The organism is Bacteroides cellulolyticus, assembly GCF_025567135.1.
Classification (GTDB): domain Bacteria; phylum Bacteroidota; class Bacteroidia; order Bacteroidales; family Bacteroidaceae; genus Phocaeicola; species Phocaeicola cellulolyticus.
Window position 1 is genome coordinate 1 of the sequence record NZ_JAOQJJ010000018.1, and the last position, 57671, is coordinate 57671.

The 57671-nt window shown below is 39.2% G+C and carries 47 protein-coding genes and 1 rRNA gene (1 of these 48 running past the window's edge); 38 read left to right on the forward strand and 10 right to left on the reverse strand.

What is annotated here, in order from left to right; all coding sequences use genetic code 11:
• Window positions 1–179 precede the first annotated feature (179 nt).
• From rrf to OCV82_RS12910, 17 genes are all read left to right on the forward strand, one after another.
• Window positions 180–289, forward strand: a 5S ribosomal RNA gene (gene rrf, locus OCV82_RS12830).
• Window positions 290–539: 250 nt separating this feature from the next.
• Entirely contained in the window at window positions 540–1130 is a 591-nt protein-coding gene (locus OCV82_RS12835) for a hypothetical protein (protein ID WP_154044760.1), read from the forward strand.
• Window positions 1131–1139: 9 nt separating this feature from the next.
• Window positions 1140–1979: a DUF2764 family protein gene (locus OCV82_RS12840; RefSeq protein ID WP_154044761.1), complete on the forward strand. Its 840-nt coding sequence runs from the start codon at window positions 1140–1142 to the stop codon at window positions 1977–1979.
• A gap of 15 nt (window positions 1980–1994) precedes the next feature.
• Window positions 1995–3752: a V-type ATP synthase subunit A gene (locus tag OCV82_RS12845; protein ID WP_154044762.1), complete on the forward strand. Its 1758-nt coding sequence runs from the start codon at window positions 1995–1997 to the stop codon at window positions 3750–3752.
• Window positions 3753–3779: 27 nt separating this feature from the next.
• The gene (locus tag OCV82_RS12850) at window positions 3780–5099 is read left to right on the forward strand and encodes a V-type ATP synthase subunit B (protein WP_154044763.1); all 1320 of its coding nucleotides are present in this window, start codon (window positions 3780–3782) and stop codon (window positions 5097–5099) included.
• 24 nt (window positions 5100–5123) lie between these two features.
• On the forward strand, window positions 5124–5729 hold the full coding sequence (locus tag OCV82_RS12855; RefSeq protein WP_154044764.1) for a V-type ATP synthase subunit D: 606 nt from the start codon (window positions 5124–5126) through the stop codon (window positions 5727–5729).
• Entirely contained in the window at window positions 5726–7525 is a 1800-nt protein-coding gene (locus OCV82_RS12860) for a V-type ATP synthase subunit I (RefSeq protein ID WP_154044765.1), read from the forward strand. Before OCV82_RS12855 ends, OCV82_RS12860 begins: the two co-directional genes overlap by 4 nt.
• Before the next feature lie 53 nt (window positions 7526–7578).
• Window positions 7579–8043 (forward strand): V-type ATP synthase subunit K, encoded by a 465-nt coding sequence (locus OCV82_RS12865; RefSeq protein ID WP_154044766.1) that lies wholly within the window; start codon window positions 7579–7581, stop codon window positions 8041–8043.
• 121 nt (window positions 8044–8164) lie between these two features.
• Entirely contained in the window at window positions 8165–8932 is a 768-nt protein-coding gene (locus OCV82_RS12870; protein WP_154044767.1) for a TerB family tellurite resistance protein, read from the forward strand.
• A gap of 266 nt (window positions 8933–9198) precedes the next feature.
• On the forward strand, window positions 9199–10209 hold the full coding sequence (gene gap, locus OCV82_RS12875; RefSeq protein ID WP_154044768.1) for a type I glyceraldehyde-3-phosphate dehydrogenase: 1011 nt from the start codon (window positions 9199–9201) through the stop codon (window positions 10207–10209).
• A gap of 177 nt (window positions 10210–10386) precedes the next feature.
• The gene (miaA, locus tag OCV82_RS12880) at window positions 10387–11313 is read left to right on the forward strand and encodes a tRNA (adenosine(37)-N6)-dimethylallyltransferase MiaA (protein WP_154044769.1); all 927 of its coding nucleotides are present in this window, start codon (window positions 10387–10389) and stop codon (window positions 11311–11313) included.
• 49 nt (window positions 11314–11362) lie between these two features.
• Window positions 11363–12295 (forward strand): diacylglycerol/lipid kinase family protein, encoded by a 933-nt coding sequence (locus OCV82_RS12885; RefSeq protein WP_154044770.1) that lies wholly within the window; start codon window positions 11363–11365, stop codon window positions 12293–12295.
• Window positions 12296–12384: 89 nt separating this feature from the next.
• A complete protein-coding gene (locus tag OCV82_RS12890) occupies window positions 12385–13569 on the forward strand; it encodes an OprO/OprP family phosphate-selective porin (protein WP_154044771.1) in 1185 nt (394 codons plus the stop codon).
• An 89-nt stretch (window positions 13570–13658) separates the two neighbouring features.
• Window positions 13659–14933 (forward strand): serine--tRNA ligase, encoded by a 1275-nt coding sequence (gene serS, locus OCV82_RS12895; RefSeq protein ID WP_154044772.1) that lies wholly within the window; start codon window positions 13659–13661, stop codon window positions 14931–14933.
• Between the two features lie 244 nt (window positions 14934–15177).
• The gene (locus OCV82_RS12900) at window positions 15178–17121 is read left to right on the forward strand and encodes a glycogen debranching enzyme N-terminal domain-containing protein (RefSeq protein ID WP_154044773.1); all 1944 of its coding nucleotides are present in this window, start codon (window positions 15178–15180) and stop codon (window positions 17119–17121) included.
• A 15-nt stretch (window positions 17122–17136) separates the two neighbouring features.
• On the forward strand, window positions 17137–18405 hold the full coding sequence (locus OCV82_RS12905; protein ID WP_154044774.1) for a glycosyltransferase family 4 protein: 1269 nt from the start codon (window positions 17137–17139) through the stop codon (window positions 18403–18405).
• A 20-nt stretch (window positions 18406–18425) separates the two neighbouring features.
• Entirely contained in the window at window positions 18426–19823 is a 1398-nt protein-coding gene (locus tag OCV82_RS12910; RefSeq protein WP_154044775.1) for a glycoside hydrolase family 57 protein, read from the forward strand.
• Between the two features lie 193 nt (window positions 19824–20016).
• Here OCV82_RS12910 and OCV82_RS12915 read toward each other — a convergent pair whose 3' ends face one another.
• Window positions 20017–21390, reverse strand: coding sequence for a DUF4270 domain-containing protein (locus OCV82_RS12915; RefSeq protein ID WP_154044776.1), 1374 nt, complete (start codon window positions 21388–21390; stop codon window positions 20017–20019).
• A 71-nt stretch (window positions 21391–21461) separates the two neighbouring features.
• Window positions 21462–22283 (reverse strand): glycogen/starch synthase, encoded by an 822-nt coding sequence (locus OCV82_RS12920; RefSeq protein ID WP_154044777.1) that lies wholly within the window; start codon window positions 22281–22283, stop codon window positions 21462–21464.
• A 287-nt stretch (window positions 22284–22570) separates the two neighbouring features.
• Here OCV82_RS12920 and panC point away from each other — a divergent pair, with 287 nt between their 5' ends.
• Both panC and panD read left to right on the forward strand, forming a co-directional pair.
• Window positions 22571–23416, forward strand: a complete 846-nt coding sequence (panC, locus tag OCV82_RS12925; RefSeq protein WP_154044778.1) for a pantoate--beta-alanine ligase — start codon at window positions 22571–22573, stop codon at window positions 23414–23416.
• Between the two features lie 14 nt (window positions 23417–23430).
• The gene (gene panD, locus OCV82_RS12930; RefSeq protein ID WP_154044779.1) at window positions 23431–23781 is read left to right on the forward strand and encodes an aspartate 1-decarboxylase; all 351 of its coding nucleotides are present in this window, start codon (window positions 23431–23433) and stop codon (window positions 23779–23781) included.
• Between the two features lie 96 nt (window positions 23782–23877).
• Here the strand turns inward: panD and OCV82_RS12935 are convergent, their stop codons facing one another.
• From OCV82_RS12935 to OCV82_RS12945, 3 genes are all read right to left on the reverse strand, one after another.
• Window positions 23878–25869, reverse strand: a complete 1992-nt coding sequence (locus OCV82_RS12935; RefSeq protein WP_154044780.1) for a fructose-1,6-bisphosphatase — start codon at window positions 25867–25869, stop codon at window positions 23878–23880.
• A gap of 32 nt (window positions 25870–25901) precedes the next feature.
• On the reverse strand, window positions 25902–27563 hold the full coding sequence (locus OCV82_RS12940) for a putative transporter (RefSeq protein ID WP_154044781.1): 1662 nt from the start codon (window positions 27561–27563) through the stop codon (window positions 25902–25904).
• A 157-nt stretch (window positions 27564–27720) separates the two neighbouring features.
• Window positions 27721–28329: a tetratricopeptide repeat protein gene (locus tag OCV82_RS12945; RefSeq protein ID WP_154044782.1), complete on the reverse strand. Its 609-nt coding sequence runs from the start codon at window positions 28327–28329 to the stop codon at window positions 27721–27723.
• A gap of 205 nt (window positions 28330–28534) precedes the next feature.
• Here OCV82_RS12945 and OCV82_RS12950 point away from each other — a divergent pair, with 205 nt between their 5' ends.
• The 13 genes from OCV82_RS12950 (at window position 28535) to OCV82_RS13010 (ending at window position 43187) form a co-directional block, all read left to right on the forward strand.
• Window positions 28535–29614 carry a phosphotransferase enzyme family protein gene (locus OCV82_RS12950; RefSeq protein ID WP_154044783.1) on the forward strand — a complete coding sequence of 360 codons (1080 nt, stop codon included), beginning with the start codon at window positions 28535–28537 and terminating at the stop codon, window positions 29612–29614.
• A 290-nt stretch (window positions 29615–29904) separates the two neighbouring features.
• Window positions 29905–30333 carry a SoxR reducing system RseC family protein gene (locus OCV82_RS12955; RefSeq protein ID WP_154044784.1) on the forward strand — a complete coding sequence of 143 codons (429 nt, stop codon included), beginning with the start codon at window positions 29905–29907 and terminating at the stop codon, window positions 30331–30333.
• Between the two features lie 17 nt (window positions 30334–30350).
• Entirely contained in the window at window positions 30351–31316 is a 966-nt protein-coding gene (locus tag OCV82_RS12960) for a Fe-S cluster domain-containing protein (protein WP_154044785.1), read from the forward strand.
• Window positions 31317–31352: 36 nt separating this feature from the next.
• On the forward strand, window positions 31353–32690 hold the full coding sequence (rsxC, locus tag OCV82_RS12965; protein ID WP_154044786.1) for an electron transport complex subunit RsxC: 1338 nt from the start codon (window positions 31353–31355) through the stop codon (window positions 32688–32690).
• Window positions 32691–32714: 24 nt separating this feature from the next.
• A complete protein-coding gene (locus tag OCV82_RS12970; protein ID WP_154044787.1) occupies window positions 32715–33704 on the forward strand; it encodes an RnfABCDGE type electron transport complex subunit D in 990 nt (329 codons plus the stop codon).
• Window positions 33701–34342 (forward strand): RnfABCDGE type electron transport complex subunit G, encoded by a 642-nt coding sequence (locus OCV82_RS12975; protein ID WP_154044788.1) that lies wholly within the window; start codon window positions 33701–33703, stop codon window positions 34340–34342. The genes OCV82_RS12970 and OCV82_RS12975 overlap by 4 nt, the downstream gene beginning before the upstream one ends.
• A gap of 19 nt (window positions 34343–34361) precedes the next feature.
• The gene (gene rsxE, locus OCV82_RS12980) at window positions 34362–34946 is read left to right on the forward strand and encodes an electron transport complex subunit RsxE (protein WP_154044789.1); all 585 of its coding nucleotides are present in this window, start codon (window positions 34362–34364) and stop codon (window positions 34944–34946) included.
• A 19-nt stretch (window positions 34947–34965) separates the two neighbouring features.
• The gene (rsxA, locus tag OCV82_RS12985; RefSeq protein ID WP_154044790.1) at window positions 34966–35565 is read left to right on the forward strand and encodes an electron transport complex subunit RsxA; all 600 of its coding nucleotides are present in this window, start codon (window positions 34966–34968) and stop codon (window positions 35563–35565) included.
• Between the two features lie 163 nt (window positions 35566–35728).
• Window positions 35729–36763, forward strand: coding sequence for a UDP-glucose 4-epimerase GalE (gene galE / locus OCV82_RS12990; protein ID WP_154044791.1), 1035 nt, complete (start codon window positions 35729–35731; stop codon window positions 36761–36763).
• 206 nt (window positions 36764–36969) lie between these two features.
• Window positions 36970–37443 carry a DUF456 domain-containing protein gene (locus OCV82_RS12995; protein ID WP_154044792.1) on the forward strand — a complete coding sequence of 158 codons (474 nt, stop codon included), beginning with the start codon at window positions 36970–36972 and terminating at the stop codon, window positions 37441–37443.
• Between the two features lie 637 nt (window positions 37444–38080).
• On the forward strand, window positions 38081–40285 hold the full coding sequence (locus tag OCV82_RS13000; RefSeq protein WP_154044793.1) for a sodium-translocating pyrophosphatase: 2205 nt from the start codon (window positions 38081–38083) through the stop codon (window positions 40283–40285).
• 32 nt (window positions 40286–40317) lie between these two features.
• Window positions 40318–40803: a ferritin gene (locus OCV82_RS13005; RefSeq protein WP_154044794.1), complete on the forward strand. Its 486-nt coding sequence runs from the start codon at window positions 40318–40320 to the stop codon at window positions 40801–40803.
• 527 nt (window positions 40804–41330) lie between these two features.
• Window positions 41331–43187: an ATP-binding protein gene (locus OCV82_RS13010; RefSeq protein WP_262543697.1), complete on the forward strand. Its 1857-nt coding sequence runs from the start codon at window positions 41331–41333 to the stop codon at window positions 43185–43187.
• A gap of 78 nt (window positions 43188–43265) precedes the next feature.
• Here the strand turns inward: OCV82_RS13010 and OCV82_RS13015 are convergent, their stop codons facing one another.
• Window positions 43266–44492 (reverse strand): IS4 family transposase, encoded by a 1227-nt coding sequence (locus tag OCV82_RS13015; protein ID WP_154044795.1) that lies wholly within the window; start codon window positions 44490–44492, stop codon window positions 43266–43268.
• 134 nt (window positions 44493–44626) lie between these two features.
• On the opposite strand from OCV82_RS13015, the gene OCV82_RS13020 reads away from it, so the two are divergent.
• The 3 genes from OCV82_RS13020 (at window position 44627) to OCV82_RS13030 (ending at window position 48401) form a co-directional block, all read left to right on the forward strand.
• Entirely contained in the window at window positions 44627–45124 is a 498-nt protein-coding gene (locus tag OCV82_RS13020) for a hypothetical protein (RefSeq protein WP_154044796.1), read from the forward strand.
• Window positions 45125–45257: 133 nt separating this feature from the next.
• Entirely contained in the window at window positions 45258–46943 is a 1686-nt protein-coding gene (locus OCV82_RS13025) for a putative transporter (RefSeq protein WP_154044797.1), read from the forward strand.
• Window positions 46944–47024: 81 nt separating this feature from the next.
• Window positions 47025–48401, forward strand: a complete 1377-nt coding sequence (locus OCV82_RS13030) for an MFS transporter (RefSeq protein WP_154044798.1) — start codon at window positions 47025–47027, stop codon at window positions 48399–48401.
• Between the two features lie 148 nt (window positions 48402–48549).
• Here the strand turns inward: OCV82_RS13030 and OCV82_RS13035 are convergent, their stop codons facing one another.
• The 4 genes from OCV82_RS13035 to OCV82_RS13050 all read right to left on the reverse strand — a co-directional run bounded on the left by OCV82_RS13035 (window position 48550) and on the right by OCV82_RS13050 (window position 52692).
• Entirely contained in the window at window positions 48550–49269 is a 720-nt protein-coding gene (locus OCV82_RS13035; RefSeq protein ID WP_154044799.1) for a hypothetical protein, read from the reverse strand.
• A 66-nt stretch (window positions 49270–49335) separates the two neighbouring features.
• Window positions 49336–49728: a hypothetical protein gene (locus OCV82_RS13040; RefSeq protein ID WP_154044800.1), complete on the reverse strand. Its 393-nt coding sequence runs from the start codon at window positions 49726–49728 to the stop codon at window positions 49336–49338.
• Between the two features lie 208 nt (window positions 49729–49936).
• Window positions 49937–50710: an inositol monophosphatase family protein gene (locus OCV82_RS13045; RefSeq protein WP_154044801.1), complete on the reverse strand. Its 774-nt coding sequence runs from the start codon at window positions 50708–50710 to the stop codon at window positions 49937–49939.
• Window positions 50711–50766: 56 nt separating this feature from the next.
• Window positions 50767–52692 carry an AAA family ATPase gene (locus tag OCV82_RS13050; protein ID WP_262543698.1) on the reverse strand — a complete coding sequence of 642 codons (1926 nt, stop codon included), beginning with the start codon at window positions 52690–52692 and terminating at the stop codon, window positions 50767–50769.
• 1445 nt (window positions 52693–54137) lie between these two features.
• On the opposite strand from OCV82_RS13050, the gene OCV82_RS13055 reads away from it, so the two are divergent.
• The 3 genes from OCV82_RS13055 to OCV82_RS13065 form a co-directional block, all read left to right on the forward strand.
• Window positions 54138–55007, forward strand: a complete 870-nt coding sequence (locus OCV82_RS13055; RefSeq protein ID WP_154044802.1) for an MBL fold metallo-hydrolase — start codon at window positions 54138–54140, stop codon at window positions 55005–55007.
• A 62-nt stretch (window positions 55008–55069) separates the two neighbouring features.
• Window positions 55070–56089, forward strand: coding sequence for a BACON domain-containing protein (locus OCV82_RS13060; RefSeq protein ID WP_262543699.1), 1020 nt, complete (start codon window positions 55070–55072; stop codon window positions 56087–56089).
• 31 nt (window positions 56090–56120) lie between these two features.
• Window positions 56121–57671 carry the 5' portion of a fimbrillin family protein gene (locus tag OCV82_RS13065; RefSeq protein ID WP_154044804.1) on the forward strand. Its footprint extends 1191 nt past the window's final position, so 1551 of the gene's 2742 nt are visible here — the first part of the coding sequence; its start codon is at window positions 56121–56123; the stop codon falls past the right edge of the window.

Consider the following 57671-nt stretch of genomic DNA (forward strand, 5'->3'; position numbering starts at 1 on the left):
ATGCAGGTGTAAAGCTGGAGACAGCAAAGCCGAGCATTACTAATTGCCCGTCAACTTTCATTGTCACGTGACACGTTAAGGATGTTATATACGTTTAGCCTTAAACAGAATTAGTTTTGAGACAGATTAGGCTTTTCAGTTTGTTGATTCATGTTGAGTCATAATGAAGATAAAGAAATTCAGGTGACTATAGCACGAAGGTTCCACCTCTTCCCATTCCGAACAGAGAAGTTAAGCTTCGTCACGCCGATGGTACTGCATATTGTGGGAGAGTAGGTAGTCGCCGTCTTAGAAAGAGAGATCCTCGAGGTAGAGATACTTCGGGGATTTTTTGCGTTTATACACTATTATGTAATGTATTTACAGACCTGATGTTAATCTAATGTTTAATATTGATAATCTTGTATAAAATCATCGATTTTAAATTCGTTTTCTTCATCCTTATTTCTTATATTTGAGCCGCTAAATAAGATTCTGACCTTAGAAATCTTATTTATACCTTGGTTATAAATAAAAACAATTTATTTACTAATATAATTATGGAAAATAAAATTCAAGAACTTACCGATAAGATATATCGCGAAGGTGTGGAAAAAGGAAACGAAGAAGCACAGCGACTTATCAGTGAGGCTCAGAAAAAAGCTGAGAAGATGATTGAAGAAGCCCAGAAGCAGGCTGATGAGATTATTAGTATGGCTAAGAAATCGGCTGATGAACTAAAGGAAAACACAAAGTCGGAATTAAAACTCTTTGCCGGTCAGGCATTAAATGCTTTGAAAACTGAAGTGACTAATCTGCTTACTAACCAAACAGTATCCGAAGCAGTGAAAAATTTCACAGCAGAAAAGGATTATCTTAACATGTTTATTGTAAATCTGGCCAAACAATGGGTAGAAAATGAACCTGTTGTTATATCAGTGGCTGATGCAGAGAACTTAAAGAAGTATTTTTCAAAAAATGCTAAGGATCTGCTTGATAAAGGAGTTAAGATAGAAAATGTAAATGGTTCGAAAGTTCTTTTTACAATTTCTCCTGCTGACGGTTCATATAAGGTTAATTTTGGTGAGGAAGAGTTTGAAAACTACTTTAAGGATTTCTTACGTCCACAGCTAGTACAAATGTTGTTTTAAAATAGGATTATGGATGCTTATTATTATCTAGTAGCCGGATTGCCTGATATATCATTGGAAGATGGCAAGCTGAGTTATACGGTTGATAGTTTTAAGTCGGAAATATACCCTGATTTGTCGGATAAAGATAAAAAAGTAATAGATTTGTTTTATCTTAAATTTGATAATGATAACCTTTTACATCTATTGAAAGACAAGGAATATACTGTAAGTACATCTGGAATTTTTAGTACTGAGGAACTTCTTACATTGATAGATACAGTAAAAGAGGGAGATATTCCCGATAAAAAGTTCCCATCTTATTTTGGTAAATTCATTTCTGAATATTTGACTCTTTCTCCAGAAGATGAGTATAGAGCCGGTGATATATTGGCATCTGAATATTATTCCTATGCAATGAAAAGTAGGAATAGATTTGTTTCTTCATGGTTTGAGTTTAATCTTAATCTGAATAATATCCAAACTGCAATTTCCGCACGTAAATATAAGTTGGATGTAGCTTCGGCCATAGTTGGTGATACAGAAGTATGTGAGCTTTTGCGTGTATCCAATGCCAGAGATTTTGGATTGGGAGAAACTTTGACATATTTGGAAAGTATTCAGAGAATAGCTGAAATAGATGATTTGGTAGAAAGGGAAAAGAAAACAGACCAACTGAAATGGGATTGGCTGGAAACTGAGTCTTTTTTTAATTATTTCACTGTAGAACGTTTATTTGTTTTCTTATTACAGCTTGAAATGATAGAAAGATGGATATCATTGGATAAAGATAAAGGTAATGAATTATTCAGAGCTATGATCAAGGCTTTGAAGGATGATGTTCAGATACCTGAGGAGTTTAGAAATTAGTTTAAATATAATAAAATGGCAACAAAAGGTAGTGTTATTGGAGTTATTGCCAATATGGTGACTCTAACTGTAGATGGTCCGGTGGCACAGAATGAAATCTGTTACATTTCTACAGGTGGTGACCGTCTTATGGCCGAGGTTATTAAAGTGGTAGGAACCAATGTTTATGTACAGGTATTCGAAAGTACACGTGGATTGAAGGTTGGTGCTGAAGCTGAATTTACCGGCCATATGCTTGAGGTAACTTTAGGACCTGGTATGCTGTCGAAAAACTATGATGGCTTACAGAATGACCTAGATAAGATGGATGGCGTTTTCCTGAAACGCGGACAATATACTTATCCTTTGGACAAAGAAGCTAAATGGCTTTTCAAACCAATTGTTAAGGCTGGAGATGAAGTTGGACCTTCGGCTTGGCTTGGAGAAGTAGAGGAAAACCATCAACCATTGAAAATCATGGTTCCTTTCCAGTTGACAGGAACATATAAAGTAAAATCTATAGTTTCGGAGGGTGAATATACTATAGAAGATACTGTAGCAGTTCTTACTGATAAGGAAGGAAATGATATTCCAGTAAATATGATTCAGAAATGGCCTGTAAAGAAGGCTATGACAAATTACAAGGAAAAACCACGTCCATTCCGTTTGCTTGAAACAGGAGTACGTGTTATTGATACTGTGAATCCTATAGTGGAAGGTGGTACAGGATTTATCCCTGGTCCTTTCGGTACTGGTAAGACAGTGTTGCAGCATGCCATTTCAAAGCAGGCTGAAGCTGATATTGTTATCATTGCAGCCTGTGGTGAACGTGCAAACGAGGTTGTGGAAATCTTTACTGAATTCCCTGAACTAGTTGACCCGCATACCGGCAGAAAATTGATGGAACGTACTATTATTGTTGCTAATACATCAAACATGCCTGTGGCTGCACGTGAAGCTTCTGTATATACAGCTATGACTATGGCTGAATTCTATCGTGCACAGGGACTTAAGGTTCTTCTTATGGCAGACTCTACTTCTCGTTGGGCTCAGGCACTGCGTGAAATGTCTAACCGTATGGAAGAATTGCCTGGACCTGATGCATTCCCTATGGATATCTCGGCTATTATCTCAAACTTCTACGGACGTGCAGGTTATGTTTATCTGAATAACGGTGCTACTGGTTCTATCACATTTATCGGTACTGTATCACCTGCCGGAGGTAACCTGAAGGAACCTGTAACAGAGAATACTAAGAAAGTTGCACGCTGTTTCTATGCGTTGGAACAGGAACGTGCCGACCGTAAACGTTATCCTGCTGTTAATCCTATTGATTCTTATTCAAAATATCTGGAATATCCGGAATTCGAGAATTATATTGCAGAACGTATTAATAGAGAATGGATAGGAAAGGTCAATGAATTGAAGACCAGACTGCTGAGAGGTAAGGAAATCGCAGAACAGATCAATATCCTTGGTGATGATGGTGTGCCTGTAGAATATCATGTTATCTTTTGGAAGTCTGAACTTATTGACTTTGTAATTCTTCAGCAGGATGCATTCGATGAAGTGGATTCTGTTACTCCTATGGAACGCCAGGAGGAAATTGTAAATATGGTAATAGATGTTTGCCATACAGAATTCAAATTCGATAACTTTGTAGAGGTTATGGAATACTTCAAGAAGATGATTAATATCTGCAAGCAAATGAACTATTCCAAATATAAATCTGCCGAATACGTGGAATTTGGAAAACAGTTACAGGAGCTTATTGCCGAAAGACGTGCTGAATAATTTATTTCATTAACTAAGAATCATAAAATGGCAACAAAAGCATTTCAAAAAATATATACCAAAATAGGCCAGATAACTAAAGCTACCTGCTCACTGAAAGCTAAAGGAGTGGGGTATGACGAACTGGCTATGGTTAACGGCAAACTTGCACAGGTTGTAAAGATTGCCGGAGATGATGTTACGCTGCAGGTGTTTGAGGGTACTGAAGGTATTCCGACAAATGCAGAAGTGGTTTTCTTAGGAAAATCGCCTACACTGAAGGTTAGCGAACAGTTGGCGGGACGTTTCTTCAATGCGTTCGGTGATCCTATTGATGGCGGTCCTGAGGTTGAGGGTGTAGAAGTGGAAATCGGTGGTCCTTCTGTGAACCCGGTACGCCGTAAACAGCCATCTGAACTTATTGCTACAGGTATTGCGGGTATTGACTTGAACAATACATTGGTGTCAGGACAGAAGATTCCGTTCTTTGCCGATCCGGACCAGCCGTTTAACCAGGTGATGGCTAATGTGGCTCTTCGTGCCGAGACAGATAAAATTATCCTTGGCGGTATGGGTATGACTAATGATGACTACCTTTACTTCAAGAATGTGTTCTCTAACGCTGGTGCGTTGGACCGTATCATCAGTTTCGTAAATACTACCGAGAACCCTCCTGTAGAACGATTGCTTATTCCTGATATGGCATTGACAGCTGCGGAATATTTTGCAGTAGAGCATAATCAGAAAGTTTTGGTTCTGCTTACAGATATGACTTCGTATGCCGACGCATTGGCTATCGTGTCAAACCGTATGGACCAGATTCCATCTAAAGACTCAATGCCAGGTTCTTTGTACTCAGACCTTGCCAAGATTTATGAAAAGGCTGTACAGTTCCCTAGCGGTGGTTCTATAACCATTATCGCGGTGACTACACTTTCTGGTGGAGATATCACTCATGCAGTACCTGATAATACTGGTTATATCACAGAAGGACAGTTGTTCCTGCGTCGTGATAGCGATATAGGTAAGGTTATTGTCGATCCGTTCCGTTCACTTTCACGTTTGAAACAGTTGGTTAGCGGTAAGAAAACACGTAAAGACCATCCGCAGGTTATGAACGCTGCCGTACGTCTGTATGCCGATGCAGCAAATGCCAAGACAAAAATGGAAAACGGTTTCGACCTTACAAACTACGACGAACGTACATTGGCTTTCGCTAAGGATTATGCAAATCAGCTTCTTGCTATTGACGTCAACCTCAATACAACAGAAATGCTTGATGTTACTTGGGGATTGTTCAGCAAGTATTTCAAGCCTGAAGAGGTTAATATTAAGAAGGAATTTGTTGATCAGTATTGGAAGAAGTAATCAAATTCAATAAAAAACAGAGAAATGGCTATTAAATTTCAATATAACAAAACCTCGCTACAGCAGTTGGAAAAGCAACTGAAGGTTCGAGTTCGTACGCTTCCTATAATAAAGAATAAGGAAAGTGCGTTGCGACTTGAGGTGAAACGTTGCAAAACTGAAGCTGTGGAACTGGAGGAACGTCTTGAAAGTCAGATTCAGGCGTATGAAGCCATGTTCGCACTCTGGAATGAATTTGATGCTTCATTGATAAAAGTGAAGGATGTTCATTTGGGCGTTAGAAAGATTGCAGGTGTCAGGGTTCCGCTACTTGAAGAGGTGGACTTCGATATCCGTAAATTCAGTATGTTCTCTGCTCCTAAATGGTATGCTGACGGACTTCATATATTGAAGACTTTGGCGCAAACTGCCATTGAGAGAGAATTTACACTCGCCAAATTGGGCTTGCTGGAACATGCGCGTAAAAAAACTACTCAAAAGGTAAACCTGTTTGAGAAGGTACAGATCCCTGGATATCAGGACGCATTGAGAAAAATTAAACGTTTCATGGAAGATGAGGAAAATCTGTCGAAGTCATCACAGAAGATTCTGAAGTCTATCCAGGAAAAGAGAAAGGAGGCTGAGGAATGATTGCTAAAATGAAAAAGCTGACTTTCCTTATATATTATAAGGAGTACGAACAGTTTCTGGAAAAACTGCGTGAACTTGGTGTAGTTCATATTTTTACGAAATCACAGGGAGCGGCAGAAAATCAGGAACTTCAGGATCGTATCCGATTGGCTGCAAAATATGCTGCTGCGATAAAATACCTTCAGGGAATGAATGTTGTAGCAGATAAGCATGAAGGTGATGCTGCTAAAGGAGAAAAAACTCTAGAGGTATTGTCTGAACTGCAGGCTGATCAGCAACAGCTGGTTCACAAGAAACAGGCGCTTGAAAAGGAAATTGTTTCGTTAGAACCATGGGGAGATTTCGACTCTGGTAATATTGAACGTCTTGGGAATGCCGGTTATGTAGTGAATTTCTATATATGCTCTGAAAAACAATTCAAAGATGAATGGATTCAGGCATATAATGCAACAGTTATAAACAAAATAGGTTCGAAAGTTTATTTTGTAACTATAACATCAGAAAAAGATGTTCCTGAACTTGAGGTGGAATATGCAAAATTGCCGGATAAATCTTTGAGTGGCTTGAAGGCTTCTGTTGAGAATCTTGAAAAAGATATAAACAAAGTGGATGAAAGCATCAAGGATTTGACAAGAACATCTATTGCAGACCTTGAAGTAGCTCAAAGGAAGGTCTATTCTGAAATAGAATTCTCAAAGGTTGTATTGACCGGAGATTCCTTGGCCGACAATAAGCTGGTATTATTGGAAGGTTGGGTTCCTGAAGTTAAAAGTGAAGATGTTAAGTCTTTCATGGATAATCAAGGAGCTTATTATGAGATTTCCAACCCTGCACCTGAAGATAATGTGCCTATATTGTTTAAAAACGATAAGTTCTCACGGTTGTTCGAACCTATCATAAGGCTGTATATGTTGCCTAAATATAATGAACTTGATCTAACTCCATTCTTTGCACCTTTCTTCATGCTGTTTTTCGGCTTGTGTCTTGGAGATACAGGATACGGTGCGTTTATGGTGTTTGCAGTTACTATATATAGGCTGATGGCTAAGAATATAAGTTCGGGCATGAAACCAATACTTACATTGGTGCAAATCCTTGGAGCTTCTACAATGGTATGCGGTCTGCTTACAGGAACATGTTTCGGATTTAATATTTATGATATCCAGGTGCCTTTCCTACAGAAGATGAAGGAAGCTATTTCACTGGATAATCAGCAGATGTTTAATCTGTCTCTTATCCTGGGTGGAGTTCAGATAATTTTCGGAATGATGCTGAAAGCTGTTAACCAGACTATACAGCTCGGATTTAAGTATGCTGTGGGAACAATAGGATGGATATTTGTGATCCTTAGTTCTGCAATAGCATTTGCCGGTGCAATGGAAATGGGTGGAACAGTACACATGGTGTTTGTGATAGCAGGATTACTTATGGCTTATCTTTACAATAGTCCAGGTAAGAATGTTTTCGTAAATATCGGTCTTGGACTTTGGGACAGTTATAATATGGCAACCGGATTGTTAGGTGATATATTGTCATATGTTCGTCTGTTTGCATTGGGATTGTCAGGAGGTATTTTGGCAAGCGTATTCAATAGTCTTGCAGCAGGTATGAGTCCTGACAATATAATAGCAGGCCCTATAGTTATGGTGCTTATATTTGTCATCGGACATTCAATCAATATCTTTATGAATGTTCTTGGTGCAATGGTTCATCCTATGCGTTTGACTTTCGTTGAGTTTTTCAAGAACTCAGGTTATGAAGGTGGAGGAAAGGAATACTCTCCATTAAAAAAATAAAATGTATTTCGTGTATATAAACTGAAAAAATAATAATAAAAAACTTTAGAATTATGGAAATGAATTTTTTGATTGCCTATATTGGCATAGCTGTTATGGTTGGTTTGTCTGGTATCGGTAGTGCATACGGAGTAACAATAGCTGGTAATGCATCTATCGGAGCACTTAAAAAGAATGACAGTGCTTTTGGTAACTTCCTTGTGTTGACAGCGCTTCCAGGTACTCAGGGACTTTATGGTTTTGCTGGCTACTTTATGTTCCAGAATATCTTCGGAGTACTTACTCCTGAAATCACTACTCTTCAGGCTTGTGCAGTGCTTGGTTCTGGTATTGGTCTTGGATTGGTTGCCCTTTTCTCTGCAATCCGTCAGGGACAGGTTTGTGCTAATGGTATAGCAGCTATTGGTCAGGGACACAATGTGTTTGGTAATACATTGATTCTTGCCGTATTCCCAGAATTGTATGCTATCGTTGCACTTGCTGCTACATTCTTGATGGGTTCTGCTATCACAGCTTAATATATAAATATAATATTTAGACTGAAAGCTGTCTCAATCTGATTGGGGCAGCTTTTTTATGTTATTGTGGATATGAAGTTTTTTTATAACTTTGTCACGTAATGTAAAAATATAGAATAATATGGGATATGGAAAATGGATAGGTGGCCTTATGGGTTTTGTTACCATGGGTCCTTTGGGTGCTTTGGCAGGTTTTGCCATCGGATCATTATTTGATAATGCAAATGAAAATACTATAGAAGGCTCAGACAGCCAGAATGAATATGCTGGACAGAGAAACAGCTTCCTGTTTTCTATGCTTGTTATGGCATCATATATAATACGTGCCGATGGAAGAATAATGCATAGCGAAATGGAATTTGTGAGACAGTTCCTAAGGAATAATTTCGGTGAGATTGCCGTTTCTGAAGGTGAACAGATACTTCTGAACTTGTTTGAACAGAGAAAGCAGATGGATAAGTCAAATCCAATGGCTTTTAAAAACACTATTCATGAATGTGGGGCGCAGATTGCGTCAAACATGTCGTATGAGGAACGTCTTCAGTTGTTACGCTTCTTAACTCAGATAGCCCAGAGCGACGGAAATGTATGTAAAGAAGAAATAGATGCACTCAAGGAAGTCGCCCTGGCAATGGGAATGTCACAGCAGGAAGTTGAGTCGATGTTAAACATGAGGGGCAAGTCTTTGGACGAAGCATACAAGGTTCTGGAAATTTCTCCGGATGCAACAGATGAAGAAGTGCGTGCGGCTTATAAGAAAATGGCTCTTAAGCATCATCCGGATAGGGTGGCAACTTTAGGAGAAGACATAAGAAAAGCTGCAGAAGAAAAATTCCAGGATATCAATAATGCAAAAGAACGTATATACAAGGCTAGGGGAATGAGATAAAAAATAATCGTGCTTTATAAAAGTTCTATTTTGTATAGTACAGATAGCAAAAACTGTGTTATATGTAATATATATAAAATAAAGTGCTTGGAAGTTTATCGAATAAGTGTTTTTTTTACGAAAAAAGAATAGTGCGAGTATTGAGATTTAAAAGAAATCATTACTTTTGCATCGTAAAACTTGAGATTAATTATATCGAATGATATGATTGATTATATCGAACAGTTTTCAAACTTTATTATAAAACCATTAAAAATTTAAACAAAATGATTAAAGTAGGTATTAACGGTTTCGGTCGTATCGGCCGTTTCGTATTCCGTGCAGCTCAGAAGAGAAACGATATCCAGATCGTAGGTATTAACGACTTGTGTCCAGTAGATTACTTGGCTTACATGTTGAAATATGATACAATGCACGGACAGTTCGACGGTACTATAGTTGCTGACGTTGAAAACAGCAAGTTGATTGTTAATGGCAATGAAATCCGTGTAACAGCTTGCAAAGATCCTAAAGAATTGGCATGGAACGAAGTAGGTGCTGAATACGTAGTAGAATCTACTGGTTTGTTCTTGACTAAAGAAAAAGCTCAGGCTCACATCGAAGCTGGTGCTAAATATGTAGTTATGTCAGCTCCTTCTAAAGACGATACTCCAATGTTCGTTTGCGGTGTAAACGAAAAAACATATGTTAAAGGTACTCAGTTCGTTTCTAACGCTTCTTGTACTACTAACTGCTTGGCTCCTATCGCTAAGGTTTTGAACGACAAATGGGGAATCACTGACGGTTTGATGACTACAGTTCACTCTACAACTGCTACTCAGAAAACAGTTGACGGTCCTTCTATGAAAGACTGGAGAGGTGGTCGTGCTGCTTCTGGTAACATCATCCCTTCTTCAACTGGTGCTGCTAAAGCTGTAGGTAAAGTTATCCCTGAATTGAACGGTAAATTGACTGGTATGTCAATGCGTGTTCCTACTTTGGACGTATCTGTAGTTGACTTGACAGTTAACTTGGCTAAACCAGCTAAATATGACGAAATCTGCGCTGCAATGAAGGAAGCTTCTGAAGGCGAATTGAAGGGTATCCTTGGTTACACTGAAGATGCAGTTGTTTCTTCTGACTTCTTGGGTGACACTCACACTTCAATCTTCGATGCTAAAGCTGGTATCGCTTTGACTGATACTTTCGTTAAAGTTGTTTCTTGGTATGACAACGAAATCGGTTACTCTAACAAAGTATTGGATTTGATCGCTCACATGGCTTCTGTAAACTGCTAATCAGTAACAAAACCATATATTTAAAGCCGTCTTGTTTTTCAAGGCGGCTTTATTCGTTTTATAAATAATATAATTTATTTTGCATATTAATAAATCATTTAATACTGTTGTACTGATATTTACTAAAAAAAACTATCTTTGTAAATATAATAGTTATACGTTAGATGAAATATTTTTATGGGATATGATTTTATAACCATATTGGGGCCTACGGCTTCAGGTAAAACTGTTTTGGCTGCATCTTTGGCGAAGGCTATTGATGCCGAAATTATAAGTGGAGATAGCAGACAGGTGTATCGTGGAATGGATTTGGGAACAGGAAAGGATCTCAAAGATTATGTAGTTGACGGTTATCATGTTCCTTATCATTTGATAGATATTGTTGATCCGGGTTATAAATATAATGTATTTGAATTTCAAAGAGATTTCCTAGATGCGTACAAAAATATAAAATCGAGGAATAAAGAAGCCATTTTATGTGGAGGAACCGGAATGTATATAGAGTCTGTACTAAAAGGATACAGACTTGTTCCTGTGCCTGAGAATAAAGAGTTGAGGGACAGTTTGTCATGCAAGTCTCTTGAGGAACTGACGGAAATCCTTTCAAAATATAAAAAATTGCACAATTCCACTGATGTCGATACCGCAAAACGTGCTATTAGGGCGATAGAAATAGAAGAGTATTATCTGAATAATAAAGTTGATGAGAGACCTTTTCCTGATTATAAAAGCATAATAATAGGTGTTGACATAGATAGGGAATTAAGACGTGAAAAAATTTCAAGGCGCCTTCGTCAAAGATTGGAAGAAGGAATGATAGATGAAGTTCGGGGCTTGTTGAATTCCGGTATATCGGCTGATGATCTTATATATTATGGATTGGAGTATAAATATCTGACCTTATACGTCACAGGTAAGTTGAGCTATGAGGATATGTGTTCTCAACTTGAAATAGCAATACATCAGTTTGCCAAACGACAGATGACTTGGTTTAGAGGAATGGAGAGAAGGGGATTCTCTATTAACTGGATAAATGCAGAATGGAGTCTGGAACGTAAGGTAGATGTAATATTGAATCTCATTAATAAAACTGATAATTATTGACAGCTAAGGAAATATTATTCGATTGTTGTGTAATCAAAATTTTAGTATTATGGCAGTAGAACCTAACAGATGGGGTATTATATATAATCCTAAAGCGGGAAGCAGAAAAGCGCAGAAAAGATGGGCGAAAATTCGCGAGTACATGGATAGTCAGAATGTAAAATATGATTATGTACAGTCTGAAGGATTTGGTTCGGTTGAAAGGCTTGCCAGAACTTTGGCTAACAATGGATATAAAACCATTGTGGTAGTGGGAGGTGATGGAGCAATAAATGATGCCGTAAACGGAATCATGCAATCGGATATAGAAGAAAAGCATGAAATAGCCTTTGGTATAATACCTAATGGAATAGGAAACGATTTTGCCAAATATTGGGGGCTTGATTCCGATGATTTTAAAGGGGCTGTTGATGTGTTAATCAACAGACGTCTGAGAAAGGTTGATGTTGGAGTTTTCAGTTTCTATAATGGTGATGAGCAAAATTGCAGGTATTTTCTTAATGCTGTGTATATGGGGCTTGGAGCCAAGATTGTTATGATAACAAATGAAACAAAAAGGTTCTGGGGAATACCTTTTATTTCGTATTTGTCGTCATTGGTTTTGGTCGCTTTCGAACGCAAACTGCACAGAATGCATTTGAAACTTAACAACGAACATATCAGAGGAAGGATAATGGCTGTCGGAATAGGCAGTTGCAGAGGCTATGGACTTACTCCAAGTGCTGTTCCTTATAACGGATGGCTTGATGTGTCAGTGATATATAGGCCGCAGTTAAGGGAGTTGATTTCCGGATTGTGGATGCTTCAGCAGGGAAGAATATTAAATCATAAGACGGTTAAGTCATATAGAACGAAGTCTGTAAAAGTGTTACGTGCCAGAAATGCCGAAGTCAGTATTGATGGTAGATTGTGGACAGAAAAATATTATCCGTTTGAAGTGACAGTATTGCCTGAAGCTCTCACTCTTATCATTCCACGTTGATTATAATGCATTTAGTAATGAACTTTTATTATAGTTACATTGTTAAATAGTTATAATTGATAATTATATATAAAGTGTTATTCTCAAAGATGGTTTTTGTTTTAGCTTTAGTTTTTATTTTATTTTTGAATGGTTTTAGTGTTAGTGCTCAGGATTTGTCATTAGTTCCTGCGGATGAAAAAACAATGCTTCAACGTATTACTGACGGCAAGCGTGATATTGACTGGGCGAACATGAATATTCAGTTTTGTACTGCTGCAGATGCTTCATTTAATAATGGAGACTTTGATAATATGGCCTTTAAGGTACATAGAGTACGACTTGAGGTTTTAGGAGCATTCAGAGACAAGTTTTCTTATCATTTCAGACAATCTTTTAATAAGTACACCAATCCGAATATTCCGTTGGATAATCTTGCCGGCTCTGTTGAATTGGCAATGGTAGGATGGCAGTTGAATGACAAATGGGGATTGACTGCCGGAAAACAGCCTGTACAGTTCAGTGGATATGAATGTTGGGTTAATGCTATTAAAGTGAGACATTATTCCGACTTTAATAATACGATACCAGCCTACCAGGTGGGATTGAATATGGCATATAATATAAATGAAAATCAGGTTATGAATTTCCAGCTTACCAACAACAGGAATTCAACAATAAATGACCAGTTTATGTATTCTTTGCCGGATGATGTGGAGGATTCTAAAATACCTATGCTGGGAACCGTAAATTGGGATGGATATTTTGTTGACAGAGCTATGCAGTTGCGATATTCATTGTCATATGGTCAATTGGCAAAAGGTAAGAACATATTTTATTTTACATGTGGTAATGTATGGGATAAAAAGCCTTTCTTAGGTTATATTGATTTTATGTATTCACGTGAAGGACTTGATTCCAAAGGTCTAATAACATCGTCATATGATGTTGATGGAAACAATGTAATTACGGCAAAAAATGTAGAATATTTTACAACCATTGCCAATTTGGATTATAGGGTTTCTCCTCATCTTAATCTATATATAAAAGGAGCATACGAACTTGGTAATGTTTATAAGTCGTCAGAAGAATTTCAGTCAGGCAACTACAGAAGAACATGGAATGTACAGTTCTGTGCGGAGTATTATCCTATGTCCGACAGTGAACTGATTGTATATCTCCATTTGCTTCACAAAAACACTCATCTGACAGATATTGCAAGAAAGTATGGAGCAAATAGCTATAATCAGCAACGCATTTCTTTAGGATTAGTATATACTTTGCCTGTTTTCTGATTAAAAAGTTTTCTCTATCTGTTTAATTGATAAAAAAAATATATCTTTGCATATCTTTTTATTTGGAACGATTATAAAAGAAAAATAATATGCTCACTATTAAACAAATTACAGAAGATACCGATAAGGTAATTCGTGGACTTGAAAAGAAACACTTTGCAAATGCAAAAGAAGCGATAGCAAAAGTTTTGGAATGCAACGATAGAAGACGTAACGCTCAGAATCAATTGGATAGAAATCTTGCTGAGGTAAATTCTCTTTCAAAGAGTATTGGAATGCTGATGAAAGAAGGCAAGAAAGAAGAAGCTGAAGCTGCAAAGAATAAGGTTGCCGAGTTCAAGGAAGCAAGCAAGACATTGCAAGCTGAAATGGATAAGGCATCTGAAGAAATGCAGGAAATATTATATACTATTCCTAATGTTCCTTACGATGAAGTGCCAGAAGGTTCATGTGCAGAAGATAATGTGGTTGTAAAGCATGGTGGTATGGAAACTGAGCTTCCAAAGAATGCGTTGCCACATTGGGAACTTGCCAAGAAGTATGATTTGATAGATTTCGATCTAGGCGTAAAGATTACAGGTGCTGGTTTCCCTGTTTATAAAGGAAAGGGTGCCAGATTGCAGAGAGCCCTTATTAACTTCTTCCTTGATGAAGCACGCGCTTCAGGATATGAAGAAATCATGCCTCCTACAGTTGTAAATGCTGCTTCTGGTTATGGTACAGGTCAGTTGCCAGATAAAGAAGGTCAGATGTATCATTGCAATCTTGATGATTTGTATCTGATACCTACAGCTGAAGTTCCTGTTACAAATATCTACAGAGATGTAATCCTTGATGAAAAACAGTTGCCTATCAAGAATTGTGCATATACTCAATGTTTCCGTCGCGAAGCTGGTTCATACGGTAAGGATGTTCGTGGTTTGAACCGTTTGCATGAATTCTCTAAAGTAGAGTTGGTAAGAATAGACAAACCTGAGCATTCAAAACAGTCTCATCAGGAAATGTTGGATCACGTAGAAGGATTGTTGAAGAAGTTGGAACTTCCATACAGAATACTTCGTCTTTGCGGTGGTGATATGAGTTTTACAGCTGCAATATGTTATGACTTCGAAGTATATTCAGAAGCACAGCAAAGATGGTTGGAAGTAAGTTCTGTATCTAATTTTGATACTTATCAGGCAAACCGTTTGAAATGTAGATTTAGAAATGCAGACAAGAAAACTGAACTTTGCCATACATTGAATGGCTCGGCTCTAGCTTTACCAAGAATCGTTGCAGCCTTGCTGGAAAACAATCAAACTCCTGAGGGTATTAGAATACCAAAAGCGTTGGTTCCGTATTGCGGTTTCGATATAATAGATTAAAATATAAAACACGATAAAATCCCGGTTAATCCGGGATTTTTTTTATAGTAAAACTTGCAATAAATATGCCCGTTAACATATTTATAACAAGTATTTCAGTAATGATTTTTTATTTGCTGGAAAAAAGTAACTATTTTTGAAAAAAAACGTGTTTTACGTTTTGATTTGATTTTTTAATTACTAATTTTGGGGTGAGATTTATAACATATTTATTGAACTATTTAATAACCTTAATATAACATCTATGAGTTATTTACGTTTTGATAAAACTCTTATGACGAATTTGGAAGAATCTTTACCGCGTGAGATTCTTCGTACAAATCGTTCCGGGGCTTACCATTGTTCTACAATAGTAGATTGTAATACTCGCAAGTATCATGGACTGTTAGTTATTCCTGTTCCTGAATTGGATGACGAAAACCATGTACTGTTGTCGGCAATGGATGAGACAGTAATACAGCATGGTGCTGAATTTAACCTGGGACTCCATAAGTATCATGGAGATAATTTTAGTCCGCGCGGTCATAAATATATCCGTGAATATGAGTGTGAAAAAGTTCCAACAACATGGTATCGTGTAGGTGGAGTTATCTTGAAGAAAGAAAAGGTCTTCGTTCATCATGAAAACCGTATTCTGATAAGATATACTTTGGTTGATGCACATTCTGAAACAATATTAAGATTACGTCCTTATTTGGCTTTCAGAAGTGTAAGAGAATACACTCATGAGAATTCTCAGGCTAGTAGGGAATATGATGTGATAGACAACGGAATCAAGACACGTATGTATCCTGGTTATCCTGAATTGTATATGCAGTTCAGTAAGGAAAACGAATTCCATTTCCTGCCGGATTGGTACAGAGGTATAGAATATCCAAAGGAACAGGAACGTGGCTATGATTTCAATGAAGATCTTTATGTTCCTGGCTATTTTGAATTTAAAATCAGTAAGGGAGAAAGTGTTACATTCTCCGGTGGTATTTCTTCTGTAGATACATCTAAACTGAATCAGTTGTTTGCAGATGAGGCAGAACAGAGAACTCCTAGAAAAGACTTCAAAAACTGTCTTATCAATGCAGCCCACCAATTCTTGAATAAACAGGATAGTGAATCATATATATTGGCAGGTTATCCTTGGTTCAAGTGCCGTGCCAGAGATATGTTTGTTTCATTGCCAGGTCTTACATTGTCCATTGGAGAAGTCTCAAAATTTGAGATGATAATGGAGACAGCCATAAAAGCCATCTATTCATTTATGAATGGCGAGAAATCTACATTGAAAGTTTATGAGATTTATCATCCTGATGTTCTTCTATGGGCTGTCTGGACAATACAGCAATATGCTAAGATGGTTTCAAGAGATGCTGCTAAAGAAAAGTATCTAGGGCTGTTGAAAGATATAATGACATATTTGCTTGATGGCAGACATCCTAATCTTGAAGTAAGAGATAACGGATTGGTATATGCAAACGGTAGAGACAATGCTATTACGTGGATGAACTCAACTGTTAACGGTCGTCCTGTAGTGGGAAGAACAGGATATATAGTAGAATTCAATTCTCTTTGGTATAACGCATTGTGTTTCACAGCAGATATTATGGCTGAAGTCGGTGACAATGACTTCTCTTATCGTTTGAAATCTTTGGCTGAGAAAACAGGAAAATCATTTATTGACACATTCTTGAATGAATATGGCTATCTGTTGGATTTCGTGGATGGTGATATGATGGATTGGAGTGTTCGTCCTAACATGATTTTCGCGGCAGCATTCGATTATTCTCCACTTGACGCAAAACAGAAAAAGGGTGTAATAGATATTGTTACAAAAGAATTGCTTACTCCTAAAGGTCTTCGTTCTTTGAGCCCGAAAAGTGGAGGCTACAATCCTAACTATGTTGGACCTCAGATGCAGAGAGACTATGCATACCATCAGGGTACAGCATGGCCTTGGCTTGAAGGTTTCTACATGGAAGCTTATCTGAAGATTTATAAGAGAAGCGCTATCTCTTTCTTGTGGAGACAGTTTGTTAGCTATGAGGATGAAATGACATGTCACTGTCTGGGAACACTTCCGGAGTTGTTTGACGGTAATCCACCTTTCAAAGGTAGGGGAGCAGTATCATTTGCAATGAATGTTGCGGAAATTCTTCGTGGCTTGTATTTGTTGGATAAATTTGAGAATCAATAAAGAAGGAGGAGTTTTATGAAAGTTTTAATGTTTGGTTGGGAATTTCCTCCAAAAATATACGGCGGTCTTGCTGTCGCTTCCTATGGTATAACCAAGGGGCTAAGTTTACAAGGCGATGTAGAAACAGTGTTTTGTATGCCTAAACCGACTGGCGATGAGGAAGGATTCCTGAAAATAGTTGGCATGAACCAAGTGCCTATAGTATGGCGTGATGTGGATTACGATTATCTTAAATCTCGTCTGCATGCAAAAATGACGCCTGAGGAATATTATGCTTACCGCGATAAGATATATGCTGATTTCTCATACATGAATGTCAACGATCTGGGATGTATGGAGTTTGCAGGCGGATATCCTGGAAATTTGCATGACGAAATAAATAATTTCTCAATTATTGCAGGTGTTGTTGCAAGACAGCAGCAATTCGATATTATTCATGCTCACGACTGGTTGACTTACCCGGCTGGTGTTCATGCAAAAATGGTTAGCGGAAAGCCTCTCTGTATTCATGTTCATGCTACAGATTTCGACCGTTCCCGCGGAAAAGTAAATCCTACTGTTTATTCAATTGAAAAGAACGGTATGGATTATGCCGACTGTATCATGTGTGTATCCGAGCTGACTCGTCGTACTGTTATTAATGAGTATCATCAGGATCCTAGAAAGGTATTTGCGGTACATAATGCAGTTTATCCATTGTCGCAGGAATATCAGGATATACCACGTCCGGATCACTCTAAAGAAAAGATTGTTACTTTCCTTGGACGTATCACAATGCAGAAAGGACCGGAATATTTTGTTGAAGCAGCAGCTATGGTATTGAAACGTACACGTAACATCCGTTTCGTGATGGCAGGTTCCGGAGATATGCTGAATGCCATGATTAATCTGGTTGCAGAACGAGGTATTGCTGATCGTTTCCACTTCTCTGGATTTATGAAAGGTAAACAGGTATATGAGGTTTATAAGAACAGTGATGTTTTTGTTATGCCTTCAGTTTCCGAACCTTTCGGTATTGCTCCATTGGAAGCTATGCAGTGTGGAACACCTTCTATTATTTCCAAGCAGTCAGGTTGTGGAGAAATCCTAAGTAAAGTTATCAAGACAGACTATTGGGATATCCATGCTATGGCAGATGCCATATATTCAATATGTACAAATCAATCGCTGTTTGAGTATCTTCAGAAAGAAGGAAAGGCCGAAGTTGACGGAATCACTTGGGAAAAAGTTGGTCTGAAAGTTCGTTCTTTGTATGAAGATGTTCTGAGAAATTATAATAAGTAAAATATTAGTCTTAAGTTGATATGAAAACAATCTGTTTATATTTTGAGATTCATCAAATAATACATTTGAAACGTTACCGTTTCTTTGAAATTGGCTCAGATCATTATTATTATGATGATTTTGCCAACGAACAGGGTATTAACGAAATTGCTGAACGTTCTTACATTCCGGCTTTGAATACCCTTATACAGATGGCAAAAGAAAATGAAGGAGCATTTAAAGTAGCTCTTTCCATTTCTGGCGTTGCCCTTGAACAATTGGAAATCTATGCACCGTCTGTAATAGAATTGTTGCATGAATTAAATAATACTGGATGTTGTGAATTCTTGTGCGAACCTTATTCTCACGGACTTTCTTCATTGGCTAATGAAGACTGCTTCAAAGAAGAAGTTACCCGTATGCGCAAGAAAATCAAGGACTATTTCGGCAAGGAACCAAAAGTATTCCGTAACTCAAGCTTGATTTACGACAACGAGATTGGCGGTATGGTAGCCAATATGGGATTTAAGGGAATGCTTATAGAAGGAGCTAAACATGTTCTTGGATGGAAGAGTCCTCACTACCTGTATCATTGCGTAGAGAATCCTAATTTGAAGCTTTTGATGAGAGATTTCAAGCTTTCAGATGATATAAGTCTTCGTTTCTCTAACAGTGAATGGAGCGAATATCCTCTGTTTGCAGATAAATATATCGGCTGGATTGATTCTATGCCTGAAAGCGAGCAGGTGATAAATATATTTATGGAATTGTCTGCTCTTGGATATTTCCAGCCATTGTCTTCAAATATCCTCGACTTTATAAAGGCTCTTCCTATCTGTGCTAAACAGAAAGGTATAACTTTCTCTACTCCTACAGAAATTGTGTCAAAACTGAAATCTGTAGATGCTATGGATGTTCCTTATCCAATGTCTTGGGTTGACGAGGAAAGAGACATCAGTCCATGGTTGGGTAACGTAATGCAGCGTGAAGCATTCAATAAGTTGTACAGCGTGGCAGAAAGAGTTTATTTGTGTCAGGACAAGAGAATCAAGCAGGATTGGGATTATCTGCAGGCCAGCAATAATTTCCGCTTCATGACAACTAAGGATAGTGGAGTTGCCTTTAACCGTGGAATCTATGATTCTCCTTTTGACGCTTTCACTAACTATATGAATATCCTTGGCGATTTCATCAAACGTGTCAATTCACTTTATCCTGTCGATATGGAGAACGAAGAACTTGGCTCTTTGCTTACTACTATCAAGAATCAGGGCGCAGAATTGGTACAGCTGAATGATGAGGTTACAAAACTTAAAAAGAAATTGGCTGACGCTGAAAAGAAACTGGCAAAAGAAGAAAAGGCACCTGCCAAGAAGACAACTTCTACTGCCAAACGTGCTACAAAAACTGCAACAGCCAAGAAAGCAAAAGAGGAATAAAAAATATTTCCAATATAAATTAGTAATGAGGGTATGTCGTCTGGCATACCCTTTTCTTTTTATTATTGCTCATTTAATTCTTATTATTATTGACATTTCAAATGTGTCTTACTGATAGAAATAAAAAAAGCATGTAACGTGATTTAAATTGTCATGTTACATGCTTTTTAAAATTAGTAAAGTGGTTATAACTTTACGGTTTAGTATATACAATTTCTATATTGAGTTCTTCACCATCTTCTCCGCCGAACAGTTTTGCTGCGTTCACTTCCATATCATGCGAAACGCCTATGATATTTCCTTCTGCATCTGTTTCAGTTGTTACAGGTATCAGCAATACTTTATCTCTGTCTTCGGTATATTCCTCTCCGGATCTGATTTCGCTGAATATATTGCTTATCAATCTATTAAGCTTTGAGAACGTATATGAGTTAGTATTACTGCTATATGTTCCCAGGAATGATGTCTTGTTGTCGTATGTCTTGTTTTGTTCGAAGAAGGTATCTATATCGCCTTTTCTTACCATCAGGACATTTTGTGGAATTCCCATTGTGAAAGTATTGGAATTCTCATTTCCTGCATATCTGTATTTCTTTATTGAAAGGGTTACAGAGTTAAGAGTATCTTCCTTGTGTGTATCGTAAATTTCATTAATAGGCAATGTTATTTCAGTACATAGACCGGCAGGTGTTTTCAGATATGTATGTTTTTTATCATTTACTAGTTTGTCAAGTTGTTCTTCTGCATTGTAAAGTCTTGTGGACATTAAAACTTCCTTACTGGCTGCAAGCACTGTATTACCTTCTACAATAGTATCATTTCCTGTTGTTTGGCTCTTTGTTTCATATTTCATATTTAGCCTTAACCATATATCTTTAATATATACTACAGAACCGTCACCTTGTGTTGTGTGTACATAGAAGCCTTTTAATACATTGTTTATAAAAGAATATGCATCTTTGAAGTATTCAGGGTTGCTTCTGTATAGATTTTCTATCCTTTTACCAAAATCCTTTCCTAAATCTATTTTAATACTAGGATAGTAATCACTTGTGTTTCTAATAGAATCACTTACAGACTTATCTACTGCTGCATATGATTTCTTGGCTATACAATTAGAGTTCTCATTGTAATATTTTTCAGGAGTAAAGTCTGTGTAGTACAAATCTGTATCTTCATCTGTAATTTTTTTATCAAGTTCATCTACTTGTACAGTGAGAGTGGCTAACGAGTCTCCATAAAAACCGGTATAGTATAATTCAAGTGATGCACTTGTAATCTCTTTTAATTTTTCTGGTAATTCGAAGTTTTCTGGACAGTTTATTTGAGTAATAAAATTTGCTGAATACTGTCCGAAGTATGGATCTGTGTATTTCCCAAGATAGGCTTTGTTTGTACGTGAATATACTTTATCCAGTTTATGTGTTCTTGAAGTAACCTTATACGTATCAGAGAAAGCTTCTATCTTGTCCAGATTCGAAACAAAATCTCCGACTCCTGTAGTGGAATCATCACAGCTATAGAGTAATGCTGTAAATGTAAATACAGCTAACAACTTGAATTTCATACTATATGTAATATATTGGTTATAAAAATGAATCAATACAGACTTATCCATATTGATTCATGGTAAATTAATTATTCTACACCTTCCAGTACCTTATCATACAGTGTGTTGCAAGCGTCAGCATAAGCTTCAAATCCTTGCTGATTTTCTACAACCGGTATGTTAAGGCTTCTAGCATAATCCAATAACTCTGGGTTTACATTTTCGCCATTCTGTACAACACCGTCAGAATATGCAATTGCAAGTTTGCACAATTCATTATAGTTTACCGGATTATTTATCATTTTCAAATCATCTGATGTGATTTCTTTGAACTTCAATTGTTCGTTGAAGTTTTCCACGAAATTTGATTTGAAACCATCATCATAGATAGAGAATACAACTTTTGAGTCGCGGAATGAAGGTTCGTCGTAGTATGCTTTCTTGATATATAAAGGTACTACAGCACTCATCCATCCATGGCAGTGTATTACATCAGGACACCAGCGAAGTTTTTTCACAGTCTCCAATACTCCTCTTGCATAGAAGATAGCTCTTTCTCCATTGTCTTCGTATTCATTTCCGTTTTCGTCAGTTGTCATAAGTCTGTGCTGGAAATAATCGTCGTTATCAATGAAGTATATCTGTCTGCGTGCAGCCTGAACAGATGCCACCTTAATTATAAGAGGATGGTCTGTATCGTCTATTATCAAGTTCATTCCAGACAGGCGGATTACTTCGTGCAACTGATTTCTACGTTCGTTTATGATACCCCACTTAGGCATGAATGTACGTATTTCACGACCTTTGTCCTGAATTGCTTGTGGAAGATTTTGTCCGATAAGCGACAATTCGCTTTCCGGTACGTAAGGAGTAATTTCTTGTGTAATGAATAAAACTTTCTTAGCGCTCATGTTATTATTAAATGCTCAAAATGTTTTGCAAAGTTACAAAAAAAAAGGTATATTAAAAAATGCAGTTTCAAATAAATCCTTATAGTATGTTAACATGTTTTGGTTTTATGCGAAATAATTCATTTTACAACCGTTTTTCAGCTTGTTAGTGAGTTAAAAACGACACTTTTTTGTATTTATCTTTCATTATGTGGTAAATAATGGTTTACTTTGCACCCGATTTCAGGAACTATATAATAGCTCTGTATATAGACTTAATATAGAATAGTATAAACTATAAGAAAGAAATGAAGTTAATTCAGACAATCAGTGAACTGCGCAGCGAGTTGCAGGCAGTTCGTAAGCAAGGAAAGTCAATAGGTTTAGTCCCTACTATGGGTGCTTTGCACGACGGACACGCTTCTTTGGTAAAGCGTGCGGTAAAGGAAAACGACGTGGTAGTGGTCAGCGATTTTGTCAATCCTACTCAGTTCAATGACAAAAATGATTTGTTGAAATACCCAAGAACTTTGGAAGCCGACTGTGCTTTGCTTGAGAAACATGGTGCAGCATTTGTTTTTGCTCCTTCGGTAGAAGAAATTTATCCTGAGCCTGATACACGTCAGTTCAGTTATGCTCCGCTTGATACTGTTATGGAAGGTAAGTATCGTCCGGGACACTTTAATGGAGTTTGCCAGATTGTAAGTAAGCTCTTCATGATAGTTGAGCCTGACAAGGCTTATTTTGGTGAGAAAGATTTCCAGCAGCTTGCTATAATCCGTGAGATGGTACGCAAGTATCCTTTTAATCTTGAGATTGTAGGTTGCCCTATAGTGCGCGAGGCTGACGGTTTGGCTTTGAGCAGTAGAAACGCAAGACTTTCTGCAGAACAGAGAGTTCAAGCATTGCAGATTTCGAAGACTCTGTTTGATAGCCTGGAGTTTGCAAAACTGCATACGCTTGCCGAGACAAAACAATATGTAGAGGACAGAATAGCTGCATCTGAAGGTTTGCGATTGGAATACTTTGAGGTAGTTGACGGTGATACATTGCAGACTGTTTCTTCATGGGATGACAGCAAATATATTGTGGGATGCATCACAGTGTTCTGTGGCGAAGTCAGATTGATTGATAATATTAAATATAAAGAATAAACCCAGTAAAAACTATGATGATAGAAGTATTGAAGTCGAAGATACACCGCGTCACAGTCACTCAGTCTAACCTCAATTACGTTGGCAGTATCACAATTGACGAGGATCTGCTTGATGCTGCAAATATAATTGCCGGCGAGAAAGTGCACATCGTTGACAATAATAACGGTGAAAGATTTGAGACTTATGTAATAAAGGGAGAGCGTGGCTCAGGATGTATATGTCTGAATGGGGCTGCAGCACGCAAGGTACAGGTAGGAGATATTGTGATAATAATCTCATACGCTCTTATGGATTTTGAGGAAGCCAAGACGTTCAAACCTTCAGTGATTTTCCCTGATACTTGTACCAACAAGTTGGTGTAATTTTATACTTGCTATATATGCAGAAAAAACGCTTTGACGTTTTACATAAAACGTCAAAGCGTTTTTTCTTAAATGCCTAATCGTTTTTTCTATCTGTTATAAGGCCTTCTCTTTCAGGATACCTGTTCTGTATGCTATGAGAAGTTTCTTCAAGTCTTCAATTTGAATTTTCAGCTCCTCGCCTTTATCAGTATCTTTCACCATCATACGCTTTGTACTTAGCTCTACTATCTGAGTTGTAGATTTGATGTCTTTACCTTCCTCTATGGCAGCTTGCGTAGAAGTGAAAGGTTCGTGTTGTACGAGCTGGAAACCTCGTGAGTGATATACCAATGTATATCCGGCTATACCGGTTTCAGGCTGGTATGCTTTAGAAAATCCTCCGTCAATAACCATAAGTTTTCCGTTAGCTTTTATAGGCTTTTCACCCTGGACGGCTTTTACAGGAACGTGTCCGTTGATGATATGGCGGTGTTCACCTTCTACGTTGAACTCATCAAGAATCATGTCGCACACGGCTTCATCATTTCTCTTCGAATAGTAATATCCCTTTATCTCCTTATGGGTTTCCTTGTCTGTCAGGAAGTATCTTTCGAAAGTGGCCATCTTGCTCTTGTCGAATGCAGGAGAGTCCTTGCCGCACCACAGATACCATACATAGTCTATGGCAAAGTCCTTTTCTTCATTGTCTTTGTCGGCGAAATAGGCAGTACGTATAAGCTGACCTACTTTATTGAGCAGTTCCTTACCTTTATATTTCTTGTCGCCTATACTTATTTCTTTCAGACTTCCGTCTTCGTTAAGAGGCATTGAGGCATGGAAAAGGAGGTTGGAGTTGCACACATTATACATACATCCGTATCTGAACAGACATTTCATGTGTTTGCGGAGCTTTTCGCTTCTTGTGAATGAATCATAAAGCTTGTTCACCACATCAGCCTCTTCTTCCGTAAGCCTGTATGGATCATTAGGATTGACAGTAGGCATGAGGCAATCTCTCATCTCATATTCCTTGTCACCCAATTTCAAGACTTTTTTCTCGAAATCAATATGATGGAGGAGCATTCTGTCTTCCATCTCGAATTCCGGTCTGCGTTTTATTATTTCGGCCTCCAGCTTGAACTGTATTATACATATGGCCTTATGCATCTGTGCTATCATGCGCAGTGTCTTGTCGCTGTACTGTGCGTCATACTCTTTTGGATAGAACTGGGTGCATGGATCGTCAGCGTACGCTTCCATTGCGAATGTAGCGAGCGGAAGCAGGTTGATGCCGTATCCGTCTTCTAAGGCAGGCAGATTGCCATATCTCATTGCCAGACGCAGAACATTTGCTATACTGCATTTGTTTCCTGCAGCAGCTCCCATCCATAGTATGTCGTGGTTTCCCCACTGTATGTCGAAGTTATGATAGTTGCACAGTGTGTCCATTATGATATGTGGGCCCGGACCTCTGTCGAAGATATCTCCAAGAATATGCAGTGAGTCGATGGTAAGTCTTTGTATAAGATTGCAAAGGGCGATTATGAAATCATCAGCCCTGTCTGTTTCTATAATGGTGCTGATAATTACATTGATGTATGCCTGCTTGTTCTGCGTAGTGCTGCTTTCATGCAGAAGCTCCTGTATTATGTATGAGAATTCTTCAGGCAATGCCTTTCTTACTTTCGAACGTGTGTATTTCGACGATACGTTCTGACATACGCTTACCAGTTGGTTCAGCGTAATCACGTACCAGTCGTTCATATCTTCTTCTGTTTCCTTTACCCTGATCAGTTTTTGTTCCGGGTAATATATCAGAGTACATAATTCTTTCTTTTCAGCCTCTCTAAGAGTATTTCCGAATATCTCGTTTACTTTTCTTTTTATGGCGCCGGAAGCATTTCTCAGTACGTGATTGAATGCTTCATATTCCCCATGAAGGTCTGCCAGAAAGTGTTCTGTTCCTTTTGGAAGATTGAGTATGGCTTCGAGGTTTATAATTTCAGTACTTGCGGCAGCTATTGTCGGGAAACTTTGCGACAGTAGTTCCAGATACCTTAAATCGTTTTTGATTTCCTCTATTTTTGCCTTGTTTGTTACTGTCATGGCTTTAGATTTATTTTATGATTGGTTTATTTCTATAAAAATAGCATCAATATGATTTGTATCATTATCACTCTGGTGAACATACCCAGCGGATATACCGTAGCATAGCTTACCGCAGGATTGTCATTCGGTATAATGTCGTTGGCATAATTCAGTGCCATTGGGTTTGCCATACTTCCGCAAAGCATTCCGCAGGTACTTCCGAAGTCAAGATGGAATATTCTCATTGATACAATTGCCATTATCACTACAGGGATGAATGTGATGGCAAATCCTATGCCTATCCACAGCGCACCTTCAGGTCTCATTACTGTTTCGAAGAAATGCGCTCCGGCATCCAGTCCCAGACATGCCAGATATAATGAAAGTCCGATACCTCTAAGCATGAGATTGGCGCTTCGAGTAGTGTATGTCACCAGGTGCAGGCGCGGACCGTATGCACCAATCAGTATTCCTATTATAATAGGGCCACCGGCAAGGCCTAATTTTACAGGCGAGCTTATTCCCGGTATGCTGATAGGTATTGCCCCGATGATAAGGCCAAGCACTATACCTATGAATATAGATGCCATGTTAGGGTCTTTCAGTGTCTTTACTGTATTTCCAAGCACTTTTTCTACATTCTGTATTGCTGCAGCTTCGCCTACTACCGTCAGTCTGTCTCCCAGTTGAAGTACAAGCCCCGGTGTGGCAAGCAGCTGTACTCCGCTTCGTGTCACACGGCTGATGTTTATACCGTATGAGTTTCTCAGTCTCAGGCTACCCAGTTTCTTTCCGTTTATTTCAGGGCGTGAAATTACTACATGTTTCGAAACCAGCTGGCTGTCTATAGCGTTCCAGTCTATATCTTCCTTGTTCCAATCCCTGTTTTCCTGCTCTCCGAAAAGTATAGTCAGGGTAGGGGCATCTTTTTCTGTAGTGATGACCAGTATCCTGTCGTTTTCCTTCAGAATCTTTTCTGATGTTGGGATACTTACATTTCCGTCTCTCCAGAGTCGTGATATGACAAATTTAGGATAGCTCAACTTTGCTATATCCTGTATGCTCATGTTGAATATTGCCGGGTTGTGAATCTGGAAAGTAGCGATGTAGGTGTGATTGGTGTCGTCGTGGTCATGACTTTCCATATCTTTGGGTCTTACTACTAGCTTTTTCAGTACTACTATTGCCAAAATTACGCCTACAACTCCCAAAGGATATGTGATGGCGCAACTCAGAGCAGCTCCGCTGGTTGGCTCGCCCAGTTGTTTCAATGTTTGCTGTGCCGCACCTAGTGCCGGAGTGTTTGTAGTGGCTCCGCACAAAATACCTGCCATATCCGAAAGCGGAACGGATGCTGTCTTGCTTATTATTACAGCCATTGCCGTACCTATCAATATCACTCCAAGTCCTAGCATATTCAGTTTGTAGCCTCCTTTATGAAAGGAACTGAAGAAGCCTGGACCAACCTGTAGCCCTAATGAATAGACGAATAAAACCAGTCCGAAACTTTCTGCGTAGATAAGCATTTGCGGATCGATGGAAAAGCCTAAATGACCGGCCAGAATCCCGATAAAAAATACGAATGTCACTCCCAGCGAAACTCCGAACAGATGGAGTTTCCCAAATCCCAATCCTATAGCTGTGATAAGCGACAATATAATGACAGCCTGTAAGGCTGAATGCTCAAAAAATAAATCTGTAAACCATTCCATGCCGCAAATTTACACACTTTTTTTGATGAATGTTTATATTATGTTATTTTATTTTTGGCAAGGATTGATAAAAGTATTTCTCTTTATAGTAAAAAAATAACCCTTCCACACTGTGTTGTACAGTAATGAAAGGGTTGGGTTGGTTTAAAGAAATGTATTATTTAAGCGACATAAGTCCCATGACATTAGTCACTTTTTCTGCAAGTTCATCTGTTGGAACAGACTCTATAAGTTTCATCATCAGATCTGTTACGTCTGCGTTCTTGTCAAGAGTAAGAACCTTGTTCAAGTCGTCAATAGCTTCTTCATAGTGTTTTGTATTCATATACATCTCAGCCCTGGTCTTGAAACTTTCGGCATCGTTCGGATTCAGTTCTATTGATTTGTTGATATCGCATATTGCATTGTCCCATTTTTTCAGATTTCCCCAAAGGATACTTCTTGTGTAATATGCAAATGAACGGTATTCCTTGTCGTTTTCCGGAATTAACTCAATGCTTGAGTTTGCAGCTTTCATAGCCAATACTATGTCGTTGCATGCATTGCAGATGAGTGACATATAACAATGCGCATATCCGTTTTCAGGATTACACTCTATTTCTTCGTTTAGAAGTTTATAGGCTGTTTCTATATCACCGTTGTTGAGTGCAGTCACTCCGTTGATATAATTGTCAGATTCCGGACGGTTGATATTTTCTGCGTATGAAGTTCCGCAGAACAACATTATAAATAATAATGTGATAATAGTTTTTCCAGTGGTTTTCATGTCGCTATTTAATTTTAAAGTTTGGTCGCAAAACTATAAAGTTTTATTTTACCTGCAAAGAAAAGCGGACAAAAAATACGATAATATATAAAAAACTTCTATCTTTGTCGCATCTAAATAAATCTAAGACTGAAAATAAACCTTGTTTTGCTATCCGGTGATGGCAATTTATATAGAATGAAAATTTTTAAAACTTGTTATAACCATGAATTCATTAAATCAAATCATTGAAAAATTTCCGGAAATCAAAAATGTAGAGTCAGTCAAACCTTTGACTGCAGGACTTATCAATCAGACTTATCTTGTCACTACACAGGAAGGTATTCCAAACTTTATACTTCAGTGTATAAATCATAATATCTTCAAGAATGTCGATTTATTGCAGAATAACATCGAATGTGTAACAGGACATATCCGCAAGAAGCTTGAAGCTGCTGGTGAAAAGGATCTTGACAGGAAAGTTCTTCGTTTTGCTGTAACAGATAATGGTAAGACATATTATTTTGACGGTGAGAAGTATTGGCGCGCATGCGTGTTCGTTGAAGGTTCTCTTACACTTGATGCCGTTACACCTGAATCATCATATCTTGTCGGACTGAAATTCGGTGAGTTTGAAGCTATGTTGTCCGATCTGCCATGTCAGCTCGAGGAAACAATCCCTGATTTCCATAATATGGAGTTCAGAATGAAACAGCTTCACGATGCTGTTGAGGCTAACGCTGCCGGACGCCTTGACAAGGTACGCGATCTTGTTGCTGAGATAGACAAGGATGCTTACGACATGTGTTGTGCGGAAAGATATTATAGAGAAGGTAAACTTCCTAAACGTATATGCCATTGTGATACTAAAGTCAGCAATATGCTCTTCGACAAGGAGGGAAATGTCCTTTGTATCATCGACCTTGATACAGTAATGTCAAGCTTTGTATTTTCTGATTTCGGTGATTTCCTCCGTTCTGCTGCAAATACAGGTCAGGAAGACGATGAAAATCTTGATAATGTCAAGTTTAATTTTGAAATCTTCAAATCATTTGCAAAAGGATATATTGAATCGGCAAAATGTTTCCTCACTCCGCTTGAGATAGAACTGCTTCCTTATGCCGTAACACTGTTCCCTTATATGCAGGCTGTACGTTTCCTTACAGACTATATTAATGGAGACACTTACTATCAGACTAAATATCCGGAGCATAATTATGTAAGAACGCTTGCGCAGTATAAGCTTTATAAAGAAACTAAGGCTGCAATGGGCGAAATGAAAGATTATATCAATTCTCTTATATAATTAAGTGTCGCACGCAGGTGTTATGTAAAGTTACATCTGCGTGTGAGTATAATCTTCATTATACATTTGCTCTGTTTCAACTGGAAATATGAAAAGAACTTTATCCTTTATATTCCGATATTGCTGTCGGATTGTTCATTGGATATGGTTCTTTTTTGTGTTTTTTAATCATAATGTCGTAGAAGTGCTTCTGAATTGGATTTTTTTCACAAAAAAAATCCCGTTAACGATAACGGGTATTGAAAAAATGTTGTACATTTGCTCCGTATTTGTAAAGTGTGGTTTGCAAAATGAATAATAATATAAAACACCTTGGAATTGTGGAAAGCATAGACGGCTCTCACGTTAGAGTCAAGATTCTTCAGAGTTCGGCGTGCTCGTCGTGCAGTGCTAAAAGTCACTGTAATGTTTCCGAAACCAAGGAAAAGATAATCGATATACATGATAAGGAAAGTGCTGATTGTTGTTCGGTAGGACAGCAGGTAATGGTATGCGGCACTACCTCGATGGGTATGAAAGCCGTTTTACTGGCATTCGTATTGCCTTTCGTTGTGCTCTTTGTTGCCTTGTTTGTTACTATGAGAATTACAGATGGAGATGAGGCTACATCTGCTTTAGTCTCTTTATGCACCCTTATACCTTATTATATAATAATATATCTGTTGAGGAACAAAATCAGTCGCACATTCTCATTTACATTGGAAACAATAAATAATTAATAAACTAACTTTAATTTATGGATTTAATTTTAATTGCAGTAATTTCATTGGGAGCCATCGGCTTGGTTGCAGCAGTAATTCTGTATGCAGCATCTAAGAAATTCGCTGTGTACGAAGATCCGCGAATTGCTCAGGTAAGCGAAGTGCTTCCTCAGGCTAACTGCGGTGGATGTGGTTATCCTGGATGTTCTGGTTTTGCCGCAGCTTGCGTTAAAGCCGGTTCACTTGAAGGTAAACTGTGTCCTGTAGGCGGACAGCCTACAATGGAAAAAGTAGCTGCCATTCTTGGTCTTGAAGCTGCTGCTTCAGAACCTAAGGTAGCTGTAGTGAGATGTAACGGTACATGTGCCAACCGTCCTAAACTTACTAAGTATGACGGTGTACGCTCATGTGTAGTGGCTAACTCTACTTACGGTGGAGAGTCAGGATGTACATTCGGATGTCTTGGCTGTGGTGACTGTGTGTCGGCTTGTACATTCGGTGCCATCAAGATGAATCCTGAAACAGGACTTCCTGAAGTAGATGAAAGCAAGTGTACTGCCTGCGGTGCTTGTGCCAAGGCATGTCCTCGTTCAATCATCGAAATCCGTCCGAAAGGAAAGAACAACCGCCGTGTTTACGTTCAGTGCGTCAACAAAGATAAGGGTGCAGTTGCCCGCAAGGCTTGTACTGCAGCATGTATCGGTTGCGGCAAGTGTGTCAAGGTATGTCCGTTCGAGGCTATCACTCTTGAAAACAATCTTGCTTACATCGATCCTGCAAAATGTAAGTCATGCCGTAAGTGCGAAATGGAATGTCCTCAGAATGCAATCATTGCTGTGAACTTCCCTCCTAGAAAGGCAAAACCTGCTGAAGAAACTGCTCCAAAGGCTGAAGCTGCCGCTCCTAAAGCAGAGGCAGTAGCTCCAAAGGTTGAAAAACCAGCAACAGAACAGCCAAAAGCAGAAACTCCTGCACAGGAAGCTCCAAAGGCAGAAGCATAATTAATCCGATTAGTAACAATATTAAACGATATAAACGTGAAAACATTTAGAATAGGTGGAGTCCATCCGGCAGAAAACAAGTTGTCGGCAGGCAAGGCGATAGAAACGCTTGCCCTCCCCAAACAGGCTGTTTTCCCTTTGTCTCAGCATATAGGCGCACCGGCTACAGCCATCGTAAAGAAGGGTGATGTAGTGAAGGTTGGTACTAAGATTGCCGAAGCAGGCGGTTTCGTTTCGGCTGCTATTTACTCTTCAGTATCAGGTAAGGTGAACAAGGTGGACAGCGTTATTGATGCCAGCGGTTACCGCAAACCGGCTATCTTCATCGATGTGGAAGGCGATGAATGGGAAGAATCAATCGACCGTAGTACTGAACTGGTTAAGGTATGTAATCTTACCCCGGAAGAAATAGTAGCTAAGATCAAGAACGCAGGTGTAGTAGGTATGGGTGGTGCATGTTTCCCAACTCATGTCAAACTTACTCCTCCTCCAGGATGTAAGGCTGAATGCGTTATCATCAACGCTGTAGAGTGTGAGCCTTATCTTACTGCAGACCACCGTCTGATGCTTGAAAAAGCTGACGAAATCTTGGTTGGTGTACAGATTTTAATGAAAGCCGTAAAAGTTGACAAGGCTTACATCGGTATTGAGAACAACAAGCCTGATGCTATCAAGCTGATGACAGAAAAGGCAGCTCAGTACAAAGGTATTGAAGTTGTTCCTCTGAAAGTTAAATATCCTCAGGGAGGTGAAAAACAGCTTATCGATGCTGTTATCGGCCGTCAGGTTCCTGCCCCTCCAGCAATTCCTATCAATGTAGGTGCCGTAGTTCAGAACGTAGGTACAGCATATGCTGTTTACGAAGCTGTACAGAAGAACAAACCGTTGTTCGAACGCGTGGTTACAGTTACTGGTAAATCACTGAAGAATCCTTCAAACTTCCTGACACGTATGGGTACACCGATGAGCCAGCTTATCGAAGCTGCCGGAGGTCTGCCTGAAGATACAGGAAAGGTAATCGGTGGTGGTCCTATGATGGGTAAGGCACTTGCCAATACTGAAGTTCCTATCTGCAAGGGTAGTTCAGGTGTTCTTATCATGAACGATAAGGAAGCTTCACGTGCAGAGGCTATGCCATGTATCCGTTGTGCAAAATGTGTAAACGCATGTCCTATGGGACTTGAACCGTTCCTTCTGGCTACATGCTCTGCTCATGGCGACTGGGAACGCGTAGAGAAAGAAATGATTATGTCATGTATAGAGTGTGGTTCATGTCAGTTCACATGTCCTTCACGCCGTCCAATGCTTGACTATATCCGTTTAGGTAAAGGCAAAGTAGGTGCGATTATCCGTGCACGCAATGCTAAAAAATAATCAATCGAAATTTATCGAATAACTATGGCTAATAAATTAATAGTATCTTTATCACCCCATGTACACAGCGGCGACAGCGTACAGAAAAACATGTACGGTGTAATCATAGCCTTGATACCTGCTTTGCTCGTGTCATTCTATATGTTCGGTCTTGGGGCTGTAATCGTTACGCTCACATCTGTTGCAGCGTGCTTGTTCTTCGAATGGGCGATTACCAAGTTCATTCTGAAACGCGAACGTACAACCATACTCGACGGTTCGGCAGCACTTACAGGTCTGCTTCTTGCCTTCAACCTTCCGTCAAACCTTCCTTTGTGGATTATCATCATCGGTGCCCTTGTAGCAATCGGTATCGGTAAGATGACTTTCGGCGGATTGGGATGCAACCCTTTCAATCCTGCATTGGTTGGACGTATCTTCCTGCTTATCTCTTTCCCTGTACAGATGACTTCATGGCCGGTAGCTGGTCAACTTACAGCTTATACAGATGCAGAAACAGCAGCTACTCCACTCGCTCTTATGAAAATGGCTGTAAACGGTGACGCTGCTGCTCTCGAACAGCTTCCTTCTACTATGGACCTGTTCCTCGGTAACAATCCGGGATGTATCGGTGAAATCAGTGCATTGGCATTGCTGTTGGGTCTGGTATATATGTTGTGGAAGAAAATCATCACATGGCATATTCCAGTGTCTATCATCGCTACAGTATTCGTATTCGCTACACTGCTGAACCTGGTTGACCCTGCAAAATATGCCGACGGACTTACTCATCTGTTCACCGGTGGTCTTATGCTGGGTGCCATCTTTATGGCTACAGACTATGTTACATCGCCTATGAACCACAAAGGCATGATTATCTACGGTATTGCCATAGGTTTCCTAACAGTACTTATCCGTACTTTCGGTGCCTATCCGGAAGGTATGTCGTTCGCTATCTTCATCATGAACGCATTCACTCCGCTAATCAATACTTATTGCAAACCTAAAAGATTCGGGGAGGTAGTAAAGAAATGAAAAAGCTAGAATCATCATTGAAGAATATGGCTCTCGCCCTGACAGGTTTCTCTGTAGTGGCAGGAGCAATATTGGGCTGGGTGAATAAGGTGACTGCCGAACCTATAGCACAGGCCAATGCAAAGACATTGAGCGACGCTATAGCAGTAGTAGTTCCAGGTTTCGACAATAACCCTGCGGAAGCTCCTGAAACAATCGATGTTGACGGTGTTTCATATAAAATTTACAAGGCTACAAAAGGTGGCGAGTTTATTGGTGCTGCAGTAGAATCTTCATCTATGGGATTCGGTGGCGAACTGAAAGTCCTTGTTGGTTTCGATGTTGAAGGAAACATCATCGACTATTCATTGTTGAGCCACGCAGAAACTCCGGGACTGGGTTCCAAGGCTGCCGACTGGTTCAAGAAAGGTGCCAAAGGCGATATCACAGGCAAGAATCCTGGCGAAGCTCCTTTGGTTGTGTCAAAGGACGGTGGTCAGATAGATGCCATCACTGCTTCTACTATCACTACAAGAGCATTCCTTGCTGCAGTGAACAGCGCATACGGCGCATACAAGAACCAGCATGTTGACGGTACAAGCGGTGCAACTCAGCAGGCTGCTGCCGAAGAGAAAACTGAAAATGTAGAAAACAAATAAACAGGAGAGGAGTAAGATTATGAATAATTTTAAAGTATTGATGAACGGAATCGTTAAGGAAAATCCTACTTTCGTTCTCCTTTTGGGTATGTGTCCTACTTTGGGTACAACATCTTCTGCCATCAACGGTATGGGTATGGGACTCGCTACAATGTTCGTGCTTATATGTTCAAACATTGTAATCTCTTCTATCAAGAAACTTGTGCCTGACATGGTTCGTATTCCTATCTTCATCGTGGTCATAGCATCATTCGTGACAGTATTGCAGATGGTAATGCAGGCATACGTTCCTGCCCTCTACGCTACTTTGGGTCTGTTCATTCCGCTTATCGTGGTGAACTGTATCCTTCTTGGCCGTGCTGAGGCTTTTGCTGCAAAGAACAATCCTATAGCTTCACTGTTCGACGGACTTGGTATGGGACTTGGTTTCACTATCGCGCTGACATTGCTCGGCGGTGTACGTGAATTCCTCGGAACAGGCAAGATTTTCAATATCGCAATCATGCCGGAAGAATACGGTATGCTGATATTCGTTCTTGCACCGGGTGCCTTCATCGTATTGGGCTATCTGATTGCTATTGTAAACCGCTTGAAGAAAGCATAACCCTTAAAAGAGTTTTTATATGGAATATATATTGATATTTATTACAGCTATATTTGTGAACAACATCGTGTTGTCACAGTTCCTTGGTATCTGCCCTTTCCTGGGAGTATCAAAGAAAGTTGAAACAGCTATGGGTATGGGTGCGGCAGTAGCATTCGTGTTGGTTCTTGCGACTATCGTTACTTACGTTATCCAGAAGTTTGTCCTCGATGCTTTCGGACTGGGATATCTTCAGACTATAGCTTTCATCCTTGTCATCGCTGCATTGGTTCAGATGGTTGAGATTATCCTTAAAAAGGTTTCTCCATCTCTTTATCAGGCATTGGGAGTGTTCCTGCCTCTTATTACAACTAACTGCTGTATTCTTGGTGTTACAATCCTCGTAATCCAGAACGACTTCGATTTGCTTACAGGTGTTGTTTATGCTTTTTCTACAGCATTAGGTTTTGCACTTGCTCTTATAGTATTTGCAGGAATCCGCGAGCAACTCAGCCTCGTAAACATACCGAAAGGTATGCAGGGAATGTCTATAGCCCTTGTTACAGCAGGTTTGCTGGCTATGGCATTTATGGGCTTCTCAGGTGTCGATAAAGGTCTTGCAGCATTGTTTGGAATATAATACGGAAACAATATTGTATCTTTGAAAATCCGGTATCTCCCCAGATACCGGATTTTTTTATATATTTTCCATTAATTTGATAGCATTCTGAATATTATTTATTATATTTGCTCGAAATAAGTCTAAAACTTTATTATACAGAAAAATATAAAAACCTTTAATTATGAAAAAAAGAATTCTGGTTGCCGGTGGTACAGGCTACATCGGTTCTCACACAGTTGTTGAATTGCAGAACAACGGTTATGAAGTAATCATCGTAGATAATCTTTCAAACTCAAGAGCTGATGTAGTTGACAGCATCGAACAGATTACAGGCATTCGTCCAGCTTTCGAAAAAGTAGATTGCCTTGACTATGAAGGTATGGATGCTGTTTTCACAAAATATCCTGGTATAGAAGGTATTATTCACTTCGCAGCAAGCAAGGCTGTAGGCGAATCTGTACAGAAACCTTTGCTTTATTATCGTAACAATCTTGTTTCTTTGATAAATATACTTGAGCTGATGCCTAAGCATGGTGTGAAAGGAATTATCTTCTCATCATCATGTACAGTATATGGACAGCCTGATGTATTGCCTGTAACAGAAGCTGCTCCAATCAAGAAGGCAGAATCTCCATACGGAAATACAAAGCAGATCAACGAAGAAATCATCGACGATACAATTGCTTCAGGTTCTCCTATCAAGGCTATCAAACTTCGTTATTTCAACCCTATTGGTGCGCATCCATCTGCACTTATCGGTGAATTGCCTAACGGTGTTCCACAGAATCTTGTACCGTTCCTCACTCAGACAGCTATGGGTATCCGTGAAAAATTGAGCGTATTCGGTGATGACTACGATACTCCTGACGGCTCTTGTATCCGTGACTACATTTATGTAGTTGACCTTGCTAAGGCTCACGTAATAGCAATGAACCGTATCCTTGAAGGTAAGCAGAAACAGCCTTCAGAAGTATTCAATGTAGGTACAGGTCGTGGCTTGTCAGTTCTTGAGCTTATCAATGCATTTGAATCATCTACAGGAGTGAAACTTAATTATCAGATTGCTCCTCGCCGTGCAGGTGATATCGTTAAGGTATGGGCAGATCCTTCTTATGCTAATAATGAACTTGGCTGGAAAGCTGAAACTTCTATCGAAGACACACTACGCTCTGCATGGAATTGGCAGGTACATTTGCGTGAAAAAGGAATCATGTAATTAAATCAAATAGAATAATAAAACTAATTATAAATAAAACTATCTGAATTGTGTGAATGTATGCGAATATATTCACACAAGTCTGTGCAAACCACAGATATAGTAGTTTTGTCGTGTTTTATTTTGTGTTTGTGTTGTGGCTGTTCTTCGACGTGAGTCGGAGGGCAGCTTTTTTTTTCAGTATTCAATTTAATAAACTGGCAGATATGGATATAGTATTGATCGTTTTTTCGGTATTGTTTATGATTATCGGTCTTCTGGGTTGTATTCTTCCGGCTCTTCCCGGTCCACCGCTTTCATATATAGGTTTTCTGTTGCTTCATTTCACTGATAGGGTTCAGTTTAGTACTACACAGATTCTGATACTGTTGCTTCTGGTTGTAGTAGCACAGGTTATCGATTATTTTATTCCTGTCTTGGGAAGCAAATACAGCGGAGGGACCAAATGGGGGAGTTGGGGCGCTTTTATTGGTTCTGTGGTAGGATTGTTTTTTCTTCCTTGGGGATTGCTTTTAGGTCCTTTTCTCGGAGCAGTGGCAGGCGAACTAATGGGTGATGCCGATATGAAATCAGCATTGCGTTCAGGCACCGGTGCACTAGTAGGATTTCTTTTAGGAACAGTTTTAAAGCTAGCATTATGTATGTATTTTATAGTTCTTCTGATACGTGTACTTATTTGAAATGATATGTTTTCCGTTATCGCACACAATGTTTTTATATCCAATAAATGATATAAATCAAGAAAAGCGGCATTTTTGTTAAAAACATGTTCTTCAATATTGTTTTTATCAATTTTACCCTTACCTTTGCATCGTGGTTGTGAAACCAGTAAGACTTATAAAACTATAAGTTACACAAAATATTAAGGTATTAGATTAGACTTAAGGTAATTATTTAAGGTATTAGGTTAAAGTTATTAGTTTAAAGGTAAAGAGGTTTTTCAAGGAATTAGTTTTTTGGATTAAGGTTAAGAGAGAGAGATTTTTAGTTTTCAGGATTTATGGTTAGGTTTTAATAGGTTTTAGGATTAGTTATAGGTAAAAAGTAAGAAAAGGGATAACGTAAGACTTGAAAAACAAAAGATGAAAAGAACCCTTAATTGGGGGGTTCTTTAGATGGCCGGCGGCATTCACAGATATCTGAATGGCGCCTTTTTTGTCTCCGTATGTTTCCGTTTTAAAAAATAGTCGCTATATTTATATAATATAGGATGCGGTTCGGCATAGCCAAATATGAAAAAACATGTTTTTTCATTTGTCTATGTTCTCACCTTTCGCTATATTTGGGAAAAGCGATTAAACTTAAAATCATATTCTTATGGAAACAGGATTATTTTGGATAGTGCCTGTAGCCTCAATTCTGGCTTTGGTACTTGCCTGGTATTTCTACCGGCAGATGATGAAAGAAAGCGAAGGAACACCTCAGATGCAGAAGATTGCATTACATGTTCGTCAGGGAGCAATGTCATATCTGAAACAGCAGTATACGGTTGTTACTATAGTTTTCATCGTCCTGGTGATATTATTCTCCATTATGGCATACGGTTTCAATCTCCAGAACCACTGGGTTCCCGTGGCTTTTCTTACAGGAGGTTTCTTCTCTGGATTATCAGGCTATCTGGGTATGAAAACAGCCACATACGCTTCTGCACGTACTGCCAATGCCGCGCGTACTTCTCTGAACAGAGGTCTTAGGGTAGCTTTCCGTAGCGGTGCTGTTATGGGGCTTGTGGTTGTCGGCCTTGGTCTCTTCGACATTTCTTTCTGGTATATCCTCCTTGACAGAGTTATAGATGCCGATTCTGCAAATCCTACGGCTAAACTCTGTATGATTACCACTACAATGCTTACATTCGGTATGGGAGCCTCTACGCAAGCTCTGTTTGCCAGAGTTGGAGGAGGTATATACACAAAGGCTGCCGATGTGGGAGCCGACCTTGTAGGTAAGGTTGAAGTGGGAATACCGGAAGACGATCCGCGTAACCCGGCTACCATAGCTGATAATGTGGGCGACAATGTAGGCGACGTGGCAGGTATGGGGGCCGATCTGTACGAATCATACTGCGGCTCAATCCTTGCAACAGCTGCTCTCGGTGCTGCAGCTTTTATCGGTACTGGTGATACTGAAATGCAGTTTAAGGCAGTAATTGCACCTATGCTTATCGCAGCCGTAGGTATCATACTATCTATAATAGGAATTTTTGCAGTACGTACACGCGAAGATGCCGGAATGAAGGATCTGCTCAACTCCCTTTCTGTGGGTACAAACCTCAGTTCAATCCTCATAGTGATTGCCACATTCTTTATCTTATGGATGCTCGACATGAAAAATTGGGTAAACATATCTTTTGCAGTAGTAGTAGGTCTGATAGTAGGTATAATCATCGGACGTTCCACAGAGTATTACACATCACAGTCTTATAAGCCAACCCAGAAACTTTCCGAAAGTGGAAAGACAGGCCCTGCCACAGTCATTATCTCAGGTATAGGTCTTGGAATGGTTTCCACTACTATACCTGTTATAGCAGTCGTGGCCGGAATTATATTGTCCTATTGGCTTGCTTCAGGATTCGATCTTTCTAACATTGGCATGGGCTTGTACGGTATAGGTATAGCCGCAGTAGGAATGCTTTCAACCCTTGGAATAACACTTGCCACTGATGCATACGGACCTATAGCCGACAATGCCGGAGGTAATGCCGAAATGAGTGGTCTTGGAGCAGAAGTCCGCAAGCGTACAGATGCACTTGATTCTTTGGGCAATACTACAGCAGCCACAGGAAAAGGCTTTGCAATAGGTTCAGCAGCACTTACTGGACTGGCTCTTCTTGCATCTTATATAGAAGAAATTAGAATAGGTCTTGAGAGAATAGGTAATACAGTTCTTGAGCTGCCAAACGGAATAAGTGTAGCTATACATGATGCCAGCTTCACCGATTTCATGATATACTATGATGTAACCCTAATGAATCCTAAGGTACTTTCCGGAATGTTTATAGGCAGTATGATGGCATTCCTGTTCTGCGGTCTCACTATGAATGCCGTAGGCCGTGCAGCAGCCCATATGGTAGAAGAAGTGCGCCGTCAGTTCCGCGAGATAAAGGGAATACTCGAAGGTAAGGCAGAACCTGATTATGCGCGCTGCGTACAGATTTCTACCAAAGGAGCTCAGCGTGAGATGGTATTCCCTTCAGTATTGGCAATAGTAGCACCAATAGTTACCGGACTCTTGTTCGGAGTATCAGGAGTTATAGGTCTTCTTATTGGAGGATTGTCATCAGGCTTCGTGCTTGCGGTATTCATGGCAAATGCAGGAGGAGCATGGGACAATGCGAAGAAATATGTGGAAGAAGGCAATTTCGGCGGAAAGGGAAGTGAGGTACATCGTGCCACGGTTGTAGGAGATACAGTAGGCGACCCTTTCAAAGATACATCCGGACCGAGTCTGAATATTCTGATAAAGCTTATGAGTATGGTTGCCATAGTCATGGCAGGGCTTACAGTGGCATGGAGTTTGTTATAGGATAATCAACATATATATTAAATTTATAAACTATGATTTCAGAAAAACTACAGAACGCAATCAATGCGCAGATTACTGCCGAAATGTGGTCAGCTAATCTTTATCTTTCAATGTCTTTCTATCTCCAGAAAGAAGGTTACGACGGATTTGCTTCATGGATGAGAAAACAGTCACAGGAAGAACTTGATCATGCATATAATTTGGCTGATTACCTTATGAAGCGTGGTGGTGAGGCTAAAGTTGACAAAATAGACGTTGTTCCTCAGGGATGGGGTAGTCCACTTGAAGTCTTCGAACATGTTTACAAACACGAATGCCATGTCTCACAACTCATTGACGATCTTGTAAACATCGCTTCCGAAGTGAAAGACAAAGCTTCACAGGATTTCTTGTGGGGATATGTTCGCGAGCAAGTTGAAGAAGAAGCAACAGCTCAGGGTATAGTTGATAAATTGAAACGTTGCGGCGACCACTCAGGCATTCTATACCTGGATGATAAACTTGGACAGCGCAAATAATTTGAGACTACGCAGATAATTTCAGTGCTGCAATTTTGTCAGAGTGACAAAGTTGCAGCACTTTTTTTATATATCCTATTCTCGTATAGTGATGATAACTGTCTATCACTCTTTTTCTGGTGGAAGGAGAGTCGTAAATTCGCTTACCTATCTTATCCACGAGTTGTACGTAGTCCAGATACTGGGATTTTACAAAATCAAATATCAGATTCTGTCCATTTGCGTTGCCGCAATAAATGATAACATCTGCATCGTAGAGAGCTATTTGCTTTTTTACTCAGCCCATGTATCCCTTTGTCATAGTCTTCCCCGATTCTCGGCCTAAAAAAATATTTACCCATGCTTTGCATTCTTTCTTTTAAGTATTATTGCTTGCTATTGATACAAAAGTAATACAATGTTCATAATATGGATGTTTATGATAAAAGTAAAATCTGATTTTTATAGATGGATTTGACTTTTTTATTAAGCTATGCCCGGATTTGGCATATCTTCCTATGCAATTTTGTGGCATAAAACAGAATGATATGGAAAAAACTTTGATTCAATTGATTAAGGCAGCAGCTTCAAAACTGCATGACAGTAAGCTTAAAGGATTGGAAGGAAAGGAAATGGTATTATTGCTTGAGTTATTGAAAGAAAACATAGGTTTGGACAATAGAAATGAAGCGATAATTTTTACAGCAATGTTCGACCGCAGTTGTAGCGGTAAAAATTCTGGTATTGAGGATCTTGCATCTTATTTCAACTGTACACAGTTGGATATAATGGAGTATTTGCCATCACTAAAATCATTGCAGAAGAAAGGGTATATATTACAGACCAACCTTAACGAATGCCGTATAGTACGTCATAACTATATGGTTACTAATTATGTTATAAACTGCATACTGGAGAATAACAGACCGGAATACAGGAAGATACATCTACTTGATAAAGAGTTCGACAAGTATGATTTCTGCAAATTGGTGAATTCTCAGATTCATGACGGAGATGTCACAGCAGAGGTATTATTTCAGTTTGTAGAGTCACTTGAAGATGATAATTGTGAGATGCAGATAGTAAAAGATTTAAGAACTATTATTCCCGATATTCACTCTCGCACAATGTTTTATGAGATATGTTATGATTTTTTTAATCACGACGGATATGGGCGTTCGTCTTTAAGCAATATTCTGTCGGAAATGTATGAAGTGTTTGGGTATCAATTTCGCGAGCGTAAACTATTTCTTGAAGGTACGCACCCCCTTATACAGGCTGATTTGGTAGAAATATTAGGTGATTATGACGATATAATTCTGACAGACACCGGGAAACATCTTTTTTTTGGAGATGACTATAGAGTATTTGGAAAACAGTTTTCGGAGCTAAACAGATATTCTTTTGTGCGTACTGTTAAAGATTATATTTATAGTAATGAACATAATATAGAAAATAAACGAGTACTCACTAAATTGTCTGCAAAGATTGAAACACTGGAAGATTATAATTCAAGCCTTACATGTATTAGAAACATAAAAGAGTTGGTTCCGGAAGAAGACTATCGTGCATTATTCTATATGATTTGTAATGCCTGTGTAAATAATGATGTGATTAATATTAATAGTGAACTCGTCAGACTTTATCCGATAAAAGAAAGAAATGAAAACATTAAACTTTTCAAAGAAGAACAGCATAAACTCCAGCGACTTGAACTTGTAGAGATGGTTGCTAAGAGCAGTCTTTTCGGAGAATATACAGTCCTTCAACTTACTGACAAAGCCAAACAGCTTTATTTTGAGGAAGATGCAGAGTTTTACATAATGAAATCTGACAACAAAGATTTTATTTCAGCATCTGCTATAAAGGAAAAGAGACTGTTCTTTTCAAATAAAGAAAGTGAACAACTCTCGATGGTTTGTGAGGCACAGTCTGAGAGTAATTATAAATCATTGGTTGACAAGCTTGAAGCAAAAGGATTGCCAAAAGGTATTGCTGTACTGTTATATGGAGCTCCAGGAACAGGAAAGACAGAGTCAGTAATGCAATGGGCAAGAAAAACAGGTCGCGATATCATACATGTTGACATCAGTGCTTCAAAAAGCATGTGGTATGGCGAAAGTGAGAAAATAGTAAAAGATATTTTCAACCGTTATAGAAAGGCATGTAAGCGTTCCAAAGTCAAACCTATATTGCTTTTCAACGAGGCGGATGCAATATTCTCCAAACGCCGTGATATATCTGGAGGAAACAGTGTTGACCAGACAGAGAACACGATTCAGAACATTATCCTTGAGGAAATGGAGAAACTTGATGGTATTCTGATAGCTACTACTAATCTGGCAGATAATCTTGACAAAGCTTTCGAACGAAGATTTCTTTTCAAAATTATTGCTGTCCGATAAAATCGATTAAATATAAAAAATGCCGCTCGGCCATTGTATATTCAATGGTCGAGTATTATTTTTCTATTCCAAGCCCTATCAAAAAATAGACAATTGACAATCTTCTTTCTGATTTACGTCCAAAAGCGTTTCCCAATCCTTTTCCGGATGGTTGAAAAGGCTGTAGAAATCCACATAATACATAAGTGTAATCCTCATCATGGTTGCAAGACCGGAGAAGCTCCAGGAACGAGTCAGTCCCTTTTTCATTACCATAAGCAGCAGGTTGGCTATAAGTGTCACCCAAATCTGTATTTTGATAGCATTTGCACTTTCCCCATAAAAATATTTCAAGGGGAAGTTCTGTTTTATCTGCTTGAACAGCAGTTCTATCTCCCAACGTTTGCGGTAGATTTCTATAATCTCGTTCGGATCAGATTCCATATCGTTTGTAAGCAATGAAACCAGTTTGTGTTTTTTAATATCAACATAGGTAATGATACGGGCATGATGAATCATAATTGTACCATCCTTTAACATTTTTGAGAATGTCACATTTTGTATACGTACCTCCATAAGGCCTTTATCTGTCTGGTACATACAGTCTTCTATAATGTTGTATTTCAGGTTTTTCTTCATTTTTGTCACATACAAGACCTCTCTTTGCGTGAGTGTTTCCAGCTTCTCATAATCAATGTATGCACGGTCCATGGTAATTATGTCACCTTTGTTCAGTGCTGACGGTCTCAACATGAAAGAATCGTTGGTTGCTGCCGAAGTGAACTTTATGTCTGAGGGTACTCCCTCGTTGGCATGTATGACAGTATGTACCTTTATACCTCCTTTCTTCTTGCCGGTCTTGGGATGACGCCCCACACCTTTGAACAGTAGATTGGAGAACAGGGTGATGGTGGTGGAATCAATAATCTGAAGATGCTTCATCCAGGCTGTATCCCTGTTTTTACGGCTGTCCGAGGAAAGTACATTTCTGTATGTGGTGTATAAGTCACGATAGATGGACTCAAATATGATTTCCGGACGGCGTTTGTTGGCATCGGAAAGTGTACTGCGCGAAGGCATGGTCGTTATACCCAGATGACAAAGTTTGCGGGCTTCTGCCTGTATGGAAGCCATTATCTCACGCAAGGAATCAAAACGCATAATGATGGCGTAGAGCATAACAACAAGATGTGTCCATCCATCGAATCGTTTCACATAGTGTTCACCGCCATATTTACGGCTTATCTGAAGAATTTTTGATTTATCAAGTAATTTTATGACCTGACTATAGAGCGGCTGTCCGCTAAAATGTATACTTTTGCCCATAGTTGGATTAATTTTGTTTGGCGACAGAAATCTAACAAAAATAGGCTGACCTCGCAAATGAAGTCAGCCTTATTTTTATGCCTTAGATAAATTTTTATCGGACAGCAATATTTTGGAATAGTCTTAGGAAAAAGATGGAAGGTAAAGGCTATAAAGTAGCTCCTGCCCCTAAAAACAGCAATTATATTATTGCTTCTGATGATATGGTAGAAAACTATTATAGAAACAACAGGGACAATCACTACGGGTTTGAGTTTAAAATAGGAGATTATAAAGATTCAGATATTTTATATGCTGTCAGAATGCATACTCCTATAAAATGCGGCTTCCTTGCCAGAAAGAAAAATATTGAGAATACCGGAAATGGAAAGTGTGACTACGTTCCAATAACAGATTACAAGGACTATGAGGATTTGATGGCGAACTTTAAAATGTCTTTTTATGAGAAAGACCAGCGTGGATGGTATCTGGCCTATGGAAATCTCCATAAGAAATTTAACTTTAGGGATATGGACAGCGAGACATTGGAAAATCTAATATCGCTGGATGAAAGTCTGGATAATGTTGTGGAAAGGATATGTTCTGACATTGATGCAATGAGCGACATTCTTAATACACTTCGCAAATCATAAAATATCTGACATTATCCCTTTTCGCAAAAAGAATTCTCTCACATAAATATTATCTTTATAGAGATATTGTTATTACCTTTGCCCCCCGTAATTTAAGATCTATGAAAATTTAATACAATAAAAAACTATAATTATGGAATTGATTGAAAACCTGTTTATGGGTTATCCCAATTTATGGGGAGGGGGAGTGGCGCACTCCGTACTTATTCTGTCATTGGTAATAACGATAGGTATTGCGCTTGGTAAAGTAAAGGTGGCCGGTGTTTCTTTGGGTATCACATGGATACTTTTCGTCGGAATTATCTTCGGACATTTCAATATGAATCTTGATGAACACCTGCTCCATTTTCTCAAGGAGTTCGGACTTATTCTGTTCGTCTATTCAATAGGTCTTCAGGTTGGTCCGGGTTTCTTCTCTGCGTTCAAGAAAGGAGGTCTCACACTCAATATGGTGGCGATGACAGTTGTCTTTTCCGGTGTAATTCTGGCAATAGTACTTCATTTTGTATCCGGAGTGCCTATCACAACTATGGTTGGTATTCTTTCCGGTGCCGTAACCAATACACCGGGTCTTGGTGCCGCACAACAGGCAAACAGCGACCTCAACGGTGTTGATGCTCCAGAAATAGCATTAGGTTATGCTGTGGCATACCCGCTTGGTGTAATCGGATGTATCCTTTCTCTCTGGGGACTGAGATATATTCTTCGCGTTAAGCTTGATACAGAAGAAACTGATGCCAAACGCGGTTTGGGACATCTTCAGGAACTGACTGTACGACCTGTTACCATCGAGATACATAATGAGTCTGTAATAGGAAAGAAACTCCGTGATATACATCCTCTGGTGAAGAGATATTTCGTTGTTTCACACATATATCATGCAGATACAGGAACAGTGGAAATGGCAGGTGCCGATACTGTATTGAACCTGAATGACAAGATTCTTCTTACATCTGCTCCGGTTGATATTGATGCCATAACAGTATTCCTTGGCTGTCAGGTAGAGATGAACTGGGACAATGAAGAAGCCGACCTTGTAACTAGAAGTGTCGTTATTACCCGTTCAGAGGTAAATGGCAAGATGCTTTCACAGCTCAAAATCAGAAACAGTTTTGGAGCCAATGTAGTAAGAGTAAACCGTTCGGGAGTAGATTTGGTTCCTTCACCAAATCTTCAGCTCCAGATAGGCGACCGTGTTATGATTGTCGGTAATGAGCTTGCAGTAGGTCAGACAGAGAAAGTTCTCGGTAACTCGTTGAAGCAGCTTAACCATCCTAACCTTATTCCTATATTCCTAGGTATAGCTTTGGGATGTATTCTTGGTAGTATTCCATTTGTTTTCCCCGGTATCCCTCAGCCTGTTAAGTTAGGTCTGGCAGGAGGTCCGCTAATTGTATCTATATTGATCAGCCGTTTCGGCCCTCAGTACAAACTGATAACCTATACCACCATGAGTGCCAATCTGATGGTTCGCGAGATAGGTCTTTCACTATTCCTTGCCTGTGTAGGTTTGGGAGCCGGAGCAGGATTTGTCGATACTATAGTTCATCACGGAGGATATGTATGGATAGGATATGGAGTTATAATTACCGTAATGCCTTTGATCATAGCCGGACTTGTAGGCCGTTATGTTTTCAAACTCAACTATTATACCCTTATCGGAGTCCTCTCCGGAGCGACAACCAATCCGCCTGCACTTGCATATTCCAACGACCAGACATCATGCGATGCTCCTGCAGTAGGATATGCCACAGTCTATCCGCTTACTATGTTCCTTCGTGTCCTCACGGCGCAGTTGCTGATTTTATCATTGGCATAAATGTATATTTGTTTCCTAAATGCAAGAAAATGTGTATCTTTGCATCGTTTTTTCGAAAAATGATAAATAAATATACATAAAATGACACAACAGGTAAAGAAAAAGTTAAACGATTCGTGGGGCATGCGTTGGGGTGCTCTGGCTATTGTAGCCTTCACAATGATGGCTGCTTATTATGTGAACGATGTAGTCGCACCGCTAAAGAGTATGCTTGAGGCTGCTCCAGCCGACAATGGTCTTGGATGGACAAGTAGTGATTATGGAATATACACAGGTGCCTACAGCTTTCTGAATGTATTCTGCCTTATGCTGATATGGGGAGGATTGATTCTTGACAGATTCGGCATTCGTTTTACAGGAAAGTTGGCTACCATACTCATGGTAGTAGGTACAGGACTTGAGTATTATGCCATGACAAGCATGGTGGGAACTGCCGATACAATACTTGGATATAAAGCCGATGTCTTCGTCGCTTCTGCCGGATATTCAGTGTTCGGAGTAGGAGCCGAGGTTGCCGGTATCACCGTAACGAAGATGATAGCCAAATGGTTCCGTGGTAAGGAAATGGCTACAGCTATGGGAGTTCAGGTTGCCCTTGCACGTGTAGGTTCGCAGGCTGCATACGCAGTAGCTATCCCTGTGGCACGTTCGTTCGAACTTACTACACCTGTTCTCATTGGTCTTGTATGCCTCGTAGGCGGTATGATTGCATTCTTCTCATTCTCTGTACTCGACAAGAAGCTCGATACACAGATTGAAGAAATCAAGGATGAATCTTCTGACAACGAAAAGTTCTCTTTCAAGGATGTGGCAACAATCCTTTCAAATCCGGGCTTCTGGCTTATTGCTCTGCTTTGCGTATTATTCTACTCATGCGTATTCCCATTCCAGAAATTCGCTTCGGAACTGATGATTACAAAGTACGGTATTGACGAAAACGTAGCCGGATTCTTTGCGGGTCTTCCTGCTTTGGGAGCATTGATCCTTACGCCGGTATTCGGTGGAATGGTCGATAAGCGAGGAAAGGCAGCTTCAATAATGATGTTCGGAGCAGCAATGCTTATATTCGTACACTTTGTATATGCTTTGCCTTTCATCACAGGTGCATACATTGCCATCATTCTTATGATAATCCTCGGTATAGCATTCTCGCTTGTGCCTTCTGCAATGTGGCCTTCTGTAGCGAAGATATTCCCTGCCCATCAGCTTGGAACAGCATACGCGCTTATCTTCTTTATACAGAACATAGGTCTGTGGGGAGTACCTACACTTATCGGTTTTGTACTCGACAATTATTGTATCACCGGTAAGACTGCAACAGGAACAAACCTATACGATTATACACTCCCTATGTGTATTTTCACAGGTTTTGCCGTACTTTCATTGCTGGTGGCATTTGCCCTTAAAATTGCAGACAAGAAGTTTGGATATAAGCTTGAAGAATCCAATATCAAGTAATCTTCAATCTTAGTTTTAAAGTTAGACAAAATAAAATCCTGCCTCCGTTTTTCTTATAAGAATACGGAAGCAGGATTTTTTGGTTTCCGTAGTCAGCGGAAAAAGTACTACGGAGATTCATTTAATTTATAATTATAGCGGGATGTTTTTACTTGATTTCAATGCTGCGTATATCGAAATAACATAAAGTCATTTCTCCGTCTGCAGTACGGTCATTCTGTGTGGTAGGAGCTGATTTATATCTTCTGATAATAAGTTTGTATTTTCCTTTTTCAGGCAAATTCTGGAATACGAAACCTTTTCCGTCTTCTGTCACTTCGCCAAAATACTGGGCGAATTGTCTCTTGTCGGTTTTTTCCAGAATAAATTCCATTGTCTCTTCATCTGCTTTTGCGGCACCTTTCCAGTTTACAACCTTTCCGGCTTCTATGGTTTTCAAATCTTCAGGCAATGCCAGTGCAAGTGAATTGTCTTTTACAAGCTTATTCTTTATCGTATTGTCTTTGAAACGAACGAATTCAAATTCCGCTTCGTTGGCGTTGTTGTCCAATTTCAGCGAATATAGATACGCCACAGAGTGGTAATTGTCAAGTCTGTTGTAGTTCATGGCCTTGCCGTTCACTGAAATTTTCTGGTCTCCGGTCATTTTTACAGGTTTCAGAAAATCGTTTCTTTCTCTCGAGAAAGCTGCGTATGCTATTGTCTCGCCATTGTTGCCCACAGCAAGCATATACCTCTGGAATAGTGGAGCATCGCCCAAATCTTTCGAATCTTCCTGTTCGCACGATGTCAGACACAGTCCTGACGCAGCCAATACATACAGCATCATCATCGAGCCGAAAAGTTTCTTTGCAAATGATTTTTTCATAATTCAAATAGTTTAGTTAAGTCTGGTTTAGTCTTTAAAATTTAGTTAAGTCTAGTTTAGTTTCTCTTATTCATTGGTGCCTGTCTCAGGTTCCAGTTCTACATTAATAATTGTGTTGTCCCACTTAAACATTTTGCCGGTACCCAAATCAACCAGAAATCCCGGCCAGAAAAGGAAATTCCAAAGGGATGAGGCATTAAATTCTGTTTCAAGAATGAAAGGGGTGGGAGCGTAACCGTCTTTTCGTGCTATAAGCTGTTTGTCTGTGATTTTTTTCTTTATCTTAGTAGTTACCATGTTATCTTTTTCCACTTCCGCTATCTTTATATTAGTCTCTACATCATAAATCTTTGTTCCGTTTGGAGCCATGAATGTAATGTTCTGTTTCGATGCGGTAAAAACAGTACAGCATGACGACAATGCTGTAGCAGTAATGATAGTCAATAATGTTTTCTTCATAATTTGTTTGGCTATGTTTTTGTTTCCGGTTGCAAAGATATATAGATTTTGCAGGATGATAATGATTTTATAATGTACATAGAATAACCGATATGTTCTGATTATCAACGCTTTGATAATTTGCATGATGTACAAAACAGAAAATGCCAACCAAAATCAGAACTGAATTGGTTGGCATTTTCTGCAGGCGGACATCTGTATCCCGGTTTTATCCGATGTGTTTCTGTATAATAGTGAAAAGCTCTTCCAGGTTTTCAGAGCTGTTTCCGGCTATTACTCCGCAAGGAGAGACAAAGTCAAGAGGTTTGCCGTCGAGACCTGAAATCTTTCCACCAGCTTCCGTGAGGATTAGTGATGCGGCTGCAAAGTCCCATGGGCTTAACAGATACTCAAAGTACAGTTCGCATCTTCCCATTGCCAGGTAGCACAATTCAGGAGCACAAGCACCGAAGCGGCGTATGTCGTTACATTTTCCGAAAGTTTCACGTATTATTCCTGAACATATTTCTGCATATTCCTTATGATATACAGGCAGGGCGGTACACATTATCGCATTCCCGAAGCCACGATTTGAAACATGGATTCTCTTGCCGTTAAGATAAGCTCCTTTACCTTTTTCTGCATAGAACATTTCCTTAGTCCTTGGAAGATATACAACCCCCATTATCATGTCCGAATAATGTTTCAATCCTACGCAGATGGCGCATTCTGCTATTCCACGGCTATAGTTGGCTGTCCCGTCTATCGGGTCGATAATCCATGTATATTCATGGTTTGCGTCATGCATATCCTCTTCTTCACAAAGAAATCCGCTGACCGGCAGTGCCTCTGCCAACTGTTTACACAAGTAATCCTGCACTGCAATATCCGAAGAGGTAACAATATTTGAATACCCTTCCTTGCTCGAAATGTCAAATCCTTCGGTAACCATGAGTGCCGAAGCATTCATTACTATGTCCTTAAGTTTATCCAGTGATATCATATCCTTTTATTTATTATATTCAGAATCAAAATTACTAAAAAAATAACATATATCACTCACGCCCTGAAACCAATAGGGCGTGGTGATGAAATATTTGCCGTTTTCAGGCTGAGAAAGTTTTTTTCAGTCTCTATTATGTCTGACTCTTCAATCACACACAGCATATCTATGTCTATGTTTCTTTCGGTAGGAGAGGATGTCATAACCCTTTGAGCCATACTTTTTATGATACCCTGATAAATTAGATTATGCACCCATCGTCCGTTTCCGAAATACTCGTTGCGGTTAGCCGCAGCTTTTTCTATCAAGGTATTCAGACATTTATGAGCATCGTCAGTCAATCGGTAGTTCCCTGCTTTCAGTGTGCGGCAAGCCATTTCCATCAGCTCTTCTGCAGAATAGTCGTCAAAATGGAATGTCAGCGGGAAGCGGTCTTTCAGTCCCGGATTTGTTTTCATCATATTCATCATCTTGTCCTCATATCCTGCCAGGATCACAATCATGTCAGGTTGAGGCTCCGAGAGTACCGTGAGCAGAGCATTCAGAATCTCCTTGCCGAAGTCCTTCGTATCACTCTCATGAGATACGAGTGTATATGCTTCATCAATGAACAGCACACCTCCTCGTGCCTCCTCGATGGCTTCCAGAGTCTTTTTTTCTGTCATACCTATATATTCTCCCACCAGTTTGGAGCGGTTAGTCTCCACTGTGTGCCCTTTGCTGAGTAAACCCAAGTTGTGATATATTTCGCCCACAAGTTTTGCCACAGTGGTTTTCCCTGTTCCCGGATTACCCAGGAAAAGCATATGGTTTCGCTGCTCATTATTTGTCTGCAGACACATCTCAGCCCTCTTTTGGTTGAACATAGCCATCATTCTGGCCTCTCTCATGTCGTCTTTCACCCTTTGCAGTCCTACCATGTCTTCCAGTTCCTTTTCCGCCTTTGTGCCGGATATCCGGGACTCGTCCTCGTCATTATTGAAGCCGAATTTTTCATCCATCAGTCCCTCTACCAGTCTCTGAAAATCTTCAGCCTCCTGGTCGTACTCATATTCAAATCCTACAGATCTGTCGGATGACAACCTGAATGTTGTCTCTTCGGTGAACAGTCCGTTCATCAGTACACATTTTTCCATCATCATTGCAATGTCCTTGTCTTTCCCATGCAAGATGAAAGTTGTACCCTTGAATGTGTCGTATCTGATAATGCTGGCAATGAGGTTAACTATGTTAATGGTGTGAGCGTTATATTTCAGTTCCGTCACCTCCACAATCACAGCCTTTGCCTTTGCCACCTTTTCTTCCATGTTCTTCCATCCGTAAGCTCCCGTAGTGATTTCCTCGAGCGACAGGCTGTATTTCATGGAGACATCATCGCCTGTTATGAATCCGCCCAAAATCATCGAAGCCAAAGCCTTGGCACCACAGGTCTCACCCTCGCCGGTCACCAGCAGGTGAGGCACTTTTTCGGCCTTTCTGTTGTTTAAATCATTACTGTAAATCAGCAGTCTGTCTATCAGTAACTTTATGAGAGGTTCTTTGAAACGTCCACAGTACAGCTTATGCCACCAGTTGGTGAATGCCAGTTTTCCGGCAAAGAACATTTCCTGCTGGTTTCCTTCTATCGGCTGCATTGCTTTTCGTGTCCAATAGTTGGAAGATATCGGCAGGTTAAGTTCGCAGAACCATTTAGGATTTCCGTTTATATATATGTAGGCGCGATACATGCCGGCATCCCATAAATCGTCATTTGCCAGTAGAAAGGAAGATTTTTTCAGAATATTGTCCGGATTATGGGTGATACATCCGGTACCCATTAACCTGTAAGAGGAAGAATAAATACGTACCGACATCTCTTTTACTCCGGTCAGACCTTTAGGAGCTGAAAATTCTACATCAAGATGACAGTCGGCATATTCAGGAGCAAGATTATTTGAATTTGAATCGAAATTGCGTTTTACGCGTAAGAATACATTTTTCATAAACAACGTGATTTTTGAGTTTCTTTAAAGTCTGATAACTAACAACTAATAATTAGTAACTAACAACTAGTTTTCAAAATAGAACCCCCTCTTCCCAGTCGAAGAGTCGGGTATGAACCCGTAAGTCAAAGAGCATAGCAATCCCTGCCGCATGATTTTTTTTCTTTGCAGCCATCGGAAAAACTTAGTTTAATGAATGATTTTTTTAATCCATAAACCTGCTGTTTTGCTTCTTTGACATTGTTTTGTTGTTTATGAAAAAATAGAATTAAAATATGGCGATTTTAAAATCACCACATACTCAATTACAAAGATAATACAATTTATTTTGATTTCCAAATTCTAGTTGGGAAATATATGGAAAAATGCTATAAAACAAGTTCAAAAAAACGTGCGTACATTTCGCTTAAAACGTGCGTTCATTCGATTTTAAGCGTGCGCACGCTTTGCCTTGAACGTGCGCACGCTTTTGTGGGAGGGTATAAAATCTAATTATGCTTTATTGTATTTAGTTTCAAAATTTCTGATAATCACCTCTTTTTTCATTTTTGTTTCTACATCCAAGCTTTGATTATTTGTTGTATTATGTTAATTATAGAGCAATCCTTTACATCTGTTTTGTACTGCTTTTCATATAAAAAAATTGCATGAATTAGGGCCATTAGGTTCATATGGCCCCATTTTTCTAACAATAGTTTCAATCATATTTTCTCATGAATTCCGATATTGAATAACTCCTTCAGCTTTATACTAACCTGATATATGGTAAATTTATATATATGAACTATTTCTTTTGTATTTAATAAAAAGTTAAAATTGTGTAAAATGTAGCAATGAGCTTATATATTTTTCATGGCATGTACATGTGATATAAACCTATATAAATTTAAGGTTCAAAAATAATCCATAATATCAGAAAATATCTGGCGTTATATTGTGCAATATATTAATATACAATGTGTTGTATGGCTATGTACCGGTAAAATAGGGCCATATGAACCTATGGCCCTAATGGCCCTAAAATTAATGGTGAATTTGGTGGCTATGGCTATTCCAAAAGGTATGGAACCTTCATAATGTTTGTTGAATAGTGATAACTTATATTGGTAATAATAAATAATAATTAGTATTTATATATTCGCATGAATATTACTTAAATCAAGCCGATTTTATTTGTTAGCTTAAAGGCTTTAAAACCAAAAATGACAAATGATAAAGATACGGTTTTCTTGAATTCATGGAAAAAGGGGATCTTTTTTTAGAGTAATATATTTATTGTCTGTATATAGCTGTTTATAATTTGAAAATTATAACAAATTGTTTCGGTATTTAAACAATAAATAAGTATCTTTGTATATTTCAAAACAGAAGACTATCCTTAAGGAAATATTTTTTTATATACCTTATATGGTGTTATGAAGTAATAAACCGTAAAATAAATGTCTATGAAGAATGTTGTTGTCAGTAGTGTAGCATATATGATAGTACCATTGTTTATGCTTGGTTATTCCGGACAATCAAAACAATCAAAAGAAAAAGATGTGATTACAGAAAGTGTGGAAGTATTAAATGTCAAAGAAAATATGCTATCCACCTTAGAACTTGATGGAGTGAAAGTTACATGGATACGAGATAATGCAAAAGATCGCCTAATGCCACGCTTTTTATTCCCGGATGCTACAGATGCACAGATTGACAGTCTTTCACTTCAGAATGGCATACCTGCCTCGGTGAGCGCTTTTCTGGTAGAAAAGGATGGAAAGTATATGCTTTTTGATTCAGGAGTAGGAGCACCTGACAGCAAGTTACAGGAAGGCCTTAAAACTTTGGGTGTCGCACCGTCTGAAATAGACTATATTTTCATAACTCATTTTCATGGAGACCATATAGGAGGCATGATGAAAGACGGCAGTGCTGTATTTACAAATGCAGAAGTATATGCCTCTAAAACGGAGTATGATGCGTGGATGAAAATGCCAGAGGACAAGAAGTCGCAGGTAGAAACTATGATGAAAGCTTATGGCGACCGTGTTCATATGTTTGCTTTTGGAGATACGCTACCTTGTAATGTTATAGCAATGGATGCTTCTGGCCATACTCCTGGACATACTGTATTCCAGACCGGCAAGCTGTTGGTGGTAGGTGATCTGATGCACGGAGCGGCGCTGCAGCTGAAATATCCTGATATCTGTGCCACATACGACATGGATAAGAGGGGAGCGATAAAAAGCCGTAAACATTATATAGAGTATGCCCGCAAGAATAATCTTGTGATAGCCGGCATGCATTTGCCGGTACCGGCGTTTATGAAGTAATATTTTTATATTGCCTTTACTTGAGAAAACAGTAATTAATGTTATCAATAAATTTTTATAATATGGCATCTAAAGTTATTCTTAAAAGGAGTCAGGCTCTGCTTTCCGGATTCCTTGTCATGTTTTTATTTATCTTTTCTTCGTGCGATAAACTTATCGATTTGTTGGAAGGTGGTGATGATGAAGAAGATGTAACAATTGAATTTCCGAATTCACAAACATCGTGGGATGTAAGCGATGAGGGAGATTTGATTAGAGTGGAATTTTCTGCAAGTAACGATTGGGAGATAATAGTAGATGAATCGGCTTTATCGTGGATAAGTGTGTCGCCTAATGAAGGAACAGCAGGAGATTACACATTGGAGATATCTGTAGCTGCAAATGAAACAGGCGAACAGCGTTACGGGTTTGTGGCTATCGTGTCAGGCGATGAAAGAGTTGATCTTTCATTAATGCAATATGGTTTGGAAACTGTTATTGACATTCCTGAATCTCAGACTTCATGGGATGTAAATTGTCTGGGAAAGGTCATTGAAGTGAATTTTGTAACCAATAAAGATTGGAACATCGAAGTTGATGATAAAGCCTCGTCATGGATAAGTGCCTCTCCTTCAAAAGGTACTGCAGGAGAATATACATTGGAGATATCCGTGTCGGCAAATGATACCGAAGAAGAACGCTACGGATTTGTAACTATAGTATCCGGTGATATGAGAAAGGATATTAATATTTTTCAGGGCAGACAGGAAACAGTTCTTGATATTCCCGAATCTCAGACTTCATGGGATATAAGCAGTGCAGAAAAGGTAATAGAAGTAAATCTTGTGACAAACAAAGATTGGAGTGTTGAAGTTGACGAGTCTGCATCATCATGGGTAAGCGTATCTCCTTCACAGGGAACGGCGGGAGAATATACATTGAAAATATCCGTTTCAGAAAATAATACCGAAAATCAGCGTTACGGAATTCTGACTGTGGTTTGCGGTGATGAAAAGAGAGAAATCTTTATCAATCAGAAGGAGAAGACATTCCAGCCTGAAGGGGAAGGACCTGATGATATGCCAATTGAGGAATGGAAATAGTTTATCGTAACAACATTAAAAACAACGTGTAATGAAAAAGATTCAGAATTATATAGGTCTGTTTTTGCTGGTATGGACAATAGTCGGCTGTACTGACGAAAATATGTTTGGCGATGACGGTGGTTTTCGCGTAATAGGTAATTTGGATACTCCGTCAAGAACAGAATATGAAGTTGGAGATGGTAAGGTGACAGTTACATGGGCGGCAGATGATGCAATCGGTCTGTTTACTGATGCACAGACATCACTGCTGGAATACAAAGCGACTTCTTCAGGCAAACAAGTCAGTTTCGCTCCTGCCGGACAACGTCTTAATCTGCAGGAAGGAAAGGAAGTCTATGCGTTTTATCCATATAAACAGACAACAATTGACTATCCGAAGATGCAGCTTCCGCAGTTGAGTCAGGAATATTCCGAAGATCTTCCGTCTGCCAAATGCGATTTGATGTATGCAAAAGGTCAAATTACCGGAGACGAACTGGTATTGAATTTCAAGCATCTGTTTGCTTTCATTAAATTAAATATCAAAACTAAGCTCCTGAAAGGAACTTATGGAATGTTTGTAAAATCTCTGGAGCCTATTATGTATGTTGATAGTGATGTGGATGTAACTCCATATTTTGATTTTAAGGAAGAGAAGATTGTAACAGAGAAAAGAGACTATGTGTGGTACAATGTTCCTTCTGACGTTATTGAGACCAAGGATACTATAACCTGTTATATAGCAATTCTTCCAACCACAGAGGACAATTATCTCACATTCTATAAATTTGATGCCAACGGGGTGGGTGACGGTATTTTGGAAAAGAAAGCTCCGGAGGATGGTTTCCAGGCTGGTCATGTTTACGATTTGACATTAGGTGAGGTCGATTATGATCCTGATAAGGTTGAACAAGAAGAGCGCGAGGCATTGATTGCCTTTTATAATGCTACAGGAGGTTCGCAGTGGACAAACAATACCAATTGGTGTAGTGACAAGCCTTTGGAAGATTGGTATGGAGTTAGTACAATGTATGGAAATGTGGTTGGAATAAATCTAAATGATAATAACTTGACAGGAAATATTCCTGCTGAGATAGAGAAACTGCGTCATCTGAAGAGGTTATATTTGGGCTATAACAATATGTCGGGTGAATTGACGGAATCGATTTCTAAGCTTTGTGGATTGGTAAATCTGGATTTGTCCAATAATAATTTCGAGGGAACACTTCCAGAATCATATGCCGGATTGATGGATGTATTGGAAACTTTCAATCTGGGCTATAATAATTTTACAGGACGTATTCCGGATGCAGTGCTGAATCATCCGAACTGGAAAAACTTATGGGTAGGCTGTATAACCGGAGGATTTGATATTTCAGGAGTTGTTCTTCCGGCCCCGGATTTTGTGGTACAGGATATAGATGGAAACACAATCTCATCTGATATTGAATATACGAAAAATAAGCTTACAGCTATTGTTCATTGGAGTTATACATGTCCTTTTTCAAATGATTATATAGAGAACTATCTGAAACCTTTGTATGAAAAATATAGAGATAAAGGGTTTGAGGTGATAGGATATTGTCTTGACACAAAGGAT

Coding starts and splice junctions, on each gene's coding strand:
- OCV82_RS12835 (WP_154044760.1), top strand. CDS start 540: ATGGAAAATAAAATTCAAGAACTTACCGATAAGATATATCGCGAAGGT.
- OCV82_RS12840 (WP_154044761.1), top strand. CDS start 1,140: ATGGATGCTTATTATTATCTAGTAGCCGGATTGCCTGATATATCATTG.
- OCV82_RS12845 (WP_154044762.1), top strand. CDS start 1,995: ATGGCAACAAAAGGTAGTGTTATTGGAGTTATTGCCAATATGGTGACT.
- OCV82_RS12850 (WP_154044763.1), top strand. CDS start 3,780: ATGGCAACAAAAGCATTTCAAAAAATATATACCAAAATAGGCCAGATA.
- OCV82_RS12855 (WP_154044764.1), top strand. CDS start 5,124: ATGGCTATTAAATTTCAATATAACAAAACCTCGCTACAGCAGTTGGAA.
- OCV82_RS12860 (WP_154044765.1), top strand. CDS start 5,726: ATGATTGCTAAAATGAAAAAGCTGACTTTCCTTATATATTATAAGGAG.
- OCV82_RS12865 (WP_154044766.1), top strand. CDS start 7,579: ATGGAAATGAATTTTTTGATTGCCTATATTGGCATAGCTGTTATGGTT.
- OCV82_RS12870 (WP_154044767.1), top strand. CDS start 8,165: ATGGGATATGGAAAATGGATAGGTGGCCTTATGGGTTTTGTTACCATG.
- gap (WP_154044768.1), top strand. CDS start 9,199: ATGATTAAAGTAGGTATTAACGGTTTCGGTCGTATCGGCCGTTTCGTA.
- miaA (WP_154044769.1), top strand. CDS start 10,387: ATGGGATATGATTTTATAACCATATTGGGGCCTACGGCTTCAGGTAAA.
- OCV82_RS12885 (WP_154044770.1), top strand. CDS start 11,363: ATGGCAGTAGAACCTAACAGATGGGGTATTATATATAATCCTAAAGCG.
- OCV82_RS12890 (WP_154044771.1), top strand. CDS start 12,385: ATGGTTTTTGTTTTAGCTTTAGTTTTTATTTTATTTTTGAATGGTTTT.
- serS (WP_154044772.1), top strand. CDS start 13,659: ATGCTCACTATTAAACAAATTACAGAAGATACCGATAAGGTAATTCGT.
- OCV82_RS12900 (WP_154044773.1), top strand. CDS start 15,178: ATGAGTTATTTACGTTTTGATAAAACTCTTATGACGAATTTGGAAGAA.
- OCV82_RS12905 (WP_154044774.1), top strand. CDS start 17,137: ATGAAAGTTTTAATGTTTGGTTGGGAATTTCCTCCAAAAATATACGGC.
- OCV82_RS12910 (WP_154044775.1), top strand. CDS start 18,426: ATGAAAACAATCTGTTTATATTTTGAGATTCATCAAATAATACATTTG.
- OCV82_RS12915 (WP_154044776.1), bottom strand. CDS start 21,390: ATGAAATTCAAGTTGTTAGCTGTATTTACATTTACAGCATTACTCTAT.
- OCV82_RS12920 (WP_154044777.1), bottom strand. CDS start 22,283: ATGAGCGCTAAGAAAGTTTTATTCATTACACAAGAAATTACTCCTTAC.
- panC (WP_154044778.1), top strand. CDS start 22,571: ATGAAGTTAATTCAGACAATCAGTGAACTGCGCAGCGAGTTGCAGGCA.
- panD (WP_154044779.1), top strand. CDS start 23,431: ATGATGATAGAAGTATTGAAGTCGAAGATACACCGCGTCACAGTCACT.
- OCV82_RS12935 (WP_154044780.1), bottom strand. CDS start 25,869: ATGACAGTAACAAACAAGGCAAAAATAGAGGAAATCAAAAACGATTTA.
- OCV82_RS12940 (WP_154044781.1), bottom strand. CDS start 27,563: ATGGAATGGTTTACAGATTTATTTTTTGAGCATTCAGCCTTACAGGCT.
- OCV82_RS12945 (WP_154044782.1), bottom strand. CDS start 28,329: ATGAAAACCACTGGAAAAACTATTATCACATTATTATTTATAATGTTG.
- OCV82_RS12950 (WP_154044783.1), top strand. CDS start 28,535: ATGAATTCATTAAATCAAATCATTGAAAAATTTCCGGAAATCAAAAAT.
- OCV82_RS12955 (WP_154044784.1), top strand. CDS start 29,905: ATGAATAATAATATAAAACACCTTGGAATTGTGGAAAGCATAGACGGC.
- OCV82_RS12960 (WP_154044785.1), top strand. CDS start 30,351: ATGGATTTAATTTTAATTGCAGTAATTTCATTGGGAGCCATCGGCTTG.
- OCV82_RS12970 (WP_154044787.1), top strand. CDS start 32,715: ATGGCTAATAAATTAATAGTATCTTTATCACCCCATGTACACAGCGGC.
- OCV82_RS12975 (WP_154044788.1), top strand. CDS start 33,701: ATGAAAAAGCTAGAATCATCATTGAAGAATATGGCTCTCGCCCTGACA.
- rsxE (WP_154044789.1), top strand. CDS start 34,362: ATGAATAATTTTAAAGTATTGATGAACGGAATCGTTAAGGAAAATCCT.
- rsxA (WP_154044790.1), top strand. CDS start 34,966: ATGGAATATATATTGATATTTATTACAGCTATATTTGTGAACAACATC.
- galE (WP_154044791.1), top strand. CDS start 35,729: ATGAAAAAAAGAATTCTGGTTGCCGGTGGTACAGGCTACATCGGTTCT.
- OCV82_RS12995 (WP_154044792.1), top strand. CDS start 36,970: ATGGATATAGTATTGATCGTTTTTTCGGTATTGTTTATGATTATCGGT.
- OCV82_RS13000 (WP_154044793.1), top strand. CDS start 38,081: ATGGAAACAGGATTATTTTGGATAGTGCCTGTAGCCTCAATTCTGGCT.
- OCV82_RS13005 (WP_154044794.1), top strand. CDS start 40,318: ATGATTTCAGAAAAACTACAGAACGCAATCAATGCGCAGATTACTGCC.
- OCV82_RS13010 (WP_262543697.1), top strand. CDS start 41,331: ATGGAAAAAACTTTGATTCAATTGATTAAGGCAGCAGCTTCAAAACTG.
- OCV82_RS13015 (WP_154044795.1), bottom strand. CDS start 44,492: ATGGGCAAAAGTATACATTTTAGCGGACAGCCGCTCTATAGTCAGGTC.
- OCV82_RS13020 (WP_154044796.1), top strand. CDS start 44,627: ATGGAAGGTAAAGGCTATAAAGTAGCTCCTGCCCCTAAAAACAGCAAT.
- OCV82_RS13025 (WP_154044797.1), top strand. CDS start 45,258: ATGGAATTGATTGAAAACCTGTTTATGGGTTATCCCAATTTATGGGGA.
- OCV82_RS13030 (WP_154044798.1), top strand. CDS start 47,025: ATGACACAACAGGTAAAGAAAAAGTTAAACGATTCGTGGGGCATGCGT.
- OCV82_RS13035 (WP_154044799.1), bottom strand. CDS start 49,269: ATGAAAAAATCATTTGCAAAGAAACTTTTCGGCTCGATGATGATGCTG.
- OCV82_RS13040 (WP_154044800.1), bottom strand. CDS start 49,728: ATGAAGAAAACATTATTGACTATCATTACTGCTACAGCATTGTCGTCA.
- OCV82_RS13045 (WP_154044801.1), bottom strand. CDS start 50,710: ATGATATCACTGGATAAACTTAAGGACATAGTAATGAATGCTTCGGCA.
- OCV82_RS13050 (WP_262543698.1), bottom strand. CDS start 52,692: ATGAAAAATGTATTCTTACGCGTAAAACGCAATTTCGATTCAAATTCA.
- OCV82_RS13055 (WP_154044802.1), top strand. CDS start 54,138: ATGAAGAATGTTGTTGTCAGTAGTGTAGCATATATGATAGTACCATTG.
- OCV82_RS13060 (WP_262543699.1), top strand. CDS start 55,070: ATGGCATCTAAAGTTATTCTTAAAAGGAGTCAGGCTCTGCTTTCCGGA.